Origin of the sequence: Sphingomonas aerolata (assembly GCF_003046295.1) — a bacterium.
GTDB classification, from domain to species: Bacteria; Pseudomonadota; Alphaproteobacteria; order Sphingomonadales; family Sphingomonadaceae; genus Sphingomonas; species Sphingomonas aerolata.
In genome coordinates this window covers 1487089-1542895 of the sequence record NZ_PZZN01000001.1, presented here as the reverse complement: position 1 = coordinate 1542895, position 55807 = coordinate 1487089, and the positions used below count along the sequence as shown (strand labels likewise).

59 protein-coding genes and 2 pseudogenes (2 of these 61 running past the window's edge) are annotated in these 55807 nt (G+C 63.9%); 38 read left to right on the top strand and 23 right to left on the bottom strand.

Annotation, left to right across the window (positions count from 1 at the left end; genetic code table 11):
* The 12 genes from motA to C8J24_RS07115 all read right to left on the bottom strand — a co-directional run.
* A protein-coding gene (gene motA / locus C8J24_RS07170; RefSeq protein WP_031394196.1) for a flagellar motor stator protein MotA crosses the window boundary here: on the bottom strand, positions 1-144 show its 5' portion. It extends 720 nt beyond the left edge of the window; the window shows 144 of its 864 coding nt (coding positions 1-144); it begins with the start codon at positions 142-144; its stop codon lies beyond the left edge, outside the window.
* Between the two features lie 111 nt (positions 145-255).
* Positions 256-1149: a flagellin N-terminal helical domain-containing protein gene (locus C8J24_RS07165; protein WP_107931266.1), complete on the bottom strand. Its 894-nt coding sequence runs from the start codon at positions 1147-1149 to the stop codon at positions 256-258.
* A gap of 5 nt (positions 1150-1154) precedes the next feature.
* A complete protein-coding gene (gene flgK / locus C8J24_RS07160; protein ID WP_107931263.1) occupies positions 1155-2504 on the bottom strand; it encodes a flagellar hook-associated protein FlgK in 1350 nt (449 codons plus the stop codon).
* Positions 2501-2830, bottom strand: a complete 330-nt coding sequence (locus tag C8J24_RS07155; RefSeq protein ID WP_031440261.1) for a rod-binding protein — start codon at positions 2828-2830, stop codon at positions 2501-2503. The genes flgK and C8J24_RS07155 overlap by 4 nt, the downstream gene beginning before the upstream one ends.
* Positions 2827-3918 carry a flagellar basal body P-ring protein FlgI gene (locus C8J24_RS07150; RefSeq protein ID WP_208620921.1) on the bottom strand — a complete coding sequence of 364 codons (1092 nt, stop codon included), beginning with the start codon at positions 3916-3918 and terminating at the stop codon, positions 2827-2829. The genes C8J24_RS07155 and C8J24_RS07150 overlap by 4 nt, the downstream gene beginning before the upstream one ends.
* 10 nt (positions 3919-3928) lie before the next feature.
* On the bottom strand, positions 3929-4624 hold the full coding sequence (locus tag C8J24_RS07145) for a flagellar basal body L-ring protein FlgH (RefSeq protein WP_107931259.1): 696 nt from the start codon (positions 4622-4624) through the stop codon (positions 3929-3931).
* Between the two features lie 14 nt (positions 4625-4638).
* Complete coding sequence (gene flgG, locus C8J24_RS07140; protein ID WP_031394684.1) at positions 4639-5427, bottom strand: flagellar basal-body rod protein FlgG; 789 nt, start codon at positions 5425-5427, stop codon at positions 4639-4641.
* Between the two features lie 14 nt (positions 5428-5441).
* Complete coding sequence (locus tag C8J24_RS07135; protein WP_031394683.1) at positions 5442-6194, bottom strand: flagellar basal body rod protein FlgF; 753 nt, start codon at positions 6192-6194, stop codon at positions 5442-5444.
* Between the two features lie 26 nt (positions 6195-6220).
* Positions 6221-7492, bottom strand: coding sequence for a flagellar hook protein FlgE (locus tag C8J24_RS07130; protein WP_056672988.1), 1272 nt, complete (start codon positions 7490-7492; stop codon positions 6221-6223).
* A 36-nt stretch (positions 7493-7528) separates the two neighbouring features.
* Positions 7529-8209 carry a flagellar hook assembly protein FlgD gene (locus C8J24_RS07125; RefSeq protein WP_107931257.1) on the bottom strand — a complete coding sequence of 227 codons (681 nt, stop codon included), beginning with the start codon at positions 8207-8209 and terminating at the stop codon, positions 7529-7531.
* 2 nt (positions 8210-8211) lie between these two features.
* Positions 8212-8622 carry a flagellar basal body rod protein FlgC gene (flgC, locus tag C8J24_RS07120; RefSeq protein ID WP_107931255.1) on the bottom strand — a complete coding sequence of 137 codons (411 nt, stop codon included), beginning with the start codon at positions 8620-8622 and terminating at the stop codon, positions 8212-8214.
* A 3-nt stretch (positions 8623-8625) separates the two neighbouring features.
* Positions 8626-8970 carry a flagellar basal body rod protein FlgB gene (locus C8J24_RS07115; RefSeq protein WP_031440256.1) on the bottom strand — a complete coding sequence of 115 codons (345 nt, stop codon included), beginning with the start codon at positions 8968-8970 and terminating at the stop codon, positions 8626-8628.
* Positions 8971-9242: 272 nt separating this feature from the next.
* On the opposite strand from C8J24_RS07115, the gene C8J24_RS07110 reads away from it, so the two are divergent.
* From C8J24_RS07110 to C8J24_RS07075, 8 genes are all read left to right on the top strand, one after another.
* The gene (locus tag C8J24_RS07110) at positions 9243-9893 is read left to right on the top strand and encodes a motility protein A (protein ID WP_208620920.1); all 651 of its coding nucleotides are present in this window, start codon (positions 9243-9245) and stop codon (positions 9891-9893) included.
* A complete protein-coding gene (locus C8J24_RS07105; protein WP_107931252.1) occupies positions 9890-10486 on the top strand; it encodes a flagellar motor protein MotB in 597 nt (198 codons plus the stop codon). Before C8J24_RS07110 ends, C8J24_RS07105 begins: the two co-directional genes overlap by 4 nt.
* The gene (locus C8J24_RS07100) at positions 10483-11004 is read left to right on the top strand and encodes a flagella basal body P-ring formation protein FlgA (RefSeq protein ID WP_244180475.1); all 522 of its coding nucleotides are present in this window, start codon (positions 10483-10485) and stop codon (positions 11002-11004) included. The genes C8J24_RS07105 and C8J24_RS07100 overlap by 4 nt, the downstream gene beginning before the upstream one ends.
* Before the next feature lie 66 nt (positions 11005-11070).
* Entirely contained in the window at positions 11071-11385 is a 315-nt protein-coding gene (flgM, locus tag C8J24_RS07095) for a flagellar biosynthesis anti-sigma factor FlgM (RefSeq protein WP_107931250.1), read from the top strand.
* On the top strand, positions 11372-11689 hold the full coding sequence (locus tag C8J24_RS07090) for a flagellar protein FlgN (RefSeq protein WP_107931248.1): 318 nt from the start codon (positions 11372-11374) through the stop codon (positions 11687-11689). The genes flgM and C8J24_RS07090 overlap by 14 nt, the downstream gene beginning before the upstream one ends.
* A 72-nt stretch (positions 11690-11761) precedes the next feature.
* On the top strand, positions 11762-12628 hold the full coding sequence (locus C8J24_RS07085; RefSeq protein WP_107931246.1) for a flagellar biosynthesis protein FlgJ: 867 nt from the start codon (positions 11762-11764) through the stop codon (positions 12626-12628).
* A gap of 3 nt (positions 12629-12631) precedes the next feature.
* Positions 12632-14692, top strand: coding sequence for a flagellar biosynthesis protein FlhA (gene flhA / locus C8J24_RS07080; protein WP_031439846.1), 2061 nt, complete (start codon positions 12632-12634; stop codon positions 14690-14692).
* The gene (locus C8J24_RS07075; RefSeq protein ID WP_107931243.1) at positions 14689-15468 is read left to right on the top strand and encodes a FliA/WhiG family RNA polymerase sigma factor; all 780 of its coding nucleotides are present in this window, start codon (positions 14689-14691) and stop codon (positions 15466-15468) included. The genes flhA and C8J24_RS07075 overlap by 4 nt, the downstream gene beginning before the upstream one ends.
* A 285-nt stretch (positions 15469-15753) precedes the next feature.
* Here C8J24_RS07075 and C8J24_RS07070 read toward each other — a convergent pair whose 3' ends face one another.
* Positions 15754-16575, bottom strand: coding sequence for a flagellin N-terminal helical domain-containing protein (locus tag C8J24_RS07070; RefSeq protein WP_107931241.1), 822 nt, complete (start codon positions 16573-16575; stop codon positions 15754-15756).
* Between the two features lie 244 nt (positions 16576-16819).
* On the opposite strand from C8J24_RS07070, the gene C8J24_RS07065 reads away from it, so the two are divergent.
* From C8J24_RS07065 to C8J24_RS06980, 18 genes are all read left to right on the top strand, one after another.
* Complete coding sequence (locus C8J24_RS07065) at positions 16820-18136, top strand: sigma-54 interaction domain-containing protein (RefSeq protein WP_107931239.1); 1317 nt, start codon at positions 16820-16822, stop codon at positions 18134-18136.
* Entirely contained in the window at positions 18133-18495 is a 363-nt protein-coding gene (fliE, locus tag C8J24_RS07060) for a flagellar hook-basal body complex protein FliE (protein ID WP_031440345.1), read from the top strand. Before C8J24_RS07065 ends, fliE begins: the two co-directional genes overlap by 4 nt.
* 4 nt (positions 18496-18499) lie before the next feature.
* Complete coding sequence (gene fliF / locus C8J24_RS07055) at positions 18500-20191, top strand: flagellar basal-body MS-ring/collar protein FliF (protein WP_107931237.1); 1692 nt, start codon at positions 18500-18502, stop codon at positions 20189-20191.
* Entirely contained in the window at positions 20191-21195 is a 1005-nt protein-coding gene (gene fliG / locus C8J24_RS07050) for a flagellar motor switch protein FliG (RefSeq protein ID WP_192141005.1), read from the top strand. The genes fliF and fliG overlap by 1 nt, the downstream gene beginning before the upstream one ends.
* On the top strand, positions 21188-21976 hold the full coding sequence (locus C8J24_RS07045) for a FliH/SctL family protein (protein WP_107931233.1): 789 nt from the start codon (positions 21188-21190) through the stop codon (positions 21974-21976). Before fliG ends, C8J24_RS07045 begins: the two co-directional genes overlap by 8 nt.
* The gene (locus C8J24_RS07040) at positions 21977-23302 is read left to right on the top strand and encodes a FliI/YscN family ATPase (protein ID WP_107931231.1); all 1326 of its coding nucleotides are present in this window, start codon (positions 21977-21979) and stop codon (positions 23300-23302) included.
* The gene (locus C8J24_RS07035) at positions 23295-23720 is read left to right on the top strand and encodes a hypothetical protein (RefSeq protein ID WP_244180474.1); all 426 of its coding nucleotides are present in this window, start codon (positions 23295-23297) and stop codon (positions 23718-23720) included. Before C8J24_RS07040 ends, C8J24_RS07035 begins: the two co-directional genes overlap by 8 nt.
* Before the next feature lie 34 nt (positions 23721-23754).
* Entirely contained in the window at positions 23755-25524 is a 1770-nt protein-coding gene (locus C8J24_RS07030) for a flagellar hook-length control protein FliK (RefSeq protein WP_167396716.1), read from the top strand.
* A gap of 17 nt (positions 25525-25541) precedes the next feature.
* Positions 25542-26168, top strand: a complete 627-nt coding sequence (locus C8J24_RS07025; RefSeq protein WP_037528685.1) for a flagellar basal body-associated FliL family protein — start codon at positions 25542-25544, stop codon at positions 26166-26168.
* A gap of 3 nt (positions 26169-26171) precedes the next feature.
* The gene (locus tag C8J24_RS07020; RefSeq protein ID WP_031441299.1) at positions 26172-27122 is read left to right on the top strand and encodes a flagellar motor switch protein FliM; all 951 of its coding nucleotides are present in this window, start codon (positions 26172-26174) and stop codon (positions 27120-27122) included.
* Positions 27119-27421, top strand: coding sequence for a flagellar motor switch protein FliN (gene fliN, locus C8J24_RS07015; protein WP_031394024.1), 303 nt, complete (start codon positions 27119-27121; stop codon positions 27419-27421). The genes C8J24_RS07020 and fliN overlap by 4 nt, the downstream gene beginning before the upstream one ends.
* 4 nt (positions 27422-27425) lie before the next feature.
* A complete protein-coding gene (locus C8J24_RS07010) occupies positions 27426-27680 on the top strand; it encodes a flagellar biosynthetic protein FliO (RefSeq protein WP_031394023.1) in 255 nt (84 codons plus the stop codon).
* Positions 27677-28552 carry a flagellar type III secretion system pore protein FliP gene (fliP, locus tag C8J24_RS07005; RefSeq protein ID WP_107931225.1) on the top strand — a complete coding sequence of 292 codons (876 nt, stop codon included), beginning with the start codon at positions 27677-27679 and terminating at the stop codon, positions 28550-28552. Before C8J24_RS07010 ends, fliP begins: the two co-directional genes overlap by 4 nt.
* 103 nt (positions 28553-28655) lie before the next feature.
* On the top strand, positions 28656-28925 hold the full coding sequence (gene fliQ, locus C8J24_RS07000) for a flagellar biosynthesis protein FliQ (protein ID WP_031395965.1): 270 nt from the start codon (positions 28656-28658) through the stop codon (positions 28923-28925).
* Positions 28926-28929: 4 nt separating this feature from the next.
* Positions 28930-29703, top strand: coding sequence for a flagellar biosynthetic protein FliR (gene fliR, locus C8J24_RS06995; protein ID WP_107931223.1), 774 nt, complete (start codon positions 28930-28932; stop codon positions 29701-29703).
* Positions 29703-30842, top strand: coding sequence for a flagellar type III secretion system protein FlhB (gene flhB, locus C8J24_RS06990; protein WP_037528692.1), 1140 nt, complete (start codon positions 29703-29705; stop codon positions 30840-30842). Before fliR ends, flhB begins: the two co-directional genes overlap by 1 nt.
* Before the next feature lie 51 nt (positions 30843-30893).
* Positions 30894-32408, top strand: a complete 1515-nt coding sequence (gene fliD, locus C8J24_RS06985) for a flagellar filament capping protein FliD (protein ID WP_107931221.1) — start codon at positions 30894-30896, stop codon at positions 32406-32408.
* Positions 32408-32800 carry a flagellar export chaperone FliS gene (locus C8J24_RS06980; protein ID WP_208620919.1) on the top strand — a complete coding sequence of 131 codons (393 nt, stop codon included), beginning with the start codon at positions 32408-32410 and terminating at the stop codon, positions 32798-32800. Before fliD ends, C8J24_RS06980 begins: the two co-directional genes overlap by 1 nt.
* 4 nt (positions 32801-32804) lie before the next feature.
* Here the strand turns inward: C8J24_RS06980 and C8J24_RS06975 are convergent, their stop codons facing one another.
* The 5 genes from C8J24_RS06975 to argH are packed head-to-tail and all read right to left on the bottom strand — an operon-like array spanning position 32805 to position 37412.
* Positions 32805-33758 carry a zinc transporter ZntB gene (locus tag C8J24_RS06975; protein ID WP_107931217.1) on the bottom strand — a complete coding sequence of 318 codons (954 nt, stop codon included), beginning with the start codon at positions 33756-33758 and terminating at the stop codon, positions 32805-32807.
* The gene (locus tag C8J24_RS06970) at positions 33755-34525 is read right to left on the bottom strand and encodes a precorrin-2 dehydrogenase/sirohydrochlorin ferrochelatase family protein (RefSeq protein WP_107931485.1); all 771 of its coding nucleotides are present in this window, start codon (positions 34523-34525) and stop codon (positions 33755-33757) included. Before C8J24_RS06970 ends, C8J24_RS06975 begins: the two co-directional genes overlap by 4 nt.
* Positions 34522-35784 (bottom strand): diaminopimelate decarboxylase, encoded by a 1263-nt coding sequence (gene lysA, locus C8J24_RS06965; RefSeq protein WP_107931214.1) that lies wholly within the window; start codon positions 35782-35784, stop codon positions 34522-34524. The genes C8J24_RS06970 and lysA overlap by 4 nt, the downstream gene beginning before the upstream one ends.
* Positions 35785-35796: 12 nt before the next feature.
* The gene (locus C8J24_RS06960) at positions 35797-36048 is read right to left on the bottom strand and encodes a hypothetical protein (RefSeq protein WP_107931212.1); all 252 of its coding nucleotides are present in this window, start codon (positions 36046-36048) and stop codon (positions 35797-35799) included.
* Positions 36045-37412, bottom strand: coding sequence for an argininosuccinate lyase (argH, locus tag C8J24_RS06955; protein WP_107931484.1), 1368 nt, complete (start codon positions 37410-37412; stop codon positions 36045-36047). The genes C8J24_RS06960 and argH overlap by 4 nt, the downstream gene beginning before the upstream one ends.
* A 16-nt stretch (positions 37413-37428) precedes the next feature.
* On the opposite strand from argH, the gene C8J24_RS06950 reads away from it, so the two are divergent.
* On the top strand, positions 37429-38076 hold the full coding sequence (locus tag C8J24_RS06950; RefSeq protein WP_107931210.1) for a TlpA family protein disulfide reductase: 648 nt from the start codon (positions 37429-37431) through the stop codon (positions 38074-38076).
* A 293-nt stretch (positions 38077-38369) separates the two neighbouring features.
* On the opposite strand, the gene C8J24_RS06945 is transcribed toward C8J24_RS06950, so the two are convergent.
* Entirely contained in the window at positions 38370-38804 is a 435-nt protein-coding gene (locus C8J24_RS06945) for a VOC family protein (RefSeq protein WP_107931207.1), read from the bottom strand.
* A 163-nt stretch (positions 38805-38967) separates the two neighbouring features.
* Between C8J24_RS06945 and C8J24_RS06940 the strand changes: the two genes are divergently transcribed.
* A complete protein-coding gene (locus tag C8J24_RS06940) occupies positions 38968-39174 on the top strand; it encodes a hypothetical protein (RefSeq protein ID WP_107931204.1) in 207 nt (68 codons plus the stop codon).
* 322 nt (positions 39175-39496) lie between these two features.
* Here the strand turns inward: C8J24_RS06940 and C8J24_RS06935 are convergent.
* Positions 39497-40668 (bottom strand): IS3 family transposase gene (locus tag C8J24_RS06935; protein WP_107931202.1). Its coding sequence is split into 2 segments (ribosomal slippage): positions 39497-40404 and positions 40404-40668, totalling 1173 coding nucleotides; the frame shifts between segments, so codons are not numbered across the junction.
* A 179-nt stretch (positions 40669-40847) separates the two neighbouring features.
* Here C8J24_RS06935 and C8J24_RS17845 point away from each other — a divergent pair.
* Positions 40848-40973: pseudogene (locus tag C8J24_RS17845) on the top strand (IS3 family transposase); the annotation flags it as partial.
* Here the strand turns inward: C8J24_RS17845 and C8J24_RS17305 are convergent.
* Together C8J24_RS17305 and C8J24_RS06930 are read right to left on the bottom strand one after the other, a co-directional pair.
* On the bottom strand, positions 40974-41924 hold the full coding sequence (locus tag C8J24_RS17305) for a class I SAM-dependent methyltransferase (RefSeq protein ID WP_146163648.1): 951 nt from the start codon (positions 41922-41924) through the stop codon (positions 40974-40976).
* Positions 41925-41944: 20 nt separating this feature from the next.
* Complete coding sequence (locus C8J24_RS06930) at positions 41945-43396, bottom strand: oligosaccharide flippase family protein (RefSeq protein ID WP_107931200.1); 1452 nt, start codon at positions 43394-43396, stop codon at positions 41945-41947.
* 554 nt (positions 43397-43950) lie between these two features.
* Here C8J24_RS06930 and C8J24_RS06925 point away from each other — a divergent pair.
* Complete coding sequence (locus tag C8J24_RS06925) at positions 43951-44790, top strand: glycosyltransferase family 4 protein (RefSeq protein WP_478212557.1); 840 nt, start codon at positions 43951-43953, stop codon at positions 44788-44790.
* The gene (locus C8J24_RS06920) at positions 44787-45764 is read left to right on the top strand and encodes an NAD-dependent epimerase/dehydratase family protein (protein ID WP_107931195.1); all 978 of its coding nucleotides are present in this window, start codon (positions 44787-44789) and stop codon (positions 45762-45764) included. The genes C8J24_RS06925 and C8J24_RS06920 overlap by 4 nt, the downstream gene beginning before the upstream one ends.
* A 12-nt stretch (positions 45765-45776) precedes the next feature.
* On the opposite strand, the pseudogene C8J24_RS06915 reads toward C8J24_RS06920, so the two are convergent.
* Positions 45777-46724, bottom strand: a pseudogene (locus C8J24_RS06915) (IS630 family transposase).
* 241 nt (positions 46725-46965) lie between these two features.
* Here C8J24_RS06915 and C8J24_RS06910 point away from each other — a divergent pair.
* The 7 genes from C8J24_RS06910 to C8J24_RS17290 all read left to right on the top strand — a co-directional run.
* Positions 46966-48375 carry an O-antigen ligase family protein gene (locus tag C8J24_RS06910; RefSeq protein WP_167396714.1) on the top strand — a complete coding sequence of 470 codons (1410 nt, stop codon included), beginning with the start codon at positions 46966-46968 and terminating at the stop codon, positions 48373-48375.
* A gap of 64 nt (positions 48376-48439) precedes the next feature.
* A complete protein-coding gene (locus tag C8J24_RS06905) occupies positions 48440-49147 on the top strand; it encodes a polysaccharide biosynthesis/export family protein (protein ID WP_146163647.1) in 708 nt (235 codons plus the stop codon).
* Between the two features lie 12 nt (positions 49148-49159).
* Complete coding sequence (locus tag C8J24_RS06900; RefSeq protein WP_107931191.1) at positions 49160-51364, top strand: GumC family protein; 2205 nt, start codon at positions 49160-49162, stop codon at positions 51362-51364.
* A gap of 3 nt (positions 51365-51367) precedes the next feature.
* Entirely contained in the window at positions 51368-52585 is a 1218-nt protein-coding gene (locus tag C8J24_RS17300) for a hypothetical protein (RefSeq protein WP_146163646.1), read from the top strand.
* 425 nt (positions 52586-53010) lie between these two features.
* Positions 53011-54324 (top strand): sugar transferase, encoded by a 1314-nt coding sequence (locus C8J24_RS06895; RefSeq protein ID WP_107931189.1) that lies wholly within the window; start codon positions 53011-53013, stop codon positions 54322-54324.
* Between the two features lie 3 nt (positions 54325-54327).
* A complete protein-coding gene (locus C8J24_RS18095) occupies positions 54328-55245 on the top strand; it encodes a rhamnan synthesis F family protein (RefSeq protein WP_478212556.1) in 918 nt (305 codons plus the stop codon).
* Positions 55246-55247: 2 nt separating this feature from the next.
* Positions 55248-55807, top strand: the beginning of a protein-coding gene (locus C8J24_RS17290; protein WP_146163644.1) for a hypothetical protein. The gene runs 1351 nt beyond the window's last position; 560 of the gene's 1911 nt are visible here — the first part of the coding sequence; the start codon lies at positions 55248-55250; the stop codon falls past the right edge of the window.

The following is a 55807-nucleotide window of genomic DNA, read 5'->3' as shown; positions in this document are numbered from 1 at the left end:
GATCAGCGCGCCGGCGGCGGCACCGCCGATGATGAGCATCTCGTGCGGGATCGCCTCGAGCACGGGGCCGAGCGCGCCGCCGGTGAACGCGAAGCCGCCGAACACCATGACGAGCAAAACGACGATGCCGATAATCGGAAACATGGTGCTGGAAATTCCCCCAAAGCCCGGAATGCCGGCCCTGTCACCGGAGGATTAACCGGATTTCGTAGCCATCCGGTTACCGGACCCGCCCGATCCGCTCTATAAATGCGCTCAGCGAAGATAATCGAACAGCGACAGCGCGCTGAGCTTCGAGAAGCTCGCCTGAGTCGCCGACAGGATCGTCATCGTCTTCTGCAATTCGGTGATCGCCGTCGTGATGTCGGTGCCCTCGATCGACTGACGGGTATCCTCGCGGTCGACCGCGACGTCCTTCAGCCGGGCGGTTTCCAGATCGACCCGCGACGCGCGCGCGCCGAGCGACGCCTGGATCGACGACACCTGTTCCGACGCCGCCGACAGATCGTCGAGCGCGGTATCGAGCGCGGCGGGATCGTAGCTTTCGGCCTGGAGCGCGGTCGCGATCGCGCTCAATACCGCCAGCGTATCCTTGCCGTCGGCGCGCAGCACGCGCGACGCCGATTCGTTCGCCTGGACGCTCGCGCCGTCGCCGACCGGGATCGGCGAGACGCTGGTCGCGGCCAGCGCATAGCTGCCATCGGGCTGCTTCACCGCCGCGGGCCCGCCGTCCGCGCCGCCGAAGATCGGCTGGCCGCGCAGGTCCTTCACGTTCGCGAGACTCGCGATCGTATCGACGATGCCCGCAATTTCGACGCCGATCGCCTTGCGCGCATCGCCGCTCAGCGTGCCGTTGCGCGCCTGCACCGTGAGTTCGGACACGCGCTGCAACTGCGCGGTGATCGCGCTGAGCGTGGTGTCCGACTGTTTCAGCACCGATGCGGCGGTCGTCAGGTTCGCGGCATAGGCCTTGTCGTCGACCGCATCGCGCGCGAGCCCCGCCAGCCGCTGATAGGCGGCGCTGTCGGACGAGGGCGCGGTGAATTTGATGCCGGACGAGATCTGCGTCTGCAACGCGTCCGCCTGCTTCGACAGCGTATTCATCGCCTTGGCCGAGCGGTCGTAGAACAGGCTGGTCGCGATCTGCATAAGGCCTACCGGATCTCGAGGATGGTCTGGAGGATGTCGCGCGCGGTCTGGATGACGCGGCTCGACGCCTGATAGGCCTGCTGGAAGCGGAGCAGGTCGACCGCCTCACTGTCGAGATCGACACCGCTGCCCGAATCGCGTGCGCTCACCGCGCCGTCGCGGATCGCACCCTGCGCATCGCCGACCAGCCTGCGCTGCTCCAGCGACGCCGCGTTGCTCGTGATCATGTTGGTCAGCCGCTGTTCGCTGCCCGTCGTCGGGTCGCGCGTCGCGAGCAGCGCGGCCAGGTTCGACGCATCGCGCGCGCCGCCGGTCGCGCCCGCCGCGGCGATGCCGCGCGGATCGGTCAGCGCGACGGTGATGCTGGTCGGCGTGTCGCCGGTCTTGAACAACGGCGTGCCCGCCTTGCCGTCGAGATCGCGCCCCTGTGCCTGGATGGCATTGACCTGCGTGGTGAAATCGGTCGCGATGCCGTTCAGCGTGTCGCGCGCCGCGACGATCTTCTGCGCGCCCTCGGCATAGCCGGCCAGCGCGCCGCCCGACGGCGTCACCGCCGATGTCGTGCCCGTCCGCTGCACGACGAACCCGACCGCGCCCTCGTCATTCTTCAGATAGCTGACATTGCCCGCATCGGGGCCCGCCACGAATACCGGGCCGCTCGCCCCGCCCAGCCGCACCGTCGCGCGGCCGAGATCGTCGAACTCCGTGCTGATATCGGTGATCGTGCTCATCTGCTCGAGCAACTGGTCGCGCTGGTCGCCGAGCTGCGCGGCGTTGGTCGACCCCTTCTGGCTGCGCGCGATGCCGTCATTGACCTTGGCGAGCGCGGTGCCCAACGAATTGAGCGTCTGCGTCGCCTGCCGCGTCGCGGTGTCGAGATCGGCCGCCGCGGTATCGAGCGCCTTGCCCGTCGCGGTGAACGCCGCGGCCGCGCTGGTCGCGGATTCGAGCATGACCGACCGGGCCGGGACCGAGGTCGGGTCCGCCGACAGGGTCTGCGCGGCGGAAAAGAAGCTGGTGAGACGATCGCCGAGCTTGTTGTCGGTCAGCGACGTCTCGATCCGCCCGAGCCAGGCCGCCGCGGTCTCCGTCCTGGCAAGATCCGACCCGGCGTTACGGACCGCGAGCGAACGGAACGTGTCGGCCGAGCGCGAGATGCCGGTGACGGTGACGCCGTTGCTGCCCGTCGCGACGCTCGCATTGATGCCACTGCCGATCGAGGTCACCTGGCCGAGATTCGTCGTCCGCCGGGTATAACCCGCGGTGCCGGTGTTCGCGATGTTCTCGGACACGGTGTTCAGCGCGGTCTGGTACGCCCGCACGCCCGACGCGCCGATCGACAGGAGGTCGCTCATGGCGACGGCTCTGCCGCGCCCGGGTTAAGATCGGATTGCGATTTGGCGAGGAAATCGGTCATCGCCTTGCCGATGCCGAGCGGCGTGTGCTCGGCCATCGTCTGCGCGACGCGGGCGTCCTGCATCTCGGTAAAGGTGTCGAGTGCCTTGGATTCGAACAGCGAATCGCTCAATTTCGCCTGGCGCATGCTCTTCAGCATCATGCCGGTGAAAACTGCCTCGAACTTCTTGCCCGCCTTGTCGAGATTGTCGTTCGACTTGAGCCGGCTCGTATCGGTCGAGATGCCGCCCGCATCGATCGGGCCGGGGGCTGCGATCGGGCTCACAGGACGATCAACTCGGCCTTGAGCGCGCCGGCCTCTTTCAACGCCTCGAGGATGGCGACGAGATCGGCGGGCGACGCGCCGATCGCGTTCACCGCCTTGACGATGTCGGCAAGCTTGGGGCCGGGGTTCAGCAGGAACATTGGGCGACGCTCCTCCTCGACCGCGACCGCGCTGTTCGGCGTTACGACGGTCTGGCCCTGGCTGAACGGCGCGGGCTGGCTCACCTGTGGCTTCTCGTCGATCCGCACCGTCAGCTTCCCATGCGTCACCGCGGCAGGCCCCACGCGCACCGCGGAGTTTATAACGACCGTACCGGTGCGCGCATTTACGATTACTTTTGCCGAGGGCTCGGCGGAGACGACGTCGAGATTCTCGATCGTCGACATCAGGGTCGCACGAACGTCCGCCCCGACCGGCGCGCGGACCGCGACCGAGACCGCGTCGATCGCCTGCGCGCTGCCGAAGCCGAGCTTCGAATTGATCGCGCCCGCGACGTTCTGCGCGGTGGTAAAATCGGCGCGCGCAAGGTTGAAGGTCAGCATCGGCGCGCTGTCGAACCCGGTCGCGACCGCGCGCTCGACCGTTGCGCCCTCGGGGATGCGCCCGGTCGAGGGGATGTTGACGACGATCTTCGACCCATCCGCACCTTCCGCGCCAAGCCCGCCGACCGCGAGATTGCCCTGCGCCATCGCATAGATCTGGTTATCCGCGCCGAGCAGCGGCGTCATGATCAGGCTGCCGCCGCGCAGGCTCTTGGCCTTGCCCATCGACGCGACGGTGATGTCGAGCCGCTGGCCGGGCTTGGCGAAGGGCGGCAGTTCGGCGGTGATCATCACCACCGCGGCGTTCTTCATCCCCGGATTGGCGTTGGGCGGCAGCTGCAGCCCGAAGCGCGACGCGACGGCTTTCAGCGACTGGACGGTATATTCCAGATTGTCGTCGCCCGTGCCGGACAGCCCGACGACGATGCCGTAGCCGGTCAGCTGGTTTGACCGGATCCCCTGGAACCCGCCCAGATCCTTGATCCGGTCGGCGGACGCCGGCGCTGCGATCAGGAGCGAGGCGAGAAGGGCGAGCAGGAAGCGCATGGTCACGGCCTCAGAAAGGGCTGACGACGGAGAAGAAGCGGCTGAGCCACCCCTGGCGGCCAGCGCGGGCGACGTCGCCCTTGCCGGTGTACGAGATCTGCGCATCGGCGACCCGCGTCGACAGCACGCGGTTGTCGCGGTCGACATCGGCGGTGCGCACCAGCCCCTTGATCTTCAGGAACTCGTCGCCGCGGTTGAGGGTCACGCGCTTCTGCCCCTGCACGAGCATCGTGCCGTTGGGATAGACTTCGGCGACCGTCACGCTGACCTCGCCCGACAGCGAGTTCGCCTGGTCGGCGGCGCCCGCGCCGTTGAAGTTGCGCCCGCCGCTGATCGTCGCATCGGCGCGGTTGAACAGGTTCAGAGCGCCCGTCGTCGGCGGAGTGATGCTCGCCGAGCCGCTGCTGTCGAGCTTCGAGCCCGAGGATTTCGACGCCGCGGTGCGCTCGACCAGCACGATCGTCAGCGGATCGCCGACTTTCCGCGCACGCCAGCCCTCGTACAGCGCGGCATAGCCGTCCTGCGCCTGGAAGATCGATCCGGTCGCGGGCGACGCCACCGGCACGGGCAGCGGCCGTGCGACTGTGAAGTCCTCGGGCGGCGCCTTCTTGCCGAACAGCCTGGCCTGCGCCGACAGCGGCGCGAGCGTGCCGGCGACAATCGCGAGGAGCGCGATCGACGCGCGCGTGGGGATCGGAAATGCCATGATGCGCCCTGCGATCAGATGTTCTGGTTGACGTATTTCAGCATGTCGTCGGTTGCCGAGATCATCTTCGAATTGACCTCATACGCACGCTGAGTCTCGATCATGTCGACCAGCTCCTCGACGACGTTGACGTTCGACGCCTCGAGCATCCCCTGCCGCACGCGACCGCGGCCATCCTGCCCGGCGACACCCAGATTGGCGGCACCCGACGCGGCGGTCTCGACCAGGTAATTGTCGCCCGTCGCCTGGAGCCCGGCACCATTGGCGAAGCTCGCGACCTGGATCTGGCCGATCTGCTGCGCTTCCGACTGGCCGGGGATCGTCGCCGACACGGTACCGTCCTGGCCGATCGTGATGTTGGTCGTGCCCTCGGGCACGGTGATGCCGGGCATCACCTGATAGCCTTCGCTCGTCACCATCAGCCCCTCGGGGCTGCGCGAGAAATTGCCCGCGCGGGTGTAGCCGAGCGTGCCGCCGGGCATCTGCACCTGGAAATAGCCGTCGCCGTCGAGCGCGAGGTCGAGGCTGTTGCCGGTCGTCTGCATCGACCCCTGCGTATCGATCCGCGCCGTGCCCTGAATCCGGACGCCGGTGCCGAGGTTGAGCCCGGTCGCGTATTTGGTCTCGGACGTCGACTGCGCGCCCGGCGCGGTCACGACCTGGTACGCCAGCGTCTCGAACGCGGCGCGATCCTTCTTGAACCCCGTCGTGTTGACGTTGGCGAGGTTGTTTGAAATGACCCGCATGCGCGTATCCTGGGCATCGAGCCCGGTACGCGCGATATGCATGGCGGAACTGCTCATGGCCTAATCCTTCCTTAGCTCGGCAGGCGCATCAGCGATGCACCGCTTTCATCCATGTCCTTGGCGGACTTCAGCATGTTGGCCTGGACCTCGTAGCTGCGCTGATTCTCGATCATGTCGACCAGCGCCTGCGTCATGTTGACGTTCGATCCCTCGATCGCCCCGCCCTGCACCTTCGCATCGAGATCCTCGGGCAGCACGCCGCCACCGCGCACGCGCAACAGGTTATCGAGCCCCTTGACCGTGTCCGACCCCTTGGTGTCCGCCAGCTTCAGCTTGTCGATCACCTGCGGCGCATTCGCGTCGCCACCCTGCGGCACGATCGAGATCGTCCCGTCGCCCGCGATCGAGAGCGTGTCATAGGGCGGGATCGTGATCGGCCCGCCCGATCCCATCACCGGAAAACCGTCGCCGGTCTGGAGCACCCCCGATGGCGCGATCTCCAGGTCGCCGCGCCGCGTATAGGCTTCGGAGCCGTCCGACGCCTGGACCGCGAGCCATGCGGTCGCGCCGGTGACCGCGACGTCGAGCGGCCGGCCCGTGGTCTGGATCGCCCCCGGCGCGCGGTCGGCGTCGGTCACTTCCTCCGACGTCGGCGCGCGCGCCTCGAACTGCTGGCCACCACCCTTCAGGTCGATCCGGTCGAACACCACGCGGTCGGCGCGGAATCCGGTGGTCGACGCGTTCGCCATGTTGTTGGCGATCGCCGACTGCGCCGCCATGTGCGCGCGCAGTCCCGTCGCCGCGGTGTAGACCAGCTTGTCCATTCAGGGTTCTCCGTCCGCGCCCTGGATCAGCTGCGGATGTTGAAGATGGTCTGCGAGATCTGGCTTGCGGTATCCAAGGCCTTCGAGTTCGCTTGGAAGTTGCGCTGTGCCGCGATCAGCGAGACGAGTTCCTCGGTGATGTCGACGTTCGACCGCTCGATCGTCCCCGACATCAGCTTGCCGAAGCCGTTGACGTCCGCGATGCCGAGCTTGGCCTCGCCCGAAATGCCCGTCGCCGACCAGTAGCTGCTGCCGAGCTGGCGCAGACCCTCGGGGTTCGAGAAGTTGGCGAGCATCACCTGACCGAGCGCCTGCGTGTCGCCGTTCGAAAAGCTCGCCTTGACGATGCCGGACTCGTCGATCGTCACGCCCTGGATCTGGCCGACCGCCTTGCCGTCCTGCGCGCGCGCGGCGACGTTGAACGCCGATGCCAATTGCGTGGTGTCGAGCCCGAAGGTGAAGCCGAACTGCTGCGTCGTGCTGCTGCCTGCGGTGGTGAACGGGTCGAACGCGACCGCAGTGGTCGGCGCGGTCAGCTTGCCGGTGGTATCGAAGTCCAGCTTGACGCTTGCCGCACCGTTGGTGGTCATCGGCTTGTCGCCAACATAGCTGAACACTTCCCAGCTGCTCGTATTGCCGTTGGCGGCATCGGGCGTCGTCGTGCGCTTGAAATAATTGGTCAGCGTCTGCGCATTGCCGCTCGCATCATAGATCGTCGTCTGCGCCGACTGGTTGTAGCTGGTCGGGTCGAACCGGTCGAACGTCGTCGTCGACGGGATCGCCGCATTGGCGCTGAGGTTCAGCGACATCGACACGTTCGCGGTCGGAACCGCCTTGCCGCTGGTCGCGGGAAGCTGAAGGCTGACCGCGGAATCGAGCCCCGATGCGACGACCTTGCCCGACCCGTCGACCGGATAGACTTGAAGATGGCTGCCGTTCGAATCGACCACATAGCGATCGGCATCGACCAGGAAGCCGCCATTGCGCGTATAGTTGACGTTGAGCGACGTCGTGCTGGGCTTCACCACGAAGAAGCCGTCGCCCGACACGGCGAGATCGAGCGCGTTGGCCGACTGGATGAGGTTGCCCTGGCTGAACTGCTGCCGATTGCCCTGCACCACGGTGCCCGAGCCGATCTGCTGCGCGGGGTTCAGCGACACGCTCGACGCGATCACGTCGGCGAATTCGGTACGGCTCTTCTTGAAACCGTTGGTCGAGACGTTCGCGAGGTTGTGCGAGATCGTCGACATTTCGGTCTGCGAGGCCTGGAGGCCGGAAAGCGAGGTATAGAAGGACATCGGGTTACTCCTGGAATTCTGGCAAGCAGCGGGCGATCAGCCGATCTGGCGAACCGCGGTGACGGGGACCTCACCGAGGCCCGGTAGCGTGAGGATGGCGGCACCGGTCGTCGTCGAAACCGACTGAACCGGCGCCCAGACGAGGTTCTGTGATGCAACGGTCGTGCCATTATTCTGGGCGTTGACGATGACCTTGAACGGTCCCGTCCCGGCATCCTCGCCGGTCGCGGTCTTGCCGTCCCAGTCGTAGTTCACGGTGCCCTTGTCGGCGCTGCCGAGCGACATGGTCTTCAGCACGCCGCCATTGGCATCGGTGATCGTGACGTTGACGTTGCTCGCCGCGGCGCCGAGCTCGATCCCGCCGGCCAGTCCGCCGCTGGTCCGCCCATAGGCGGTCTCACCCGCGGTCAGCACGGTCTTGCCGACATAGGCCATCGCATCGCTGGCGCTGGTCACGTTCAGTTTGTCGGCGATCGACTTCATCGTCGTGCTCATCTCGGAAATACCGGCGAGGCTCGAGAACTGCGCCATCTGTGCGACCATCTGGGTGTTGTCGACCGGGTTGAACGGGTCCTGGTTCTGCATCTGCGCGGTCATCAGCTTCAGGAAATCCGACTGGTTGAGCGTCGTCGAATTGGATGCCGTGGTCGTCGTCGCGGCGGTCGTCGCGCGCGTGATGCCGAGGTTCGAAAGCGTCGAGTCGAAGGAACTTGCCATGATCAGCGGCCTAGCTTGAGGGTATCGATGATCAGCGACTTCGCAGTCTGCATCACCTCGACATTGTTCTGGTAGCTGCGCGCGGTCTCCATCATGTCGACCAGCTCGCGCGTTTCATCGACCGCCGCCTCGAAGATGTTGCCATCCTTGTCGGCCATCGGATTGTTCGGGTCATAGCGCTTGGCGGGGGCCTCGCCGGCGGTGACGACCTTCTCGACATCGACCGTCGACATGCCGCTCGCCGCGTCGAAGCTGGTGCGGAACACCGGCTTCATCGTCTTGTACGCAGCCTCCGCGGAGCCGGCGACGCCGCCCGCATTGGCGAGGTTCGACGCGGTGGTGTTCATCCGCAACAGCTGCGCGGACATCGCGCGGCCCGCGACCTGGAAAATCGTCATCGGCGTATTGGCCATCGCTTAGTCCCCCTTCAGCGCGCGGGTGACCTGGCTGATCCGCCCGTTCAGGAACGACAGCGTGGTCTGGTACTGCACCGCATTCTCGGCGAACGCGGTCTGCTCCTGGTTCAGCTCGACGGTGTTGCCGTCCATCGATGTCTGCGTCGGCACACGGTATTTGGTCGCCGCGTCGATCCCGCCCGCACCGTCCGTCTCGAGCGACGCGAGCGCCGACTTGAAGTCGATGTCGCGCGCCTTGAAGCCGGGGGTCGAGGCATTGGCGATGTTCGACGCGAGCACCCCCATGCGCTGCGATCGCACCTCGAGGGCCGCACCATGAACGCCGAACAGCGAATCCCCTGACACTGGACCGAACTCCCGCGCTGAATTGCGCAAGCCGTCCGAAGCAATCGCCGTGCCAGTTCGCTCTCGCCGACCGGATGACGCCGCTTTGCCGCCCGGCGGCAAGCGCGCGGCAACCTGGCCGGCAACGCCTTGCCGCCCCGGCAGAGGTGGCGGCAAGCGCGCCGGCAGGCGTGGTGCCGACCCGTCGCGCAGCCTGCAAACCACCGGCCCGCGCGAGTCCTGCTCGCCGGGGGATCGCGAACTGGCCCGGCCCTTGCAATGATTTGCGGGACATGATCACGCTCGCCCATCTGCTCGACCCTGCTGCCCTCGCCATCGTCGGCGGCGGCACGATCCTCGGCGTCGCCTTGCGGACACCGCTGCGCGATCTGGTCCGCGCGATCGCGGCGCTGAAGACGCTCGGCCGCGCCCGGCTCGACGGCGATGCGCTGCTCCAGCAGATCGTCGCGCTCGGTCGTATCGCCCAACGCCACGGCGCGATGGCGCTCGACCGCACGGTCATCGCCGATCGAGACATCGCCGCCAGCATCGCGGCGATCGTCGACGGCGCGACCGCCAGCGACGTGGCGCTGCTGATCCGGCATCGCCGCCATGCGCGGATCGAACGCCATGTCGCCGCCGCCGAGGTCTGGGCAGGCGCCGCCGAACTGGCGCCCGCGATGGGCATGGTCGGCACGCTGATCGGGCTCGCCCAAATGTTCGCGACGATGAGCGATCCGACCGCGATTGGCGGCGCGATGGCGATCGCGCTGCTCGCGACGCTCTATGGCGCGCTGCTCGCCAACCTCGTCTTCATGCCGATCGCCAACCGCCTGCGCGCGCAAGGCCGCAACGAGGCGTTCGAACGCGCCCGGATCGAGGCGCCGCTGGTCGCACTCGCCGCGCGCGAGGCCCCACGCGCACCGTTGATGAGCGTCGCATGACGGTCGGTGACTATCCCGAGCCGCAGCCCGGGCGTCCGCTCTGGCTGATCACGCTGGCCGATCTCGCCTTGCTGCTGGTCGGCTTCTTCGTACTCCTGCAGGCGACGCAGACCGCCAGCGACCGTCCGCTCGCGCCCCGGGCGCTGGCAGCGGGGTTGCGCGAGGGCTTCGGTTCACCCGCGACGGTACCGGCCGACACCGCACGGTCGAGATCGCTCACCGCTTCCGCGCCACGTGCAGTGGCCCAACCCACGGCCCTGCCCGTTGCGGCGGCCGGCATGCTCGACTTCGCGGTCGGTTCGGCTGTGCTGCCGACGTCACCCGATACGCTGGCGGCCTGGGCGCGTGACGCGGTGCGGGACCCGCGCGTCCAGATCACCGTCACCGGATCGGTCGACGGCTCGCCCGGCGATGTCGACCCCGTCACGCGCAGCGCGGCGATCCTCGCCTCGGACCGTGCGCGCGCGGTCGCGGCCGCGATCGCCCATGTCGCCCCCGGCCGCGTGACGCTCGCGACCTCGCCGACCACCGGCCGCCGCGCCGCCATCGTCACCCAAGCCTTTGTCGGCGAACCGCCAAGGACCCCCTCATGATGCTCACGCTGTTGATGATCGCTGCCGGTGCGCCGTCCGCCGGCTTCCAGGATATCGCCGCGCTCGATCACGCGGTCTCGGCATTCACCGGCCGGCCGATCGGTGCCGAGGGTGGTGCGCGGACGACGGTCGATTCGCGGTTGCGGCTCGCGACGTGCCCGACCGTCGCGATGTCGTGGCGGACCGAGGCGCATGACGCGGTGGTCGTCGCCTGTGCCGGCCCCGCCTGGCGCATCTTCGTCCCCGTCATCCGCCCAGCCTCGGCCCCCGGCGCGACGCCCGTCACGACCCGTGCGGCCTATGCCCCGGTCGTGAAGGCCGCCCCCGTCATCCGCCGCGGCGATCCGATCGTGATCGAGGCTGGCACCGACGGCTTTTCGATCAGTCGCGAGGGCGTCGCGCTGGCCGATGCCGCCCCCGGCGCACGCTTCATGGTCAAGGTCGACGACACCCGCACGCCGGTCCAGGCGATCGCGGTCGCCAGCGGCCGCGCGACCCTGCCCGGCTGGACGAATTAATTTTGTTAAAGCTTTTCGCGCACCGGCCGTTTCTCCCTCTGTCAGCAAGAACCAGAGGGTGCAGACATGGTGGAATCGATCGGCTCGAAGCCGTTGACGGGAGGCGAGCGCAGCATCGCGCGCATCGCCGCGACGACGCCCGTTCAGCCGTCCGCCCAGCCCCTGGCGCAGGCGCCCGACCGTGCGGTCGAGGCCGAACCTTCGGCAACCTCGTCGATCGCGCTCGCGCGGACGATGGCCGCCGCCGCCCCGATCAACGAAGCGCGCGTGGCCGCGGTCAAGAAGGCGGTCGCCAACGGCACCTTCCCGATTTTGCCCGCGACGATCGCCGACCGGCTCCTCGCCTTCAAACTGGAATGGGCACCGAATGACCCGGCGTGACGCCCTGGTGCGCGTGATCGACGCGCTGCATGCCGAGATCGCGGCACTGAAGTCCAACGACGTGGCCGGGCTGGAACGCGCGACCTCGCAGAAGCTCGACGGCATCAATGCGGTCGCAACGCTCGGCACTGGTCCCGCGGGTCCCGAACTGCGCGAGCTGGCGGACGAGGCGAACCGCCTCAACGAGACCTGCCGCATCTATACCAACCTGATGGCGGCAAATGTCCGCCGCCGCCTGCAAACCTTGACCGGCGAGGGCGGCATTGCCGGCTATCGCCCGCGCATGGGTGCGGCCTACGCCTGATCCTCGCAGCCGGGCAAGATCTGGCACGCCCCTTGCTGTGTAGTGTCCTGAAACAGGGACATTACTCGCGGGATGACCGTCAATCCTATCACTACCGGCCGGATCCAGTCCGCGATCGCGCTTGCGAGCAGCAAGACGGGCGTGGATTTCGACTATCTGCTCGGCCAGGCGAAGCTCGAAAGCGGGCTTAACGCCAATGCCAAGGCGGGCACGTCGAGCGCGTCGGGTCTGTACCAGTTCATCGAACAGAGCTGGCTCGCGGTCGTCAAGAAGCACGGCGCGGAGCACGGCCTGGGCTGGGCAGCCGACAGCATCGGCCAGTCCTCGGGCGGGCGTCTCGGCGTCGCGGATGCGGGCACGCGCCAGGCGATTCTCGCGCTGCGCAACGATCCCGCCGCCGCCTCGATGATGGCGGCCGAACATGCGTCGGACAACAAGGACGCGCTCGAGGGCAAGCTCGGCCGCACCGCGACCGGCACCGATCTGTACATGGCGCATTTCCTGGGGCTCGGCGGCGCGTCGAAGTTCCTGACGACGATGCAGGCCAATCCCGACGCGAGCGGCGCCGCGCTGTTCCCTTCCGCCGCGCGCGCCAATCGCGGCGTCTTCTACGAGTCCAACGGTACGCCGCGCTCGCTGTCGGCAATCTACGAGCGGTTCTCGACGAAGCTCGGCGCCGCCGCCGCGGGTGCGACCGGTTCGGCCACGACCGGCTCGGTCCAGTTCGCCGCACAGGCGCTCGACATGGACGGCAGCACGGTCGTCACCGGCAACAATGAAAGCGCCGAGGACGCGCTCGCCTGGGCGACGTCGACGATGGGCCGGTTCGGCACCCGGAACGCCGGCTTCAATGCGGGCCAGAATTCGGCGAGCCTGCTCCGTCCGACGCCCGACACCGCGCGGCTCGCCTATCTCATGCTCGCCAAGATGGGTGGCTAAGCCATGAACCGCCTGCTTTCCAACGCCCGCGCGTCGGTCCTGCCGCTCGCGATCCTGATGCTCGTGCTCGTCATGGTCGTGCCGATCCCGGCATTCATGCTCGACATCTTCTTCGTCGCGAACATCGCGATCAGCCTTGCCGTGCTGATGGTCGCCTTGAACGCGCAGAAGCCGCTCGACTTCTCCGCTTTCCCGACCGTGCTGCTGTTTGCCACGCTGTTCCGCCTCGGCCTCAACGTCGCCTCGACGCGTATCGTGCTCGTTCACGGCCATGAGGGCGAGAGCGCGGCGGGTCACGTCATCGAGGCGTTCGGCACGTTCCTGATCGGCGGTGATTACGTCGTCGGCATCTTCGTCTTTGCGATCCTGATGATCATTAACATGATCGTCGTCACCAAGGGCGCCGGTCGCGTCTCCGAGGTTAGCGCGCGCTTCACGCTCGACGCGCTGCCCGGCAAGCAGATGGCGATCGACGCCGACTTGAACGCCGGCCTCATCACCCCCGACGAGGCAAAGGCACGCCGTATCGAGGTGTCGACCGAGGCCGATTTCTACGGCTCGATGGATGGCTCGTCGAAGTTCGTGAAGGGCGACGCGGTCGCGGCAATGCTGATCCTCGCCGCCAACATCATCGGCGGGCTGATCCTGGGGCCGGTCAGCCACGGCATGTCGATCGCCGACGCCGCGCACAACTACATCCTGCTGGCGATCGGCGACGCGCTCGTCGCGCAGCTGCCCTCGCTGATGCTGTCGATCGCCGCGGCGTCGATCGTCACGCGCGTCACCTCGGACAAGGATCTCGCCGGCCAGATCGGCGGCCAGTTCGGATCCCCGCGCACCTGGACGCCGGTCGCGGTCATCCTCGCGCTGCTCGGTGTCCTGCCCGGCATGCCGCACATGGTGATCCTGCCCGCCGCCGCGATCGCCGGGTTCGCAGCCTGGAAGCTGCGCCAGATCGAGCGTCGCCCCGCCCCCGTCGTCATCGCCCCCGTCGAGGCGATCGACCAGTCGAAGATCGGCTGGGACGAGGTCACCGACGGCATGCAGGTCAATCTCGACATCGGCTACGGCCTCGTGCCGCTGGTCGACGACCGCCGCGGATCGCCGCTGATGGGCCGCATCACCGGCGTCCGTCGCCAGCTGTCAAAGGAACTGGGCTTCGTCGTGCCGCAGGTCCGCGTCCGCGACGACATCAACCTTGCCCCCTATGTCTACCGCATCATCGTCAACGGCGTCGTCGTCGGGGAGGACACCGTGTCGCCCGACGACATGCTCGCGCTCGACACCGGCCAGGCGTTCGGCTCGCTGATCGGCAAGACCACCAAGGATCCGACTTTCGGGCTCGACGCGACCTGGATCTCGACCGCGGACGCGGATGCGGCGACCGGGGCTGGCTATCTCGTCGTCGATCCCGGCACCGTGGTCGCGACGCATCTCAACCACCTGCTCGGCCAAACCGCGTCCGAGCTACTTGGGCCCGACGAGGTCCAGGCGCTGCTCGACGGGCTGAAGGAGCGCGCGGCGCAACTCGTCACCGCGCTCGCGCCGATCCCGATCACCACGCTGACCCAGGTTCTCAAGGGCCTGCTCGCCGAGAACATTCCACTCAAGGAATTCCGCAGCATCGCCGCCGCAATCGCGGTCGCTGCCCAGCGCAGTCAGGATGCCGAGGAGATCATCGAACTGATCCGCCCGCGTCTCGGCGCGCTGATCATCCAGAAACTGTGCGGGATGCGCGAGCCGCTCCGCGTGATGACGCTCGAGGGGCATCTCGAAGGGCTGCTCGGCCAGGCGATGCGCGCCGACCAGTCGCGCCGCCACGTCATCGAACCCGATCTCGGCCGCCGCATCGTCGAGGCGCTGCAAAATGCCGCGCAGCCGCTGATCGCCGAGGCCAAGCCGTTCGCGCTGGTCGTCCAACCCGCGATCCGCCTCGCGATCCGCAAGCTGGTCCGGACCTGCCTGCCCGACACCCCGGTCATGTCGTTCTTCGAAGTGCCCGAGGACAAGGCGGTCGAGGTCGTCGCGGTCATCGGCGCACCGCAGCAGGCGCTGGCCGCATGAGCGCCGAACCGATGAAAGCCGCGTTCGACAAGGCCCGCCCCGCGCGCGCCGGTGAAATCCCGACGGGGCCCCTCACCTATCGCCCCCAGCAACGCCCCGGCGGCGACCCCGACCAGCTCGTCAAACAGCATCTCGCGATGGTCCGCCGGATCGCGTGGCACGTGCACGGCAGCATGAGCAGCATCGTCGAGGTCGAGGATCTGGTGCAGGTCGGGCTCGTCGCGCTGGTCGAGGCGGCGGCCGGGTTCGAGGAGCGCGGTACGCCGTTCAAGGCCTATGTCGCGACCCGCCTGCGCGGCGCGATGATCGATGAACTGCGGCGCCAGGCAACGACGACGCGCGGCGCGATGCGCCGCCGCCGGCAATATGCCGACGCCATTTCCACGCTCACCGCCCAGACGGGCAAGGCCCCCGGAGACGCCATGATCGCCCAGCATATCGGCGTCAGCATCGACAAGCTGCGCAGCGACTATGTGACCGCGGACGCGATCCGGTTCGATTCAATCGACGAGGTCTATGCCGACGACATGCCGTGGTTCGCCGACGACACCCCCGACGCGTTCGAACAGCTCGCCGACAGCGACCTGCGCGGCGCGCTGATCGCCGCGATCACCGCGCTGCCCGAACGCGAGGCGCAGGTGATCCAGCTCTATTATGTCGAGGAAATGAACCTCGAGGAAATCGGCGCGGTCTTCGACATCGGCGCCGCCCGCGTCTGCCAGATCAAGGCGTCGGCCCACGCGAAACTGAAACGCGCGCTCGCCCGCAAGGTCTGACCTACCCATCATCCTCCCCCTGGCGGGGGAGGATAGAGCGTATGAACGTTGCGGATGATGTGTTGCCCGCGAATCATTCCGCTGCCGCGCGGATGCGCGCCGCCTCTCCGATCGCCATTGCGAAATAGCGCACGCCAACCCTCGCGCGAGCCGACCCGCCGCCATCCCAACGCACAAAACCCCGGCGGCCATGAGGCCACCGGGGTCCATTGCGCCCCGTTACTGGGGGGCGATCCGACTGGCGCCGACACCCATAAGGGGGGCGGTGCCGGCGCCGGGATCGGATTACTGAAGCAGCTTCAGAACGCCCTGCTGGCTCTGGTTCGCCTGGCTCAGCATCGCGGTCGACGCCTGGCTCAGGATCTGTGCCTTGGCGAGCGCCTGCGTCTCGGCCGAGAAGTCAGCGTCCTCGATACGGCTGCGAGCGTCCGACAGGTTGGTCACGTTCGACGTCGTATTGTTCACCGACGACTGCAACTGGCTCTGCGCGGCACCAAGGCCGGCGCGAACCGAGTTAAGCGTCTTCAGATTACCGTCGAGTACAGTCAGGGCCGCATTTGCCTTGGTGCCGTCCGCGTCGGAGATGTCGACCGTCAGCGTTGCAAAGTCCGTCAGGTCGTCGACGACGAGGTTGACGGTGTCAGCCGCGTTTGCTCCGGTCTGGATCTTGGTCGTCGCGCCAGCGCCAGCCGTACCGAACAATGCGACACCGTTAAACTTCGTATCGGTCACGATTTTGCCGACCTGCGTGGTCAGGTTGTCGACTTCGATCTGCATGTTTGTACGGTCGTCTGCACTATACGTGCCCGAGGCAGCCTGGGTTGCCAATTCGCGGACGCGCTGGACCATGTTAGTGACTTCTGCGAGCGCGCCATCGGCGGTCTGCGCCATGGCGATACCGTCATTAGCGTTGCGGATGCCTTGGTTCATGCCCTTGATCTGCGAGGTCATTGACGTCGAAATCGCCATGCCAGCGGCGTCGTCCTTGGCCGAATTGATGCGCTTGCCGGTCGACAGACGCTCCATCGCCGTCGACAGCGCCGAATTGGCGGTGGTCGAAGCGTTGGCGGCGCGCAGCGAGGCTACGTTGGTCCCGATAACAGTCATGATCAAACTCCTTCATGCCGGCTACCCCGCCGCCCCCGTGGCGAAGGACCGAGCCGTCAGGATGGGTAACGGCCGCCCCGCGCCGGGCTTTAGGGAAAAAAAATCCGCCCCTCGCGCACCGGCGTGGCGCGCTCCCGTACACGCGCGCGCGAACGCGCCCGGAAATAGTTTGCCGCGACGCGGCACGATTTAACCGCGCCTTTACCCTCAAGGCCGCATTCCCGAATCGTCACAGGGGGACTTCATGCGCTCGATCTTTCCATCCGCTGCCGTCACGGCGCGCAAATATGCGCTCGTCTCGTCCCTGCGTGCGCAGGGCTTCGGGATCGGATCGCTCGACACCGCACAGCCGGGCGCGAACGACCTGTTCCTCGTCGCCGAGGGCGAGGCCGTCGCCTACCCCGCGCGCACCGTCGTGATCGGTTCGGAAGGCCGCAGCGTCACCCCGTCGCGCAACGGCGCGCCCGCGCGGATCGGCTTTGCCGCCGACGATACCGCGGTCGGCAACGGCTTTGCCCGCGCGCTGATCGGCGGGCCCGACATGCCGACCGCCGCCGACCCCGAATCGCTCGCGCTGCTCGCACTGGCCGAGCGCGTCGCCGCCGCCGACATCACCGTGCTGATCAACGGCCCGACCGGTACCGGCAAGGAAGTGCTCGCCCGCGCGATCCACAATGGCTCGCCGCGCAAGGCCGGCCCGTTCATCGCGATCAACTGTGCCGCCCTCCCCGAATCGATGCTCGAGGCGATGCTGTTCGGCCACCAGAAGGGCGCGTTCACCGGCGCGTCGTCGGGCGGCGAGGGCTTTTTCCGCGCCGCGAACGGCGGCACGATCCTGCTCGACGAGATCGCCGAGATGCCGCTGACGCTGCAGGCGAAACTGCTCCGCGTGCTGCAGGAACGCGAGGTCGTGCCGCTCGGCGCGACCGTGCCGCAGCCGATCGACGTCCGCGTCATCGCCTGCGCCAACCGCGACCTGCAGGGCGAGGTCGCCGCGGGCCGGTTCCGCGCCGATCTCTATTACCGGCTCGCGGTGTTCCCGCTGACCACCAAGTCGCTCGCCGAGCGGCCGCAGGATATCCCTGCGCTCGCCGCGACGATGATCCTGCGCCATGCCGGCAACCGCAACGTCATTCCCTGGCCGTCGCGCGCGGCGATCGAGGCGCTGATGCTGCACGACTGGCCGGGCAATGTCCGCGAGCTCGAGAACGTGATCCAGCGCGCGCTGCTGTTCTGCGGCGGCGACACGATCGAGGCGAGCCACATCCTGTTCGATCGCCCGGTGACGATGACCTTCGCCCCGCGCCCCGCGCCGGTCGTCGCGCCCATCGCCGAACCGCTCGTGCCCGTTGCCGAGACGCCCGCCGAAACGCCGACCGACACTCTGGGTACCATCGTCCAGATGAGCGAGTTCGCCGCGATCCGCGAGACGCTGAAAGCATGCGGCGGCAGCCGGATTGAGACCGCGCGTCGGCTCGGCATCTCGGAACGCACGCTGCGCTACCGCCTCGCCAAGGCGCGCGAACAGGGTGAGGACTTCGCCCGGGTGATGTCGGCATGAGCGGCGTGAGCGGAATCGGCGGCGGCGCGATGAGCGTCGACCGCGTCATGGCGCTGCGCTCGCAGATTCTCGAGCGCAACCAGGCGCTCGCGCGTGCCAGCCAGACCGGCCCGACCGTCGCGCCGACCGAGACGAAACCCGTCAGCTTCGGCGACACGATGGAAACCGCGCTGAAGAGCGTGAACGAGGGCCAGACCCAGGCCGCCAAGCTCAGCGAAAGCTATGAGCGCGGCGAGACCGTTGACATCGCCAAAGTGATGCTCGCCCGCCAGCAGGCGTCGGTCGGGTTCGAGGCGACGCTGCAGGTCCGCAACAAACTCCTGTCCGCCTACAAGGACATCATGAGCATGCCGGTGTAATGATATGAGCACTGCCCTCATCCCCGCTTCGTCGGCCAATGGCCTCCCCGAGAAATTCGCTAACCCGCTCAAACAGATAAAGTCCGCCTTCGCGCAGCCCGCGGTACGCCGCTCGCTGCCGATGGTGCTGATGATCGGCCTGATCGCCGCCGCCGCGCTCGCGTGGATGACGCTGTCCTCGCCGACTCAGAAGACGCTGTTCACCAACCTGCCCGACGCCGACAAGGCCGCGGTCACCTCCGCGCTGACGACCGCGAACATCAAGAGCCGGATCGACGATTCGACGGGCTCGCTGACGGTTGCCGAGGAGGATTATTCGCGCGCGCGGATGCTGCTCGCGGGCCAGGGCCTGCCCAAGGCGGCACCCGGTGGTTACGCGATCCTCGACCAGCTGCCGATGGGCGTCAGCCGCGCGGTGGAAGGCGAACGTCTGCGCCAGGCGCGCGAATCCGAGCTCGCCCGGTCGATCGAGGAGATCGACGCGGTCGCCGAGGCGCGCGTGCATCTCGCGACGCCCGAAGCCTCGGTGTTCGTCCGCGACAATGCCGCGCCCTCGGCCTCGGTGATCCTGAAGCTGCAGGGTGGCCGGTCGCTGAGCGACGCACAGGTCGCCTCGATCATCAACCTCGTCGCATCGTCGGTACCCGGCATGAAACCCGATTCGGTGACGATCGTCGACCAGATGGGCGCGCTGCTGACCAAGCCCGGCGGCGTCGACGGCGTCGGTGCGGCGGGCGACAAGCGGATCGAGATCCAGCGTCGCGTCGAGGACAAATACCGCACCCAGCTGATCCAGCTGCTGACCCCGCTGGTGGGGGCCGGCAACTTCACCGCCGAGGTCCAGGCCGACGTCAATCTCGACGAGACCCAGGCGACGCGCGAAAGCTATGACAAGCAGGGCGTGCTGCGCGCCGAGACGGGCAACTGGACCGGCAACCAGAAGGACGGCGCCGCGACACCGGGCGGCATCCCCGGCGCGCTCAGCAACACGCCGCCCGCGGCCAGCACGCTCCAGGCACCGCAGCCCGCGACCGGCAATCCCGGCATGCCGCAGCCCGTCGCCGGTGGCCCCGCCCCCGACGCGATGAAGCAGTCCGACCAGTATCAGCGCGCCTATGACCTGGGCCGCGAAGTGTCGGTGACCCGCGCCACCCCGGGCAGCGTCAAGCGTCTGTCGGTCGCGGTGCTGCTCCGCGATCCCGACAAGACGCGCCGCACCGCGATGGAGATCAACCAGATCACCGACCTGGTGAAGAGCGCGGTCGGCTTCGATCAGACGCGCAACGACAATGTGACGGTGATCAGCCGCAAGTTCGCCGGCGCCGATGCCGCCGCCGATACCGGCCCCGCCTGGTACGACAATGCGTGGCTGCCGGTACTCGCGCGCAACGGCACCGCGATCGTCATCGCGCTGCTCGTCCTGCTCCTCGGCGTTCGCCCGATCGCCAAGGCGCTGATGAAGAAGCGCGAGGACGCGACGCCGCGGCCCGCCTTCGGCCAGACGATCGAAGGCGCCGAGGGCGAGGATGCCGAGGCCCTGACCGGTCCGGTCGTCATCCCCCCGGTCAGCCTCGACCAGCTCGAAAGCTCACGCGGCTATGACGAGCGGGTCGGCGCGGTCCGCGGCTTCACCCGCGACAATCCGACCCGCGCCGCGCTCGCCGTGCGCGACATGATCAAGGCGGACGCACGCTGATGGAGGGCTTGCGCACCTATACCGGCGTGGAACGTGCCGCCGTGCTGATGATGCTGGTGGGCGAGGACGAAGCCGCCGCGATCCTTCAGAAGCTCGACCCGGAAGAGGTCCGTCAGCTTGGCGCGGCGATGTTCAAGGTCGCCGATGTCTCCGAGCAGGAGGTCGAGACGGTGCTCGACGATTTCGTCGACCGCGCACGCGAGCGCACGACGATCGGCTTCGACCCCCGCCCCAAGATCGAGGCGGTGATGAACCGCGCGCTCGGCCGCGAAAAGGCCGAGAGCGTGCTCGCGCGAATCACCCCGGCCGAGGCGGCGTGCGAACTCGAACTGCTCGACTGGCTCGATGCGAGCGAGATCGCCGCGATGATCGAAAAGGAACACCCGCAGATCGCCGCGGTGCTGATCGCCAATCTCGACGCGTCGGTTGGCGGCCAGGTGCTCGAACTAATGCCCGATGCGGTCCAGCCCGATATCCTCCACCGCATCGCCCGGCTCGGGCCGATCACGCCCGAGGCGGTCGACACGCTGCGCACGTTGCTCGCCAATCGCACCGGCGCCGGATCGACCGGCCAGGGCGTGACGCTGGGCGGCACCCGCGAGGCGGCCAAGATCCTGTCTGGCGCGCGCAAGGCGACCGAACAGCGCGTCATGCCCAAATTGTTCAAGATCGACCGCGACGTCGCCAAGGCGATCGAGGAGGCGATGTTCGTGTTCGACAATCTGCTCGAGCTCGACGACAAGAATCTGGGCACGCTGATCCGCAACGTTGATGGCGAGATCCTCACCAAGGCGCTGAAGGGCGTCGACGAGGCGGTGCGCAACCGTTTCCTCGGCTGCATGTCGGCGCGCGCCGCCGACGGCATTCGCGACGAGATGGAGTCGCGCGGACCGATGCGGCTCGCCGAGGTGCTCGAGGCGCAGAAGGCGATGATCGCGACCGCACGCGGGCTCGCCAAGGACGGCACGATCATGATGGGCGGAGGCGAGGACGATTATGTCTAAGTTTGTCGGGGCATCCGGTTTCGTCGCGGGCTTCGCCGCGCGCCACGACACCGCCGCGCAATTGCTGGCGCATGCCTTCGCGCCGCCGATGGGCTTTGCCGCTGCCGATATCCGCGATCGTGTCGCCGCCGCGCCGCGCCGGACGACCGGGTTCGCGCCGCAGGGCGCCACGCCCACGCCGCCCACGAGCGCGCCGACTCCGGGGCCGAAGCATTTCAGTCCCGCCGACAAGGACAGCAATCCGACCGAGGGCTGGGATCCGCTCGATCCCGCCAGCGAGACCGAGAGTTTTCTCGATCCGCTCGCCGCCGCGCATGCCGCGGGCTATGCCGAGGGCCTCGCTGCCGCAGCCGCGGTGGCACAGGGGAATGCCGCGCGCGACCAGGCGCTGCTCGCCTCGCTCGCCGCCGCGCTCGCCACCGACCGGCTCGACCGCGACCGGGTCGCGACGCAGCTTCGTCAGACCGTCCTGCTGCTGGTCGGCAAGCTGGTCGGCGAGATCGGCATCTCGCCAGACCTGCTCGCCGGACGGATCGAATCCGCGACCGAGCTGCTCGCCGATTCCGCCGAGGCCGCGTTGCTGCGCCTGCATCCCGACGACGTCGCACTGATCGAGGGCACGCTGCCAAAGTCGATCTTCGCGGCGGGCGACCCCAATGTCGCCCGCGGCAGCTTCGTGCTCGAAAGCGCGTCGACGATCGTCGAGGACGGCCCCGCCATGTGGCTCGACCAGCTCGCCAGCGCGATCGACCGCGTCGCGGTGCCCGCGAAAGCCGCCTGAGTGCTGAACCGCTTCACCGCCGACTATCTCGAAACGCTCGGCAACGCCGATTTCGTCGCGGCCCCCAGAGTGTCGGGCCGGCTCGCCTCGTTCGACGGCCTCCTGATGGAGGCGGTCGGACTGACCCTGCCCGTCGGCACCGTGTGCAAGGTCGGTGAGGGCAGCGCGAGCGTCGAGGCGGAGGTGATCGGCTTCCGCAACGGGCGTACGCTGATGATGAATCTCGGCGGTCCCGCCGCGCTCCTGCCGCGCGCGCCCGTCAAGCCGATCGGTCCTCCGGGAGAGGCCGAGGTCGGCGCCGCACTGCTCGGTCGCGTCGTCGACGGCGCGGGCAAGCCGATCGACGGCCTCGGTCCGATCCGCGGGGCCGGCCGCTGGCCGCTCGCGGGCAAGCTCCAATCGCCACTCGACCGTGGCCGCGTGCTTCAGCCGATGGACGTGGGGGTGCGCGCGATCAACGGCCTGCTGACGATCGGCCAGGGTCAGCGCGTCGGCATCATGGCGGGGTCGGGCGTCGGCAAGTCGGTGCTGCTCGGCATGATCGTCCGCGCCGCGCAGGCCGACGTGATCGTCATCGGATTGATCGGCGAGCGCAGCCGCGAGGTCGCCGACTTTCTCGAGACCAAGGTCGCCGGCGCCGCCCGCGCACGTTCGATCGTGGTCGCGGTGCCCGCCAACCACTCGCCCGTGCTCCGCATCCGCGGCGCGCTGCGCGCCACCGCGATCGCCGAAGGGTTTCGCGACGAGGGCAAGAAGGTCCTGCTGATCATGGATTCGCTGACCCGCGTCGCGCATGCCGGCCGCGAGATCGGCCTCGCGCTCGGCGAACCCGCCTCCGCACGGGGCTATCCGCCATCCGCCATCGCGATGCTGCCGAACCTGATCGAGCGCGCTGGCGTCGACGTCCATACCGGCGGGTCGATCACCGCGATCTATACCGTGCTGGCGGACGGCGACGACGGCAATGATCCCGTCGTGGATTCCGCGCGCTCGATCCTCGACGGGCATATCGTGCTGAGCCGCCAACTGGCCGAGCGCGGCGTCTATCCGGCGATCGACATCGGCCCCTCGGTCAGCCGCGTGATGACCGACATCGCCGATGCGCCGCATGTCAGGGCCGCGCGCGTACTGCGCCGCAATCTGGCGACCTATGAGGAGAATCGCGACCTCGTGCTGATGGGCGCCTATCGTGCGGGTGCCGACCCGGCGATCGACAATGCGATCGCCTGCCACGGCGCGATCATGGAGTATATCCGCCAGGATTCGGACGAGAAGGTGTCGCTGGGCGATGCCGTTGCCGAGCTGGTCGGTGTCTTCGGTGGCTGACGCCCGCGCCAAGACGCTGGCACGGATCCACCGTGTCCGGACGTTGCAGCTCGGCCTGACCCGCGCCGACGAAGCCCGCGCGCACGACAAGGCCGCGAGCGAACAGGCGCTGTCCACCCGGATTTCCGGCCTGGCCGCCGCCGTCGCTCCCGTGGAACAGACGGCGGTCGCGGTCTCGCTGGGGGCGTCGGCGCATTACCGCGAACGCCTGCAACAGTCCGCCGACGCCGCGGTCGAGCGCGTCCGGTCGGCGGAATATCAGGTCGCGCGTGCCACCGATGCGACCCGCGCCGCACAGCGCGACCAGAGCGCGGTCGAAAAACTCATCGCGCGTGCGCAGGCCGATGCGGTCATCCGGGAGCTGCGCGCGCTCGAGGAGACACCGGCCTTCAGGAAAATCCGGCACGATCCTTGCTGAGTACGGGCTGACACCGCCCTATTCGAGAGATTGCATGATCCTGCCCGCGCTTGCCTCCCCTCCTGGCCTCGCCCTTAGGGCCGCGCCACGCGTAGCGGGCGGTGAGTCCGCGGGTGATTTCGGCGGCACGCTGGCTGCGCTGCTCGACACCGGGCCGGTGGCCGACGTCGCACCGGCCGATATCACCGCCCGGCAACCGGCCGTCATCGGCGGCAAGCCCTTGCCGGATGCCGCCGCCCAGGCCGAAACACTGCCGTTCTGGTCGCCGGGCGTCGCCTTCGTCCAGGTGCCGGTCGCGGCAACAACGGACATTAAAGCCGACGTACCGGCGGCCGCAGCGGCGGCCGCGCTGACGCCCGTCGCATTGGGCACGTCCGCGCTCACGCCGGTGAAATCGCCGCTTGTGTCGCCGTTGGTCGGAGGGGGCGGCGACGTGCCGATCGAAGGCCCGAACCCGGCACCGGTCGAAAACCGGCTTCCGCCGCCGCCGGAGCGCGTCATCCGGATCGGCCTGCGCGGCGCCGAACGTCCGACCACGGCGAAACGTCCGCGCGATTCCGACGCCACCGACGACACACCGACAGAACAGGCGACGATCCCCGGGGCAGATCCGACCGCCGTGCCGGTCGTGACCGATGCCCCCCAAGCCCTGCCGTCCGCCGCACCGCAGGCAACGCTGCCCGAAGCTGGTATCGGCACGGCAACGTTGGCGGGAGACGCGTTCGCCAGGTCGAACAAGCCCGGCGCGCGACAGGCTCCCCCTCTCTCGACGATGCCAGAGCCGCTACCCGCCGCTGCGTTTGCGCGCGACGCCGGAAGGAAGCCTCCTGCCCTTCAGTCCGGGATCGCCACGCCAGCGACGGCGGATACGCCCGCCGTCGATGAGACGCCAAGCAGCAATGCCCCGCCGCCGCCTTCCGGCGCACGCCCGGCATTTGCCGCGGCTTCCGATTTCCAGGTCGCCGCCGCGATCCTGTCGGGCACCCGCCCGGTCGCGCTTCCCGACACCCCCAGCCTGCCAGCAGGGGAAGCGTTGCCGCCGCCCGCCGCTTTCAATGGCACGGTCATGCCCTCGCCAGCGCCGGGTACGCCGGCTCAGGCTCCGGCACTACCGCCCGCAGTTGCCGCAGACTCCGCCAGCACTGAAACACCGCCACCGCGATGGTCGTCACGCGACGGCGCACCACCCGTGACCCTCGTCGTGCAGCAGCCGCCCGCCGCCGCCACACAGCCGCAACCCGGCACCGTTGCCTCCGCCGCGCAGGTCTTCGGCGCCGCGATCCAGGCGGCGGCGCAGCGCCGTGACGAGCCCCGCCTACGGGACGACACGACGCTGCTCGCCCCGCTCGCCGCCGCCGGCACCGTTCACGCACTCGCCCCGACCGTGGACGCACAAGCGCCGCTCGACATGCGGCAGGAGCGCTGGCCAGCTGCGATGATCGAGCGGATCGATATCCTGCGCGACGCGGCGAATGCGACCGATACGCGGATCCGCCTGATCCCCGATGCGCTCGGCACGATCGACGTCTCGGTCCGCAAGGACGGTGATACGCTGCATGTGCATTTCGCCGCCGAACAGGCCGCCACGCGCAGCCTGTTGCAGGACGCGCAGCCGCGGCTGGCCGAACTCGCCGATGCCCGCGGGCTGAAGCTGTCGCAGGGCAACGTCGATACCGGAGGCGGCCAGCAGCAGCAGCAGCAGCAGCGCGCAGCGACGCCGCACCAGCCTTCGGCGCCTGCGCGCGCCCGCGCCGGAACCGCGACCGCCGCCGATACCGATTCCACCGACACCCGACTCGCCTGACCCGAAGGACTGCGTAGATGAGCGACAAGAGCGAAGCCCCCGTGCCCAAGAAGAAGGGGAAGATGGGCAAGATGATCATCGGCGGCGTCGCGCTGCTCGTCCTGGTGGGCGGCGGCGTGGGGGCCGGTGTCTATGCCTCGAGCGCGGGGCTGATCGGCGGCGGCCATGCCGCGGCCGATGACGGCAAGCCCAAGCTCATTCCGAAAAGCGAGCAGAAGTCCGCCGGGGCCGAAGGGGACGGCGAAGGCGGCGGGCATGGCGGCGGCGAGGATGCCGCACCCGAGAATCACGGCATGGCGCCCCCTGCAGGCGAAGGCGGCGACCGCTATGCGTCGACCTATTATGCGCTGGAGAAGGAATTTACCGCCAACCTCCAGGACAGCGCGCATTTCATACAGGTCGGCGTCGCCGTCTCGACGCCCTATGACAACAGCGTCATCGACCATCTCAAGACAAACGAGATCGCGGTCCGCTCCGCGATCCTGATGGCGCTCGGCGAGGCGACCGAAGACGAGGTGTTTACCGCGCAGGGCAAGCGCAAATTGCAGGGCGAACTGGCCAAGGCGATCAACGCGACGCTCAAGCAGAAGGAAGGTTTCGGGGGGATCGGTAACGTTTACTTTACCAGTTTCGTCGTTCAGTGAGGCATGGTTAACGCCCCCCCAGACACGACGATGCGCGAGCGGCGCGAGCGCGATCGTCCCCAGGCGGCCCATTCGGGCATGCTGGGGTCGGCCAAGCTCAATCCCTTCGGCGACCTGCACACGCTGCAGCATCTGTCCGCCCGGTTCGCACGGACGTTGCGCGGCGTGTTCGAACCGATGCTGCGCCAGGAAGTGCGCAGCTGGGCCGAGCCACTCGTCGTCCAGCGTTTTGCCGACTACCGGGCGGAGCGCGGCGACGGGCTGATCGCCTGGCTGCCGATGGTGATGACGCCGGGTGCCGCGCAGGCGCTGTGCGTGATGGACGGGCGGTTCATCCTCGAGCTGCTCGACCTGTTCTTCGGCGGGACGGGCGCGGTGCCACCGGTGCTGCCGGCCGAATTCTCGCCCGCGGGCGAAGCGATGATCGCGCGGATCGGCCAGCTGATCGCGACCCCGCTCAAGACCGCGTGGGAGCCGATGGCACGGTTCGAGTTCCAGCCGACCCGTGTCGAGGTGAACCCGGCGATGATCGCCGAGCTCGACGGCGAGGATGCGATGATCGTCACCCGCTTCGGGCTGGCGACGGGGGCGGGCAAGCCGGTCTTTCTCGACCTCGTCTATCCGGTCACCGCGCTTAAGCCGCACGCCCCGTCGCTCACCACCAAGGTGCTCGGCAAGACCGCCGAGCCCGATCCGGCCTGGCGCAACGAGCTGACGCGCGCGGCGATGAACATCCGCTTCCCGATCCGCTCGGTGCTCGCCGAACCCGTCGTGTCGCTGCAGATGCTGATGGACCTGAAACCCGGCGACGTGATCCCGATCACGATCTCGGGCGACGTCCCCGTGATGGTCGGCAACGACCGGCTCGGCTGCGGCACGGTCGGCACGTCCAACGGCTTCGCGGCCATCCAGCTCACCTCCATTACCCGTATCGACGAAGGATTCGCAGCATGACCGACATGGCCGGTACTTTTCCGGTCGACGCCGCCGTGGCCGCCAATTTCAGGCTGCTGCAGGACGTCGACGTCAAGCTGACCGTCGAGATCGGCTCGACCAGCCTGACGCTGCGCGAACTGCTCGCGCTGAGCGAGAGCAGCGTGATCGAGCTCGATCGCCAGGCCAACGAGCTGCTCGACGTGTTCGTCAACGGCACGCTGATCGGTCGTGGCGAGGTCGTCACCGTCGGGGAGCGGTTCGGGGTGCGGATGACCGAGCTGGTCAGCCCCGACAAGTCGCTTGCGGCGCGCGGCTGATCCGATGCTCTGGTCCTATATCCTGAAACTCGTCATCCTCCTGCCGCTCGTCTGCGGGCTGATGGTCGGCTGTCTGCTGCTTTGGCGCAAGTTCGAGAGCCGCATGCCCGGCAAGCCCACGTCGCGGCTGATCGGCGTCAAGGAAACGATGATGATCTCGCCGGGCCTGCGCCTCGCGGTGATCGATTTCGAGGGCCGGCGGCTGCTCGTCTCGGTCGGTCGCGGTGGCGTGCACCTGATCGACAAGGTCGACGCATGAGCCTGATCGTTACGCGCAAGGGGTCGGGCCCGGCGCTGATTACCGCTGTAGAGGCCAGGCCGCAGTCGCGTGGCGCTGCGTGGCTGTGGGTCGGCCTCGCGCTGCTGGTCGCCCTGTTCCTCACCATGCCGGCCTTCGCGCAGGCCGTCCCCGCCCCTACCAGCCCCGCGGTCGGCGACGCGGTCGACCGCGCGCTCGGCCAGCTCGGCGGCCAGGCAGCGGGCAATAGCGGGCAGAGCGGCTCGCTGTCGCTGTCGCTGCAGGTCCTCATCATCATGGGGCTGCTAACGGTTCTGCCGGGCATCCTGCTGATGATGACCAGCTTCACGCGGATCATCATCGTGCTCGCGATCCTGCGCCAGGCGCTCGGCCTGCAGCAGACGCCGCCCAACCAGGTGCTGCTCGGCCTGTCGCTGTTCCTCAGCTTCTTCATCATGGCGCCGACGATCACCCAGATCAACACGACCGCGATCCAGCCCTATGCCGCCGGCCAGCTCGCCGGCACGCAGATGATCACCACTGCGGGCGTCCCGCTCCACGCGTTCATGGTCAAGCAGACGCGGATCAAGGACGTCACGATGTTCGCCGAAATGGCGAAGTCGGGCCCCTATGCGTCGCCGCGCGACATCCCCTTCTCGGTGCTCCTCCCGGCGTTCGTCACCTCGGAGCTCAAGACCGCGTTCCAGATCGGCTTCCTGATCTTCCTGCCGTTCATCGTCATCGATCTCGTCGTCGCGACCGTGCTGATGTCGCTCGGCATGGCGATGCTGTCACCGACGATCATCTCGATGCCGTTCAAGCTGCTGCTGTTCGTGCTCGTCGACGGCTGGGCGCTGACGATGGGCAGCCTCGCCAACTCCTTCGCGACCTGACCCGGTGAGCGCCCCCACACTCCCGTTCGTGCTGAGCGCAGTCGAAGCACATGAGTCCCAGGCCCTTCGACTTCGCTCAGGGCGAACGGAAGCATTATAAGCCATGGACGCGCAATATTTCCTGACCATCGCCAATCAGACGATGTGGGTGCTGGCGCTCGCCAGCGCGCCGATCCTGATCCCGGCGCTGCTGGCGGGGCTGATCCTCGGCATGATCCAGGCGGCGACGTCGATCAACGAACAGACGCTGTCATTCGTGCCGAAGCTGCTCGTCGTCGCGGTGTCGATCATGATCTTCGGCAGCCTGATCCTCGGGCTGCTGAGCGACTTCACCGTCAGCATCTTCGAACGCATCCCCGATCTGGTGAAATAGGCGGATGCTCGGCTTCGGCCTCTCGATCGAACCGCAGCTCTGGGCGCTGGTCTTCGTGATGGTGCGGATCGGCGCGACGTTCATCGCCGCGCCGGTGTTCGGCAACGTGTCGGTGCCCGTCACGGTCCGCGTCACGCTGTCGGGCGCGATCGGTTTCCTCGTGCTCGCCGCGCACCCGATCCAGCCGCCCGCGCAGATCTTCGCGACAGCGACCGTGCTCGCGGTCGCGGCCGAAGCGCTGGTCGGGCTCGCGCTCGGCTTCGTGCTGCAGATCGCGTTTGCCGCGCCGGTGATCGCCGCCGAGATCATCGGCGGGTCGATGGGCCTCGGTTTCGCCTCGTCGGTCGATCCGCAGAACGGCCAGTCGAGCCCCGCGCTCGGCCAGTTCTTCTCGATCATGCTGACCTTGCTGTTCCTGTCGATGGACGGCCACCTCGTGCTCGTCGAGATGCTCGTCAAAAGCTATGACGTGATGCCGCCCGGCGCCGCATGGCTCGGCGTCGACCGGTTGCGGGGAATCGCGTTCTTCGGCGGCTATGCGTTTCTCGCCGGGCTGCTGCTCGCGCTGCCGGTCGGCTTCCTGCTGCTGTGCCTCAACATCGTCGTCGGCATGATCAGCCGCGCCGCACCCGCGCTCAACCTGTTCTCGGTCGGCCTGCCTGCGAGCCTCGCGGTCGGCGTCGTCGCGCTCGCGGTCGGCTTCCCGGCGATGGGCGACTATATGGTCGTGATCATCCGCGAAGGCCTCGAAGCCACGCAGAGCCTGGTGCTCGGCTGATGGCAGACGAATTCGGCGAAAAGACAGAAGCCCCGACCGACAAGCGCAAGAAGGATGCGGTCGAGAAGGGCGACATCCTCCGCTCGCGCGACTTTGCCACCGCGCTCAGCATGCTCGCGGGCGTCGCCTGGCTGATCTATGCCGGCCCCTCGCTGATCGCCGCGTGCAAGGCGGTGATGGCGTCGAGCTTCCAGTTCGGCCGCGCCGATGTCGAGGATTTCTCGCCCTGGCGCCCGCTCCAGGAAGCGGGGTGGAAGCTTGCACCCTCGCTGGTCACGCTGTTCGTGGTCAGCCTGGTCGCCGCGGTGCTCAGCCAGGCGGGGCTTGGCTCGCTCGGCTTCAACGGCAAGCTGCTCGCGCCCAAGTTCACGCGCATCAACCCCGCCTCGGGTCTCAAGCGGATCTTCGGCCCGACCGGCTGGATCGAGCTCGGCAAGTCGCTGCTCAAGGTCGCATTGCTCGGCACGATCGGCGGCTGGATGCTGTGGCAGGCGTCGCACACGACGATGGGCCTCGCCTCGTCCGCCGATCTCAACCAGGCGCTGACGACGCTCGGCGGGACCTTCTCGTCGATCCTGATCGCGATGGCGTTCGGGCTCGTCGCGATCGCCGGGATCGACGTGCCGATCCAGATCATCCGCCGCCTCGGCAAGATGCGCATGTCGAAACAGGAGGTGAAGGACGAGCACAAGGACAATGAGGGCAATGCCGAGGCCAAGGGCCAGCAGCGCGCCAAGATGCGCGCGATGGCCAGCGGCAACATGCGCAAGGCGGTCGGCGAGGCGCACGTCATCCTGACCAACCCGACGCATTTCGCGGTCGCGCTGCGCTATGATCGCGGCAAGGACCAGGTGCCCGTCGTCGTCGCCAAGGGCCGCGGCGCGACCGCGCTGGCGATCCGCGAACTCGCCGCGGAGACCCGCGTACCCGTGCTCGAATACCCGCTGCTCGCGCGTGCCGTCTATTATACGAGCAAGGAGAATCAGGAGGTTCGCGACGACCTGTACATGGCGATCGCGACCGTTCTCGCCTTCGTGTTCGGGCTAAACGCGGCGGCGGGTGGCACGCCGATGCCGCAGCCCGCGATCACCGTGCCGGTCGATGCGCGGTTCGACGAGAACGGCGTGAAACTTCCCTAAAGATCCGGCGGCCGCGGTCGTTATTCCATTCGAGCGCGCAAGGATTTCGGCATGGCAATTTCGACGACGAGCAGCACCGCGACGCCGACCCCGGCGGCCACGCCGACGCCGACCGCGGCGAGCGTGACGAAGAACGCGGCGCAGTCGCTGCTGACCTCGCTCAATGCCGGCTCGGGGATCGACACCGCAAGCCTGGTGCCCTCGCTGGTCGAGGCGCAGTTTGCGGCCAAGACCGCGCAGCTGACCGCCAAGTCGAAGACGATCACCACGCAGATCTCGGGGCTCGCAACGCTCAAGAGCGCGATCTCGGGCTTCTCGACCGCCTATGCCGCGCTGGTGAAGGGCGGCACGCTGACCAGCCAGCCGACCAGCTCCAACACCGCTGCGCTCGGGGTCAGCGCGCTGGCGGGCGCGAAGGTCTCGGGGCTGTCGTCGACCATCTCGGTCAACCAGCTCGCCGCCGCGCAGACCATCCGCACCACCGCCGCGGTCGCCGATCGCACCGCGGTGATCGGCTCAGGCAGCTTCACGCTCAATTTCGGCACCGCCACCTATGACGCGGCGGGCACCAAGATGACCGGCTTCACCGCGGGCGGCGGCACCGCGGTGACGATCGACGTCACCGACGCCAGCCTCGACGGGATCGCCGCGGCGATCAACGCGAAGGGCGCAGGGATCACAGCCTCGGTCGTGACCGATTCGAACGGCAGCGCCTATCTGTCGATGAAGGGCGCGACAGGCGCGTCGCAGGCGTTCACGCTGAACGCGACGACGGACACGAGCGGCAAGCTGGCCGCCTATAATGTCGGTCCCGGCGCGACCAACACCAGCGTCACTGCGGCTGCTCAGAATGCCAAGCTGACCGTCGACGGGATCGCGGTCGAGCGCGCGAGCAACACGATCAACAACCTGGTGACGGGCGTCAAACTGCAGCTCAACGCCGTGTCGACCGGCCCGGTCACGCTGGGCAGCACGACGCCGACCAGCGCGCTGTCGCAGGCGGTATCCGACGTCGTCGAGACCTATAACCAGGTCATGGCGACGCTGACCGAGCAGACCGACCCGGTGACCGGCGTGCTGCGCGCGGACCCGGCGGCGAAGACGCTGTTGTCGTCGCTCAAGGCGCTGACGCTGGCGCCGCTGTCGGGCGACACGGGTGGCGGCAGCCCGACGACGCTCGCGCAGATCGGCGTCGCGACCAATCGTGACGGCACGTTGCGCGTCGATGCCGCCGCGCTGTCGAACGCGATGTTGACCAATTCGAGCGCGATCGAGACGATGCTGAACGGCTCGGCGGACGGCAAGACGGGGCTTGGCGCGGTGCTGAACGCGATCACGACCAGCGCGACCAACACGACGATCGGGCTCGGCGCCTCGCAGACGCGCTACACCGCGGCACAGTCCGCGATCGCCGATGCCGAGGCCAAGATCGCGGATCAGTCCGCGGCCATGACCACCCGCCTGACGCAGCAATTCTCGAGCATGAATTCGCGCGTGTCGTCGTACAAGTCGATCCAGAGCTTCCTCACCAACCAGATCGCCGCCTGGAACAAGAGCGACTCGTGATGTACGCAACCACCCTCACGCGCGACCCGTTCGCCACCTATCGCCAGATCGACGCGGTCGGTCGCACCACGACCGATGGCCCGGGCCTCGTCCAGCTGCTCTACAAGGAACTGGTCGCGGCGCTGCGTGCCGCCGCCTGGGCCTCCGACAACCGTCAATATGCGACCAAGAGCGACCGCGTGACGCGCGCGACCGCGATCCTGTTCGCGCTCGAGGCGGGGCTCGACTTCGAGCGCGGCGGCGCGGTGTCGGAAACGCTCGCGCGGCTCTATGCAGGCGCGCGCCGGACGATCGTCGACGCCTCGGTCGGCCAGGACGGCTCGATCTTCCGCACCACCGCGGACACGCTCGACGAGATCGCGCAGGCCTGGCGCACCGCCAGCGCGGCCTGAGCCGCTACCGTTCGAACCAGTGGCGCTGGACGAAGTAGATCACGATACCCAGCGCAATCACCAGGCAGCCGCCCGCGATCGCATCGAACGCCCAGGGCTCCTCGGCAAAGGGCAGCCCCTTCACGTTCATCCCATACAGCCCGGTCAGGAACGTCAGCGGCAGGAACACCATCGCCGCGACCGAGATGATCAGCGAGCGATTGTCGATCTGCTCTGCGCGCAGGTCGGTCAGCGCCTCGTGCGTCAGCGCGGATCGCTCGCGGATCGATTCGAGCTCCTCGGCCATCCGCGCCGCGCGGTCCGCCGCCGCCGCCAGATGCAGCCGGTCGTCGTCGCGCAGCCAGTCGCCGGGCAACGCGGCCAGTTTCTCGAGCGCGGCGCGCTGCGGATTGAGGAACCGGCGATAGCTGATCGCCGCCACGCGGACCTCACTGACGGTGCGGCGCAGGGCGAAGACATGCTTGGCGTCCAGCCGCTCCTCGCAATCGTCGAGCTCGTCGCCGAGCGCCGCCACCTCGGGGTCGAGATCGGTGGTGATCGCGGTCGCGAACGCGGTGATCAGGTCGCCGGGATCGCGCACCCGCCCCGCCTCGACCTCTTTTTCAACCAGCGGGATCGCGACCAGCGGCTTGCGGGTCAGCGAATAGACGCGTCCCTTGACCACCCAGATGCGCAGCGACGCGAGCAGGTCGGACGAATCCATCTCCTCGTTCGTCCGCCCGCGCAGATTGAGGAACGCCCCCTCGCCGACCGCCTCGCAGCGCGGCCGCGTCTCGGTCGCGGTCAGTGCGTCGATCACATAGGATTCGAGCCCGGCCTCGTTGCGAAGCCAAGCCTGCGCCTCGTCCTCGGTGGTCGACAGATGCACCCAGACCAGATCGCCGCTCGCGGCCGGCGCCGCCTCGACCGCGAGCCGCGACGCGACTCCGTCAGCGACCTTGAACCCGAACCCGCTCACGCGCGCATCGCCACATCGACGACCAGCCCCGAACCCTGCGCATCGGGCGGCGTGTCGCACGGGATCCGCGCCGCATCCGCGCGCGCGCGATCGAGGATCGCCGGCGGCACGTCGCTGCGGTGATAGACCCGGTCGGCGCTGGCGAGCGCCCGCGCCTGTCGCAATGTCAGATCATCGGGGTCGCGCGACGCAAGCGTCATCCGCACGATCGCCCCGTCCTGCACCGATCCCCCGTCGAGCCAGCCGGCCACGTCGCGCGACGGTCCGAGCGGATCGAGCACGCCCCCCGGCGCGAGCGCATCGGCCAGCGCACGCCGTCTGGCACCGCCATCGGGGAAGCGCGCGCGCATCGCCCCGCGTGCGCGCTGCAGTGCGCTTGCCAGCCCGCCCAGATCCGCCGGCACCAGCGCTTCGAGCCGCTGCCGCAGTGCCGCCGCCAGCCCGGCCGACGCGCCCCCCGTGCCGATCGCGATCAGCACCGGCTCGCGGTCGACGATCGCGGGCAACGTGAAGTCGCAATGCTCGGACCGGTCGACCGCGTTGACGAGCACACCGCGCGCCTTGAGCCGCGCGACCGCCGCGAGCGCCTCCGCCTCGTCGTCGATCGCGACGATCGCCAGCGCGGCCATGGCGGCCTCATCGGTGACGACGTGAGCGCCGGCGCGGTCGAGCAGCCGGCGTTTCGCGTCTGCCGCCTCGCCCTCGCCCAGCAGGATGACCGGGCGACCCGCCAGCCGCACGAATAGCGGCAGGCTGTGCAGGCTCACCGCTTGAGCCATTCGGGGACGCGCTCGGCGGCCAGGATCGTCTCGGGCTCGATCCGATCGGCGACCACCGCGAACCGATCGCCGTCGACCAGCACCTCGGGCACCAGCGCGCGGCTGTTATAGGTCGACGCCATCGTCGCGCCGTACGCGCCTGCGGTGCGGAACACGCCCAGATCGCCCGACTTCACGACGTCGATGTCGCGCCCCATCGCGAAGGTGTCGCCGGTCTCGCACACCGGCCCGGCGATGTTCGCGGTCATCCGCTCGCCGCCCGGCTCGACCGCGACAAAGTCGTGATAGGCGTCGTACATCGCGACGCGCGCGAGGTCGTTCATCGCCGCATCGACGATCACATAGGGGTTGGTGACCCCCGGCTTCACCCAGATGACCTTGGTCAGCAGCACGCCCGCATTGCCCGCGATCACGCGCCCCGGCTCGAACATCAGTTCGACGTCCCAGCCCGCGGTTGCGCGCGCGACCATCGCGCCATAGTCGGCCGGGCTCGGCAGCACGTCGTCGGGCTTGTACGGTACGCCGAGGCCACCGCCCAGATCGACCCGGCTGATGACGTGCCCCGCCGCGCGCAGTTCGGCCACGAGTTTGCCGATCCGCGCATAGGCCGCCTCGAGCGGGGCGAGATCGGCGAGCTGGCTGCCGATATGGATCGCCACCCCGCGCAGATCGAGCCCGTCATGCCTTGCCAGCCGGTCGAACATCGCCGGCGCCTGGTCGATCGGCACGCCGAACTTGTTCTCCTTGCGCCCGGTCGAGATCTTGGCGTGCGTGCCCGCATCGACATCGGGGTTCACGCGCAGCACCGCCGGTGCACGAATGCCGCGATCGCGAGCGAGTGCGGCAAGCACCTCGCCCTCCTCCTCGAGCTCGAGGTTGAACTGGCCGATCCCGGCGTCGAGCGCGCGGGCCAGTTCGTCGCGGGTCTTGCCGACGCCCGAAAACACGATGTCCGACGCGGGGATGCCCGCCGCCAGCGCGCGCGCCATCTCGCCCGCCGACACCACGTCCGCACCGTAGCCCTCGTCAGCCAGCACGCGCAGCACCGCGACGTTCGGATTGGCCTTGATCGCATAGGCCAGACGCACGCGTCCCGCGCCTTTCAGCGCGTCGCGAAACACCTGCGCGTGACGGCGGAACGTCGCGGTCGAATAGACATAGACGGGCGTCCCGACCGCCTCGGCGATCGCGGGAAGCGCGACGTCCTCGACATGAAGGACGCCGTCGCGATAGTGGAAATGGTCCATGCTGGCCTGTGATCAGTTGGAAGGCGGCAGGTTGAATTCGTCGCTCCGCCGCTCGCGCGAGCTGGTAAGCAATTCATCACTGCGTTCGGGTCGCTGCTGCGGCGTCGGCGTCAGCAGCGCGGTCGGCGTCGGTGTCGTCTTCGCACCGTAAGGCGCGACCGGCAGCGATTTGCCGGGTCCGGGCTCGAGCCCGTCGGCCGCCCCGCAGGCGGTCAGCGACAGGCCCGACAGGGTCAGGCCGGCGAGAAGGATCAGGCGTGTCATTCGCTCGTCTCCCGTGCGGCGCGGATCGCGGCGCGTACATTGTCGGGCGCGGTCCCGCCGAAGCTGGTGCGGCTGGCGACCGACGCGTCGACCGACAATACGCCGTACACCCGGTCATCGATCCGTGCGTCGATTGCTTTCAGATCCTCGATCGACAGCGCGTCGAGCGCGATGCCGAGGTCCTCCGCGCGTTTCACCGCACGCCCGGTCACATGATGCGCCTCGCGGAACGGCAGCCCCGCCTCGCGCACCAGCCAGTCGGCAAGGTCCGTCGCGGTCGCAAAGCCCGCCTCGGCCACCGCACGCATCCGCTCGGTCCGGAACGTCGCGCTCTTGACCATCCCGGTCATCGCCGCGATCGACAGCGCGAGCAGGTCGTGCGCCTCGAACACGGGCGGCTTGTCGTCCTGCATGTCCTTCGAATAGGCGAGCGGCAGCCCCTTCATCGTTACCATCAGCGCGGTCATGCACCCCATGATCCGCCCCGAATGGCCACGCACGAGCTCGGCGGCGTCGGGATTGCGCTTCTGCGGCATGATCGAGCTGCCCGTCGACCATTGGTCGCTAAGCGCGACGAAGCCGAAGGGCTGCGACGCCCAGAGCACGAATTCCTCCGCCAGCCGCGACAGATGCAACGCGCACTGCGTGGCCGCGACGAGGTAATCGAGCGCGAAATCGCGGTCGCTCACCCCGTCCAGAGAATTGGTCATCGGCCCGTCGAACCCGAGCGCGCGCGCGGTCATCGCGCGGTCGATTGGGAAGCCCGTCCCCGCCAGCGCCGCTGAGCCGAGTGGCGAGCGGTTCATCCGCACGCGCGCATCCGCAAACCGGCTGACGTCGCGCGCGATCATCGCGTGATACGCCATCAGGTGATGGCCGAGCGTCACCGGCTGCGCGGATTGCAGATGCGTGAACCCCGGCATGACGCTCGCGGCATGCTCCTCGGCCCGCACGAGCAACGCCGCCTGGAACCCGCCGAGCGCCGCCAGCACCTGGTCGATCGCATCGCGGACCCAGAGCCGGAAGTCGGTCGCGACCTGGTCGTTGCGCGACCGCGCGGTGTGCAGACGCCCCGCGACCGGACCGATCGCCTCGGCGAGCCGCGCCTCGGTCTGCATATGGATATCTTCGAGGCCGAGGTCCTCGGCGACGCCATTGGCGGCATAATGCGCCGCGACCTGGTCGAGTCCCGCGGCGATCGTCGCGGCGTCCTCGGCCGACACGATACCGCGTGCGCCGAGCATCGCGACATGCGCCTTGGAGCCGGCGATGTCCTGCTTCCACAGTCGCTTGTCGAAGGGGATCGAGGCGTTTATCTCCCGCATAACCGCGGCCGGACCCTCGGCGAAGCGTCCACCCCACATCGCATTGGAGCCGTCCATGTCCTCCCCTTCTCTGCTCTCAAGGGCGTCGATCGTCTGTCTCCTGGGTAGCGCAATGCTGATTGCGGGCTGCGATAGGAAATCGCCGGCTCCGGAGCAAGCAAACGCGGCAGGTCCCGCCGCCGGCCCCGCTGCTGGCAACACCGCGACATCGGACGAAGTCGCCGCTGCGCCCGACGAAGCGACCGGCACCCCCGCCGCCCCGGTCGACAAGATCGACCGCAGCCACAAGGGCGAGACGGGGCCGACGACCAGCTTCACCGCCCCCGATGGAAAGTCCGTCACGCTCGCCAGCTTCAAGGGCAAGCCGCTGCTGCTCAACCTGTGGGCGACCTGGTGCGCGCCCTGCGTCGCCGAGATGCCGACACTCGATGCGGTCGCGGGCGCAATGAAGGACAAGGTCCAAGTCGTCGCGGTCAGCCAGGACCTTCAGGGCGCCGAGAAGGTCACGCCGTTCTTCGCGCAAAAGGCGTTCACGACGCTGAAACCCTATCTCGACGCCAAGGCCTCGCTCAGCATCGCCTATCAGGCGAACCTGCCGACCACGATCCTCTACGATTCGGACGGGCGCGAGGTCTGGCGGATGCTCGGCGGCTATGAATGGAACACCCCCGCCGCGGCAAAGCTGATCGCCGAAGCCAGCTGAACGCCCCGCACGACGATGCACCGCTTTGCCGCGAAAGCTGGAGCGGCGCGTCATCGGCATGCAGGGAACGCGTACCTTTCGGCGCGAAATCCTGCGCCCTCGGGTACACTCACTCGGTATCACGCGTGTACTCTCCTCTGCATCGGGACCATGAGGAGCACCTGACGCCGGACACGAAAACCCATGCTGCCCGCTGCACCGGGTTTCGGACTATGTGTCGGCCCGGACAAACCTGCCCGTTGTCAGCGCCATCGGCGCAGGGCGGGTTCCTGATTGGGGCGGGGTATAGCGCCTCAGGTCGATTCCCCCGAGTCACGGTACACAGCCTCGATATTGTTTCCGTCGGGATCATACATGGAGGCTGCATAGTAACCCGCGGGGTAGCCGTCCGAACGGAGACCGGGAGCACCGTTATCCACCCCTCCGGCAGCCAGCCCGTGGCGGTAAAAGTCTTCGACAGCTTTGCGGGATGTAGCGCGGAACGCGGTGTGTTGCTTCACGTCGGTTGGATGGAAGATGTCGAGCCAGAACGCGGGATATTCGGTACCGAAAGCAACGCCTGCCAAGTCGGCGTCGCCATCGTCCGCCGGCCCCATAGTCGAGTTGATTCGCATGACGACTTCAGCCCCGAGGGGGCGAAGTGCTGCTTTGTAGAACCGAGCAGATCGAACGATGTCAGTGACACCGATGCCGGTATGATCAAGAAGCCAATTGGACGCGTCTGCCATCGGATCTCTCCACCGGATTGCTGCTCGCTTTATCGGATAATGCCCGGCAACATCGTCGCTTCGCAAGCTAGACTGGCCTGCTTGGAGCTCTAATCAGTCACTTGACGAAACAGAACATGCGCCCGCAATCTGCTGACGCTTCCCGTGATGCAAGGACACGATGATGGTTCTCATGTTCGCGCTCCTGCTCGCAACACCGCAAGGATGCATCGATACACGCCGCGAATGCCGCGCCTGCACGACGACCGATGGCAAGCAGCGTTGCTCGAACCCGGGCATCGCGTGCCAGCCTCTGACCCGCCTGTGCCGCCCGACCACCGACGTGGCCGCCGCGGAACGCCCCAAGACCGCAAAGCCAGTCAACCGCTAAGTCCGCAGCGATGTTGCAAACCCGCGAATGGGGGATCAGCACCTATACGGCAGAACCGCACCCGGCCGCTCCCAAAGGACGGCACGCCGCCGCATGCCTCTGTCATGGAGGTCCGGTCTCGGCGTCGAAGGGTGAAGCTGTGGAGTGGCAGTTTAGCTGCGGCTCTCCCCCTCAGCGCTAATTTTTTGCTACAAGCCGCAGACGCATAAGCCTGCGTTGATCTCTATTTTCCAGTGACTTACCGTCCATGCTTTCTCATGTCAGCGTAATCGGCGGACGTGCTGGCCGTGAGCAGCCCCCACCGGGCGGTCCGGGTAGATAGTTAATGCATTGTCGCCTCCGCCGCCATTGCCGGGCGTAGGTGGAGCGAAGCGGAGCCGGAGGCTGGCAATGGCAGGGTCGCCCCGGCTGACGCCGGAGGTCGATAGCCCAGACTGCTGTGCGGTCGGACGGTGTTATAGTGACGCCGCCACGCCTCGATCAGCACCCTTGCCCCGGCGAGACTGTAGAAGATCTCGCCGTTGAGTAGCTCCTCGCGAAGCGAACCGTTGAAGCTCTCGTTATAGCCGTTTTCCCATGGCAAGCCCGGCGCGATGTACAGCGTCTTCACGCCGACCTGGCCGAGCCATTTCTGGACCACGGTAGCGATGAACTCGCTGCCATTGTCCGACCTGATATGCGCTGGCGGACCCCGCGTAATGAACAGCTCGGCAAGCGCCGCCAGCACGTCGTCGTGATTCAACTGACGTGCGACGATCAGCGCCAGGCACTCCCTGCTGGCCTCGTCGATGATCGTAAGGATCCGGAACTTGCGCCCGTCGTGCGTTCGCGCTTCAACAAAGTCGTACGCCCAGACATGCCCCGGATACTCTGGCCGCAGCCGAATGCACGAGCCGTCGTTCAACCACAGCCGGCCACGCTTGGGTTGCTTCTGTGGCACCTTCAGCCCCTCACGCCGCCAGATGCGTTCGACACGCTTATGAATCACCGACCACCCCGCGGCATTCAGCAGTGCGGTCACCCGACAATAACCGTAGCGTCCATACTGCCCGGCCAGCGCAATGATGTTCTCAGCCAGCGCCTGTTCGTCGTCGGCCCCGCACGGCACCTTGCGCTGCGTCGACCGATGCTGCCCGAGCACGCGACACACCCGTCGCTCGGATACGTCCAGCACCTCTTTCACTTGGTCAATGCAGCGTCGGCGCCGCGCGGGGCTTAAAAGTTTGCCCGTGCCGCCTCCTGCAGGATCAGCCTGTCCAGTGTCAGGTCGGAGATCGCCCGCCGCAGCCGCAATTGCTCCTTCTCCAGATCCTTCTTCCGACAAGCCTGGTCCGTCTTCAGACTACCATATTCCTTGCGCCAGCGGTAGTAGGTTTGCTCGTTGACCGCGATCCGCCGACACGCCTCGGCGGTCGTCCCGCCTTGGCCCAGGACGATTTCAACTTCACGCAGCTTTCCGATGATCTCTTCCGGCTTGTGCTTTTCCGCAGGCATTCGTCGTCCCCTCCTTCATCCAGACTTTCATAGTCGATGGACCCCTCAGAAGGGGACAGCTCAAAGAGTGCGGGAAGCGACCATACGAGAGCGTGTGCCACGCTCGATTTCGCCACGCTACCCTTATGTCCGAGAATTACACTTATCGGACATGGATTTTGCACTAGGCATGACAAGGGGCTCTGGCCGAGCTGCTCATCGCATGCGGGCCGCCTGCCAATATCAGATCTGATAATGGCAGCGAATTTATCGCGACGGCCGTTTGGAAATGGTTGGCGCAGAGCCAACGCAGAACTACCCATATGTTATGATGAGATTACAGGCACGGTAGTATACAAAGCGCGAACTGTCGCCATTTCAGGTGCCGCAGGATTAAATTGGACGAAATTTTCCAGCTCGCGAGGACGCTTACCTAAAGCGCGCTCGGCGCGCCATTGCTGGAGCAATCTAGGAATAAACGGTCGGACAAGCCGCGTTATCCGTTGCTTCGCAGATAGCACCCCAGGCCGCGACCAGCGTTGCTCTCCTGCCGCAACACGAGTCCACTCTGTAGAATAGTCGCTCTGCTGAGGCGTAGTTTGAAAAAGCGGGACCGATTTTATCTTTTTCGCTACGATGAACAGATACTCGTAACACTGACTACTGTTAAAACCGACACGAGCACCCACCAAGGCGGGGTCTTTGACTGCTAGCCATTTTGCATTACTGAACAGGGGAGCAAGAAACATTGCTTCGACATTATACCCATTAGCTATACTCAGCGTACGGAAAAATAATTCAGGACTGAATTGATAGAATCCATGCCCCATTTCGTTATTCGCTGGTAATGCCAATACTAAATGGCCACCTACCTTTGGCATGCGCATATAACTCGCTAGAGCGGTAGGCACATTGAAAACATGTTCCAGTGTGCCGCCGTCGAATACCGTTGAGAATTGTTCGGCGAGACCGTCCGGCAAGTCGGTGTTTAAGTCGTGGATGACAGATGCTCCCTCAAAGTCGGACACATCCATAGCGTCAATCTCCACGGCGCCGAGATGACGAAATAAAGGGTCGCTGATTCGTCCAGCTTCTCCAGACAGATCTCGAGCGACGCTCCCTGATACCGGCGTACCCGCAGAACGGAACACCCGCTCAACTTGAGCTGCCGAAGCCATTATTTCTTGACGACCGATCGTCAGCGTGTTTGAGAAGTCAACCCCAAGATGTTGCTGCGCTAAAATAAGCAGCCGCACCGACTGCACCTCAATGCCCATTTTTACTTCCTCTAGTACAGCTAATAATAACGGCGCGGATACATACCCGACCGTCGCAGAACCAGTAGAGCTTCGTCGTACAGTGGGTGCCGCTGATGCCTTAAAGCGACAAGCCAAAGAACCGCAGCGACCACAATGCTAACTCCGACTTGTACTAACGGCACCGACGCATTCCATCCGTGCCACGCCATGAGCAAAGAGCTCGGCATAATCGTAACGGTGGTCAATACCATGTTACGCTGAAATATGCTCCCTAACTCACCTGGCTTAGCATTTGACAGGCGGCGCATGTGAGGGATGAACAAATATGCGCCTGTAATGGAGTCAAAGATGCGGCCCGCTGCAGCACCAGCAATTCCAAAAAAGCACCCCACTGTAAAAGCACATACACCGATCAGCGATCGAAAAGACTCTAACGGAACTTGCCGTCCGATCTCGTTCCGAAGGATAAACAATTCTGAGCTCATGGCAAACGAAAGCCCGATTGCCTGTACTACCATTAGAATAGACAGCGGCAGGGACGCGGCTATCCAAAGCGGGCCAAATAACAAGAGAACGACTGGGCCAGATAAAACTGCGATTCCCATTACCGTAGGCCACATCAGGCCAAGAACGATATCGAGTCCACGTAAATAAACGGTACGAAGATCGTTTCCTCGATGCTCCTCATCGGCCATTTGCGCCATGAACACACGGGCAGCAGAGCCATATAGATTCTGGAATATAATAGTCGATATCGAGTTTGCGCGGGTGTAAATGCCAAGAGACGATAATCCGAGCATTCGACCAAGAATAATTTCTGATAAGCGCATGGATATGAGAGAGACTCCCCCAATCGATAGCGACTTTATCCCGAATGATACAATTTCACGCCACTGCCTTAGCGATACGCGAGCACGCCGTTGCGATTGTGCTGTCAAAAGAAACAATATAGCGCCCACGACAGAAAATACGAGAGCACCGTACGCTGGGCTGAGCGCACCTGCGCCTAACAGGGCTGCTGCTATACTAGTTATTGAGCCCAGAAAGGTTCTTGCGATTGCAATGCGCGAGAACAAGGCGAAGCGCATATCTCGCTGCAGCATGACCGACGGAATGAATTCGACGATCGATATGGCTGGAATTATAGACAATATCTTGAGTGTGGTCCCTATTAAAGGGTCATCTTTTGTGACTTCCGATATAGAACTCGAAAAAGCTATAACTACACAAAGAACTAACGAGGCAATCGCATTTACGGTGAAAGCTGAATGCAGTTTTTCGTCTGTTAGATCCTGCTCACTTACTAAGTACGCACTAATACCAAACGAGGATACGGCTTGCAGAATACCAACGATTGCCATGCTTACTGCATAGATGCCAATCTCGTGCGGATTAAGTAAACGTGTTAGGATCACCGTCGTGCCTAAGGTAGCAAAAAAGGACAAAAGCTGCCCAGAAATTGCCCAAACGAATGCCTTACGAACGGACATTGAAACCTTGGCGAGAAATACGGGATGAGCCGGTTATCGTTTCGATTACCCGATCCCATGTGCCGTGCTACGGGAACCGGGCGCCTATAGCGGCTAGTTCGCATTGGCAAGCCAAGAGGGTTCGCCTATGCGCAGGGCATGCGATGGATGGTTGATATGAGGGAATGGCACTCAACGGTAATGGACGTGCAGTGCAGGATCTGACCCGCAGCTGGCGCCAGTGGCTCTACCTTCGCTGCCTTCCAAAATTACCAAGCCGGGTCGAGCGATATGTGCAGGACTTTCTTTCGCGTAACGCGGTGCACCACGCTTGCCGTCGACTGGGAGGCGAAGCGATATCATGTCGCCGAAGGGTGATGCTGGTAACCAACGATCTCAGTCGCAGCGGCGCGCCTCAGTTAGTGTACCAGATGGCGTTGCTGCAGCAGAGAATTGGAGCCCACCCTGTGGTGGTGTCGCCACTAAGTGGCCCAATGATGGCTGATTTTAGACAGGCTGGCATACCGGTGATTGTCAGCCCCAGGCCGGGCGCCTGGGCTAGGAACCTTTGCCGGATGGCGCCGGTATTCGACGCAGCGATCTGCAACACGGTAGATACCGCTGATGCCGTTCACCTTCTTGCGCCAATCTTGCCCACCTTGTGGTATCTTCACGAGATATCTTTAATCGAAGAGCGCCTGGAACATCCAGCGGTAACCTTATCTATGCAGGCAGCGCAGCGCGTATGGGCCGGAAGCCCGCCCTGCGCCAATCTCGTCAAATCGTTGCGGCCTGATGTGGAGGTCGTGCCTTATGGCCTGACACCTCTTCCGGAATACCCTCGCCATCAGGGAGGGCCGTTTCGGATTGGTGTATTTGGGTCCATTGAGAAACGTAAAGGGCAAGACCTCGTTTTAGACGCTACTATACTCCTTCCTGAAAATGTTCGCTCAGGCATTGAGATAATTTTTTTCGGCAGAGCGCTAGATCAAAACCTCGGCCATCTGATCTCGGACGCGGCTAATAATGACCCTATAGTCTTTTACCATCAAGAACTAGATCGTAAGGCATATATTGATAAGATGAATAAGGTTGATGCAGTTCTAGTCAGCTCAAGAGATGATACATTGCCTTTGGTATCTCTAGATGCGCTTGGTATAGGAAAGATACTGCTTCTTGCACCTACCGTTGGTACTAAAGAGTGGCTTACTGATGGGACTGATTGCATCATTGGAAAGGAAACGACAGCTCAAGGAATGGCTGATCTTATTGAGCGTGGTTATCTTGCCAGAAATAGCGGCAGATACTTTAACAAGGCAGCTAAGGCCTCTTTTAAAAATAACTTCTCACTTTCAGGGTTCAACGACCGCCTTGAGGATGCTTTGAACAAGATTGCCGGGCCGACGTCAGCATGATATCGTCCTTAGCTGGAAAACGTTGCCTCGTTATTGGCGCGGGCGGATTCATAGGTGGTCACCTATGTGACGAGTTGGCCTTGGCCGGAGCACATGTTTCTGCATTTGGCCGACGGCCACGCTTTCCTAGCTCCAGAATGCCGGATGTGTGGTTTGAATATGACGCAAGAAACGTCGAAGCCTTGCGTGTGGCGTTGGCGGGCACTGATATTGTATTCCATGTTCTTGGCTCGGCAGACCCCACCGCGTCAAACTACAACGTGTCTAACGCCCTCCTTGAAACTATTGCTATTGACGGTACAATCATTGACCTTTGCATAGCACAACAGGTAGAGCGATTAGTTTTTGTTTCTTCGGGTGGCACAGTCTATGGCCCTGCACAATATCTCCCAATAGATGAACGGCACCCAACTAATCCACTATCTGCCTACGGCGTGGCAAAGCTATGTGTAGAAAAGATCCTGCAACTTCAAAAACAGCTCGTTGACATGGATTATATTATCTTGAGAGTGGCCAATCCGTACGGGCCTCGGCAGGACCCTCATCGGGGGCAAGGTGTCGTAGCCAAGCTATTATACCGGGCGATGCTCAACGAACCGATAGATATTTGGGGCGATGGAAGCGCCGTACGCGACTACATTTACATTTCCGATCTTGTTCGGGCAATTGTCGCCGCATCGACTGCAAAGCTTTCACTCGAACGTACGTTCAACATTGGGTCCGGCACCGGCCGCTCAGTGAATGATATCGTAACGGCGGCAGAGATGCTTTTAGTCCGGCGGGTACAGCGACATCATCTATCCCAGAAATCTGGAATGGTCTCAGCAAACGTTCTTGATTGCTCACGTGCGCACGCAATGCTGGACTGGCATCCAACGATTGCGTGGCACGACGGCCTGTCGCAAACGCTCGCGTGGATCACGGGATATTACGGACCTTTAGAGGACCGTTCCCGGGACGAACCAGTTGCCTAGAGCAATTTTCGATCAGAAGGCGTCATATCCGCAGTGCGCGAAGTAGTTTTGGCATTCTGCGGGTGTGAATGCGTCCATGCAGTCGCCGATGACGCGCCAGAGGTCGTCGACCGTTCTGGCCGCGGCCTTTCGCAGCAGGCTCTTGAGCTTTGAAAAGGCGTTCTCGATCGGATTAGAATCGGGTGAATACGGCGGAAGGAATAGGAGCGTGGCGCCAGCCCCCCTCGACTGCCTTGCGCACGTCGTCACCCTTGTGGGCCGGCAGGTTGTCGAGGATGACGATGTCGCCCCGGTGGAGCGTGGGTACGAGCACCTGCCGGGTGTAAGCCAGGAACCATTCGCCAGTCATCGGCCCGTCGAGGACCATCGGCGCCGTCATGCCGAGCGTTGTCAGGGCGCCGACGAAGGTTGTCGTCTTCCAGTGGCCGTGCGGGATCGGCGCGCGCAGACGCTCACCCCGCGGCGCGCGTCCATGCAGGCGCGCCATCTTCGTGTTAGCCGAGGTCTCGTCGATGAACACCAGCGTGTGCGGATCGAGGTCGGGCTGATCCTCGAACCATGCCTCACGTTGCATCAGGACGTCGGGGCGATCCTGTTCGGTCGCATGCCCAGTCTTTTTTTAAGCGTGATCCGCCGACGCCCGAAGAAGCGCCACAGGCCCGCGATGCTCACCGCCACACCTTGTCCCGCAAGTGTGCCGCGCAGGTCCGCCAACGTGATGTCCGGTGCCTTCGCCAGCTCGCCCATGATCGCATCGGCATGCCCCTCGATGCGTTGCGACCGACGGTCGCCGCCTTGCATGTGCGGCGTGACATCGCCTCTACCCTTCGAGAGCCTATGCCAGCGGATCGCGCTCGACGCGCTGACGCCAAACCTCATTGCAGCCTGACGACACGATGCACCCGCTTCGATCGCCGCGATTACTCGCTTGCGAAGATCAACCGAGAGCGACTTCGCCATGCACCACCTCCTTCGTGGTGGTGGCCTTTGAACCAGATCGCAATCCCTTTGAGAATCCCTCGCGAGTCAGTCAGGTCGAGACGTGCTCTAGCTTCGCCTTCCGCATTGCCAATGGCGCCTGAGCCGGCTAATCGCAGCGGCAATGATCAAGCCTGCGCCCGTCAGCGCAGGATTGCATCGGAGGCTAATTTTTTCGCGTCCGTGCTGGGCTATACGCCGGCAGCAGGACTGTCGTTTTCGGATGTCCGGTTTCTTCATGAATCCTTTTTTTCATCGGATGCGCTCCTTTTACAGCGAGCAGATGATATTCAGCGGATTCATTTGCTTGCTTGCCGTCACTGGCGGCTCATCCCGCGCCGACGAGCCAATCCAGATCGTTGTGCGGCTGCTGGCCTTGGCAGGGCTTGCCTTCGCTGTATTTTTTCGTCCAATCCCCTTCGATCGCGCACTTAGGCCGGCGGCAATAGCGTTAGCGGCAGCCGGTATAGCGATCGCTATCCAACTCATCCCGCTTCCACCCTCCGTATGGGAGCATCTTCCGGGACGAGAGTTATATGCGCAGCAAGGGAGGATAGCTGGAGTCGAGAATATCTGGCGCCCACTTTCTCTGTCACCGGATAGAACTTGGAACGCACTACTTTCTTTGCTTGTGCCCTTATCAGTGGTGGCGTTAGCGGCCAAGTTGAACCGCCGCCGTCGGCAGGCTACGCTTTCCCTGCTCGTAGGCATTCTAGCTTTTACTGCGCTAGTTGCGCTGTTCAGGCTGATTACTGGCCAGAGCTGGTTTACCTTTTTACATTCAACCGATGCAGGAGGAAGTGGCGTTTTCGCAAATCGAAACCATCAAGCGTTGCTTTTTGCCATGGGCATTCCGCTTTTAGCAACCTGGGTGGTCGAAGATCGGCTGTCGTCCATCAACACACGTCTGCGTTGGACTATCGGCGCGGCCGGCGCGGCGACATTGATGATACTAATACCAACGACCGGGTCTCGGGCTGGCCTAGCACTTGGTGGGTTAGCGGTTTTGATGGCGACCACAATCTTGTGGAAACCAGCGTCTCGCCTCCTGCAGCAGGTACGCCATCGTAAAATGCGAAGACTGATCCTTGCACTAGGGTGCGTTGCGCTGGCCGGCATGACGAGTTTGGCCCTGACACTTAGTCGAGCCGAAGGAGTGCAACGCCTAATGACGATGGACGTGGCGGGCGACACTCGCACTCGCCTGCTACCGCGCGTCCTTGAAATGACAGCGACATATTTTCCTGCTGGCGCGGGCTATGGCAGCTTTGATCCGGCGTTTCGGCGCTTCGAACAGCTCGGCGATTTGAAGCAGACCTATTTCAACCAGGCGCATGATGACCTGCTGCAGATTGTTATAGAAGGAGGGGGCCTCGGGATAGCCTTGCTGACCGGTGCGCTGGCGTGGCTGCTCGTGCAGTCGATCCGCGTCTGGCGAGCAAGCGCGACCACCACATCGATACGAATGGCCCGTCTTGCATCATTTTTGCTCCTGCTGATGATTATTGCCAGTGTCGTAGATTATCCGCTACGTACGCCTTTTATGATGGCATTATTTGCGCTATTCACTATATGGCTCTACGAGCCGGCTGCGATGGATAACGATAGTGCCGCTGCGAACTCCCTAGCCTGATGCGTAACCGGATTTTCAAATTCGCTATGCGCTATCAGGCCCGCCGATTTCAGGATAATTGTTGATGCGTTTTAACGCCTTAGTGGTAGTTGGCGTTCTTTTGCTGGCGGCCTGTGGGGGGCGTGAGCAGCTAGTGAGCACGCCAAACTTGACCGTAATCCGGGAGGCGGAACTCCCGCAGCCAACTCGAATGGATCTCACACCGCCAGATCGCCCCTCCTTTATCGGCCCGCTTGACGTGATTTTCATCGACGTTTTTAACGTCGATGAGATGAGCCGTGAGCTGCAGGTTGATGCCAGTGGCCACATTTCTCTACCGCTCGTCGGCTCAATCGACGCGAATGGGAAGACGCGAGACGAGTTGGCCGCCCTAATTCAGAATGCGTTGCGCGGACGCTATCTACGTGACCCTCACGTCACAGTTAATATCCGAAGCTCGGTGAGTCAGGTTGTTACAATTGATGGCCAAGTTACGGAACCCGGGCTGTATCCGGTGACTAATCAAATGACCCTGATGCGGGCACTGGCCTCGGCAAAGGGCATGACCGAGTACGCAAAGGTAGACGATGTAGTGATCTTGCGGACGGTCAACGGCCAGAAGATCGCCGGTCTCTATAACCTAGAAGCGATCCGGCGCGGCGCCTATGACGATCCCGCGATCTTCGCCAATGACGTCATTACCGTTGGCGACTCGCCGGCTCGACGTAGGTTTAACAGCTTCCTTGCCGTTTCGCCGCTTCTTACGGCCCCTATCATTGCGCTGCTGAACTAGGACCGGACGATCATGAACAAGCTTCCGGCAGCGATCGGGTTCGGCGGGGATGCGTCCTATGAAGCCGTAACGCGGCGCAATGATGCCCTCACGAACGAACCAAGGCCGTCAATTTTTCGGCAGTATTTGCGCGTCGCTATGCGTTGGCGCCGGTACATTATCGGTTCTATTGTCACCTGCCTATTACTTGGGATTGTCATCACCTTCCTGATGACGCCCATGTACAAGGCGACCATCACGTTGGAAATTGCTCGAGAGAGCAATCGCATTGTCAACATCCAAGGTGTGCAGCAGGAGGCAAGTGAGGGCGATCAGGAGTTCTATCAGACCCAGTATGGGTTGCTAAAGTCCCGCGCGCTAGCCGAGCGGGTTGCCGCACAGACCGGTGTTGTCGATGACCCAGCATTCTTTGAAATGTTTTCGGTCAAGCCCTCGGACTCAACCGTTGGTAGCAGCGGACGGTACACGGCAAAAGGACGACAAGAACGGCAACGCGCTGCGGGTGCAATCCTGCTGGCAAACCTTAAGGTTGTTCCGGCTCGAGCTTCGCGCTTGGTGGAGATCAATTTCTCTAGCCCAAACGCGGAGCTATCCGCCAAAGTCGTAAACGCTTGGTCATCTAATTTTATCGCGCTGTCGCTGGAGCGGCGGTATGACGCGACGTCTTACGCACGTCATTTTCTTGAAGAGCGTCTGAGTCAATTGCGCGCGCGGCTGGAAGCATCCGAGCGTGCGCTCGTTTCGTTTGCGTCACGGGTAAAGATCTTAGACGTACCTGGCGAAAATGGGGGAGCAAGTCGCCCATTGATTGCACAGGATCTATCCGATCTAAACCAGGAACTAGCGCGAGCAACTGCGGCACGCATCCAGACGCAATCCCAATCAGAGGAAGCCGCGCGCGCCGGTGGCGCCACCATGGAGGCGCTAACTAATGGCGCTATCAACGCTCTGCGCCAACGTCGAGCAGAACTAGCTGCCAATTATCAGAAGCTGATGATCCAGTTTACGCCAGATTACCCGGCTGCGCGGGAGATTTCCGCGCAGCTTGCCACAATCGATCGCGCCATTACGCGTGAGGAAAAGAGAGTTTCTAGCTCGTTTGGGACGTCGCTGCGTACAGCTGTTAGCCGTGAATCCGCATTACGCGAGCGAGTGGACGGCTTGAAGGAGGACGTACTTAGCCTTCGGCGGCGCAGCATCCAATATAACATATATCAGCGAGAGGTTGATACAAATCGCTCACTTTATGACGGCCTACTGTCTCGTTATAAAGAGATTGGCGTTGCAAGCGGTATTGGGGTCAACAATATATCGATTGTTGATTTGGCAGAAGTACCAAAAAGCCCATCTAGTCCTCGACTTTTGTTGAACTTGCTTTTGGCAGTGATTGTCGGAACAATAATTGGTGCTGCGATTGCTTACATTCTCGAGCAGAGTGATGAGACGATTACAGATCCGGCCGAGGCAGAGCGTTTGATTGGTTTGCCATTACTTGGTGTCATCCCCAAGCTTATTGGCGCGGAACCTATTGATATGCTTCGCGATCCAAAGTCTGAACTTGTCGATGCCTATCTTGCAGTCACGACAAACCTAAGCTTCTCCACAGGAGCGGGTATTCCGCCGACCATGGCGGTCACCAGCACGCGGGCTGCAGAGGGCAAATCAACCACTTCACTCTCCCTGGCGGTGCTTCTTGCCCGGTCTCACAAGCGCGTGCTCCTGATCGATGCCGACATGCGGTCGCCTTCAGTGCATCGTTTGCTCGATCTCCCGAATAAAGTTGGCCTCAGCAACTATCTGGCTGGTGATAACGCCGCACTTGACGCTATCAATCACATCGGAATGTTCAATATGGATGTCATGACGACGGGACCGCTGCCGCCTAACGCAGCTGAATTGCTCAGTGGAAATGGCTTCAAGAACCTTCTGGATCGGCTGTCCGAGCGCTATGATCACGTCGTGATCGACTCTCCGCCAGTAGTTGGTTTGGCCGATGCGCCGCTCATCGCAAGTCAGGTCGACTCCGTCATCTATGCAGTTGAAAGCCACGGCATCAGATTTACTATGGTCAAAATTGCGCTTGGCCGACTTACCGCCGCACATGCACAGACCCTCGGCATCGTGGTTACAAAGTTTGAGGCAAAAAAGGCTCAGTACAGTCAGAACTATGATTACGGTTACAGCTATGGCGATCGCAGCGATACGAGTGCAAGGTAGCTGATGCCTACCAATCTCCCTGCGGTCGCGAGAGCGCGGTATTTCGCTTGGGCGATCGTACTGGGCACGCTATGTTATGCCATCTTCCGGGTTGGCATCGGCGCGGCGATGATTGGGTCGCCAGATGCCAAGCTGCGAATCGCGCCTGACAACGCCGCTGCGTTGGTGGCGGTGTCGACCCGCGAATTAAATACACTACAGCGCGGACGTCTGTCCCAAGCGTCTGTTTTGGCGCGTCAAGCATACGCGCGTGAGCCGATCTCAAGCGGGGCTCTCCGCCAATTGGGCGCGATCAGTAGCTTTAAAGGCGATCCAGAAAAGGCGCGCGCTCTGGTGCAGCAATCGGAGCGCCTTTCGAAGCGTGATTTCACGGCTCAGCTCATATTGATCGAGGACGCGGTCAACCGCGGTGACGTGACCGTTGCGCTACGTCACTATGATATTGCACTTCGGACCTCAAAGCGAGCGTCAGCCGTCCTCTTCGAGCCACTGTCGTCAGCAACAAATGACGACGCGCTCATCACTCCACTCGCTCAACTTCTTGCAAAACGTCCGCCGTGGGCCAATTTTTATTTACTGCAGGCGGCGTCGACCTCGCCTTCGCCACGCAACATGGCAAATCTCATCATAACTTTGCAGAAAACCGGCTTTCCAGTTGCCCCATTAGCTCTAGAATCCCTTACTGGACGTCTACTGCAGACGCAGGATTATCAGTCCGCCTGGGCTGTATTTTCGACGGTTGATCAGGCTGCGGTCCGTGACAAGTTGCGAGATCCCGGATTTAAAAATGAGCGCAGAATTGGATTGCCGTTCGATTGGTCCTTCGACGTAAGCGGCAGCGCGTCGGCAGAAGTCGTTGTCGACGCCAAGGGCAACCATATGGCGTTCAATGCCCCGGTCGGGACTGGTGGGCTTGTAGCTCGCCAAATGACACTTCTGCCCCCGGGGAATTACAAGCTTTCTACGATTGTAGCTGAGAACAATGTCGGGAATGATAACGCGCCAATGTGGAGGCTTCGTTGCGCCGACAACTCTAGCGTTCTGGCAGTGCTTCCTCTGCCAATTATAAATACGGCGGCAAGACGAGCACAAGTCAACTTCACGGTTAAGGGCTGCGAAGCCCAATGGCTCGAGCTAATACTAACAGCAACTGACGACCCGCAAGGAGTAGTTGGTGCAATCGACCACGTTGCTATTAGCCGTATAAGTAAAGGTGTATGAGCATGATGGCAGGCGTGGTGATTGTCATGTTTCTAGCCCTAGGTCAAAGCCGGGTCGAGCAAGAGTTAGGCTATCGGGACCCACTAGCTACAAGCAGCATAGGCCAACAAACGGCCATATTGGACGGTGACGACTCTACAAAAGCGCCAGGACGCCAAGGCCGGATATTGTCACGCCGGAACACTCGGCTAAACACTCGAATTACGACGAGCAAGCTTGCAACAATTGGCCGTTCAAGCGGTTCATCTTTGCAGGATCGTGGCAATGGTAGGAATCGTCAGACCGCCCAACCAACGACGCCGTAGCGACTGTGTTAGAACACCATGGCTGATATTCATGTATTCCCGATTTGGTCAAGTTGGTCATATTAGAATAATATGAGTGCCGCCATAAGCTTGCAACTTAACAAACCAATGGTGGCTTAAATGCTATTCAGCCCCGTACATATTCGTCTTGCTCGACCTAATTCGCTCGTAAGTATGTTATCGCGCTGGCGATATCAGGCTCTGGGCGGACTGTTCTTCGCGACGGTTCTTCCTTATCTCGTACGCATTTTTGTTTCCAGTGAATACATAGGGATGCGCCAGCTTAATCTCACATTGCTTTGGAGCGCGGTGGCAGTAATTATTGGTAACTGGCTGTGGAGAAACGTAAGTCTTTTTCCAGGTTTAGAGGCAAGCACCTTGCTGATACCCACGTTCTCAGTATCATTTGCAGCCGTTTCAATTTTTTTAGCAATCGGTAGATTTGAATATGCGCGATCTCAGCTGATTGCTGGATTTATCATCAGCATCATATGGTTTTATTTTGTGCGACATATCGCACAGCGGCATCAGTGGCTGCGCATTGGTTACCTGCCTTTTGGTGCCGTCGATGAGTTACCGCAAATGCCGCATATCAGCTGGATCAAACTTACCGGTGAAGATTGTTCGGCAGGGACTCGCGCTGCTACAAGATTCTTTGATGTCGTCGCAGCAGATTTACGGATTGATTTGCCAGATCATTGGGAGCGAGCGCTAAGTGACTTTGCACTGGCTGGTGTACCCGTATATCATGTCAAGAGCCTGACTGAGTCGTTGACTGGTAAAGTTCAGCTTGAGCATCTTTCAGAGAATAGCTTCGGATCGCTTATTCCAAATGTCTCCTTTCTTATTATCAAGCGCTTGGTCGATTGGATCGTCGCTGCGATTGCTGGCGTTATACTCTTAATACCATGCATCGTAGTCGGTATAATTATAAAGATCACGTCACCAGGACCTGCTTTATTTAGACAGCTACGCGTCGGATTTCGCGGCAAACCCTTTATGGTTTACAAGTTTAGAACTATGCAGGTCGCAGAACCCGATCCCGCTTCCGAACGACGGGCTGCTATGACACAGGCGCGCGATGCGCGGGTCACGCCCTTGGGCCGGATTTTACGGCATAGCCGGATTGACGAATTACCGCAGATTATAAACATCCTCAAGGGCGAGATGAGTTGGATCGGTCCTCGTCCCGAAGCCGAGGTATTGTCGCGTTGGTACGAGACCCAGATCCCGTTTTATAGGTATCGTCATATTGTCATTCCCGGACTAACTGGCTGGGCACAAATAACCCAAGGCCACGTCGCAGAGATTGAGGACGTTCGGGACAAGCTGCATTATGACTTTTATTATATCAAGAACTTCTCGCTTTGGATGGACTTGCTCATCATTGGACGAACAATCAAAACGGTTATAACTGGCCATGGCTCGCGCTAGGATATGGGAATTCTTACCACCTTAAATCGTTGGCGAGGCAAAAAGCCGCAAGTTTTTACGAAAATGCCCGCATCCGAACTTGAGCGCTGTTGGACTTTTTGCCCGACACGCGCGTCGGCGGGAGTTTGGGCGATTCGATATCACTCGTTGGTGTCTGGTCTACGCCGACGCCCTGCTTACTCTCTAATTAAACCAGTTTTTCCCGCCCCGCGATGGACCTGCTATTTTATTTATCTTCCAGATGCGCAGCTGAGCGAAGCTCATCGTTTTACGCTTAGAAAGCTCCGCGCCATTGGGCGACCAATTCTCGTAATATGCGCCACGCCCAATTTAGATCGAATGCCTAGCGATCTTCTTGATCTCTGCGATGCATTATTTTGGAAAAGTTTACCCGGTTATGATTTCTCGGCATACCGGATTGGATTGGATGCCATCGCTAACGGATCACCCCACGCAGATGTTTTTGTCTTAAACGACTCAGTCTATGGGCCATTTATCCAACTCGAGCCATTCCTGTCAGACCCACCTTGGGACTTAACAGGTTTCACTGCGTTTTCGTTGGTAGAAAATCATATTCAATCTTACGCTTTTCACATTAAGGACGTGACCACAAAGCTGGTGTCGTACTTGGGTCCTGCAATGCCCCGAAATCTGGTCTGTGACGACTATCGGTCTGTGGTTTATCTGCAGGAGACTCGTCTGGCGCGGATTGCAGCCAAGCATATGTCGGTAGGATCTTTTTGGTATGCTGACGCTGCTCGTTGTGGTGATCCTACTATCTACAGTGGTCTGGACATGATGGAATACGGATTTCCTTTCATGAAGAAGTCACTTTTTACCCGAAATAAGGGGCTTTATGACGTTGATACCTTAAACCGTGCTCTCCTGGATCGCGGCCATCCGCTTCCCAAGGAGCCTTAAGAATGAGCGATGCAAAAACCGACGACCGTCTGGATAGCGGGATCGCTCGCCGCGCAGTAATTGGTGCGCTTGCCCTGACAACGGCAGTAGCCCTTCAGCCGGGATGTGCGTCCGCCGACACATCGTCCAGAGACACGTATGTCGACCCGGTAAAAGAACTTTTACTTGCAATCAGCGGGGGTAGACTCTCGGCTTACCTGCAGAGAACTAAAGGTAAGTGTCCTACCATCGCGGGACTAGAGGATGAGCGTGGGGTATCTCTGCTGGAGAAGTTACGAGGCGTACCGCTTTTGATCACTCCGGGAGTTTATCTAATTCGAGCTGCGCAGAAGCAGATGGACGTGCTTCTGCCGCAGGCGGAGAAGGCAACAGGCGGGCGCATTGGCGCGGCGCGCTTCATTTTCGCCGAAGAGTCTGGCGTAATTTCGCTCAGAGCAGCGCTGTTCGGGCCTTTGATTGGGCACGCGCTTCATACGCCATCAGGTGGAAGCATTAAGCCCGCTATGTCAGCACAGCAGGTCCAAGATGCATATGACAGATTAGTTGCCGAGGGAGGCGGGAC

Excerpts from the sequence above, each read along its gene's own strand:
- C8J24_RS07165 (WP_107931266.1), bottom strand. The coding sequence starts at position 1,149 with ATGCAGATCGCGACCAGCCTGTTCTACGACCGCTCGGCCAAGGCGATG.
- flgK (WP_107931263.1), bottom strand. The coding sequence starts at position 2,504 with ATGAGCGACCTCCTGTCGATCGGCGCGTCGGGCGTGCGGGCGTACCAG.
- C8J24_RS07150 (WP_208620921.1), bottom strand. The coding sequence starts at position 3,918 with ATGCGCTTCCTGCTCGCCCTTCTCGCCTCGCTCCTGATCGCAGCGCCG.
- C8J24_RS07145 (WP_107931259.1), bottom strand. The coding sequence starts at position 4,624 with ATGGCATTTCCGATCCCCACGCGCGCGTCGATCGCGCTCCTCGCGATT.
- flgG (WP_031394684.1), bottom strand. The coding sequence starts at position 5,427 with ATGAGCAGTTCCGCCATGCATATCGCGCGTACCGGGCTCGATGCCCAG.
- C8J24_RS07135 (WP_031394683.1), bottom strand. The coding sequence starts at position 6,194 with ATGGACAAGCTGGTCTACACCGCGGCGACGGGACTGCGCGCGCACATG.
- C8J24_RS07130 (WP_056672988.1), bottom strand. The coding sequence starts at position 7,492 with ATGTCCTTCTATACCTCGCTTTCCGGCCTCCAGGCCTCGCAGACCGAA.
- C8J24_RS07125 (WP_107931257.1), bottom strand. The coding sequence starts at position 8,209 with ATGGCAAGTTCCTTCGACTCGACGCTTTCGAACCTCGGCATCACGCGC.
- flgC (WP_107931255.1), bottom strand. The coding sequence starts at position 8,622 with ATGGCCAATACGCCGATGACGATTTTCCAGGTCGCGGGCCGCGCGATG.
- C8J24_RS07110 (WP_208620920.1), top strand. The coding sequence starts at position 9,243 with ATGATCACGCTCGCCCATCTGCTCGACCCTGCTGCCCTCGCCATCGTC.
- C8J24_RS07105 (WP_107931252.1), top strand. The coding sequence starts at position 9,890 with ATGACGGTCGGTGACTATCCCGAGCCGCAGCCCGGGCGTCCGCTCTGG.
- C8J24_RS07100 (WP_244180475.1), top strand. The coding sequence starts at position 10,483 with ATGATGCTCACGCTGTTGATGATCGCTGCCGGTGCGCCGTCCGCCGGC.
- flgM (WP_107931250.1), top strand. The coding sequence starts at position 11,071 with ATGGTGGAATCGATCGGCTCGAAGCCGTTGACGGGAGGCGAGCGCAGC.
- C8J24_RS07090 (WP_107931248.1), top strand. The coding sequence starts at position 11,372 with ATGACCCGGCGTGACGCCCTGGTGCGCGTGATCGACGCGCTGCATGCC.
- C8J24_RS07085 (WP_107931246.1), top strand. The coding sequence starts at position 11,762 with ATGACCGTCAATCCTATCACTACCGGCCGGATCCAGTCCGCGATCGCG.
- flhA (WP_031439846.1), top strand. The coding sequence starts at position 12,632 with ATGAACCGCCTGCTTTCCAACGCCCGCGCGTCGGTCCTGCCGCTCGCG.
- C8J24_RS07075 (WP_107931243.1), top strand. The coding sequence starts at position 14,689 with ATGAGCGCCGAACCGATGAAAGCCGCGTTCGACAAGGCCCGCCCCGCG.
- C8J24_RS07070 (WP_107931241.1), bottom strand. The coding sequence starts at position 16,575 with ATGACTGTTATCGGGACCAACGTAGCCTCGCTGCGCGCCGCCAACGCT.
- C8J24_RS07065 (WP_107931239.1), top strand. The coding sequence starts at position 16,820 with ATGCGCTCGATCTTTCCATCCGCTGCCGTCACGGCGCGCAAATATGCG.
- fliE (WP_031440345.1), top strand. The coding sequence starts at position 18,133 with ATGAGCGGCGTGAGCGGAATCGGCGGCGGCGCGATGAGCGTCGACCGC.
- fliF (WP_107931237.1), top strand. The coding sequence starts at position 18,500 with ATGAGCACTGCCCTCATCCCCGCTTCGTCGGCCAATGGCCTCCCCGAG.
- fliG (WP_192141005.1), top strand. The coding sequence starts at position 20,191 with ATGGAGGGCTTGCGCACCTATACCGGCGTGGAACGTGCCGCCGTGCTG.
- C8J24_RS07045 (WP_107931233.1), top strand. The coding sequence starts at position 21,188 with ATGTCTAAGTTTGTCGGGGCATCCGGTTTCGTCGCGGGCTTCGCCGCG.
- C8J24_RS07030 (WP_167396716.1), top strand. The coding sequence starts at position 23,755 with ATGATCCTGCCCGCGCTTGCCTCCCCTCCTGGCCTCGCCCTTAGGGCC.
- C8J24_RS07025 (WP_037528685.1), top strand. The coding sequence starts at position 25,542 with ATGAGCGACAAGAGCGAAGCCCCCGTGCCCAAGAAGAAGGGGAAGATG.
- C8J24_RS07020 (WP_031441299.1), top strand. The coding sequence starts at position 26,172 with ATGGTTAACGCCCCCCCAGACACGACGATGCGCGAGCGGCGCGAGCGC.
- fliN (WP_031394024.1), top strand. The coding sequence starts at position 27,119 with ATGACCGACATGGCCGGTACTTTTCCGGTCGACGCCGCCGTGGCCGCC.
- C8J24_RS07010 (WP_031394023.1), top strand. The coding sequence starts at position 27,426 with ATGCTCTGGTCCTATATCCTGAAACTCGTCATCCTCCTGCCGCTCGTC.
- fliP (WP_107931225.1), top strand. The coding sequence starts at position 27,677 with ATGAGCCTGATCGTTACGCGCAAGGGGTCGGGCCCGGCGCTGATTACC.
- fliQ (WP_031395965.1), top strand. The coding sequence starts at position 28,656 with ATGGACGCGCAATATTTCCTGACCATCGCCAATCAGACGATGTGGGTG.
- fliR (WP_107931223.1), top strand. The coding sequence starts at position 28,930 with ATGCTCGGCTTCGGCCTCTCGATCGAACCGCAGCTCTGGGCGCTGGTC.
- flhB (WP_037528692.1), top strand. The coding sequence starts at position 29,703 with ATGGCAGACGAATTCGGCGAAAAGACAGAAGCCCCGACCGACAAGCGC.
- fliD (WP_107931221.1), top strand. The coding sequence starts at position 30,894 with ATGGCAATTTCGACGACGAGCAGCACCGCGACGCCGACCCCGGCGGCC.
- C8J24_RS06980 (WP_208620919.1), top strand. The coding sequence starts at position 32,408 with ATGTACGCAACCACCCTCACGCGCGACCCGTTCGCCACCTATCGCCAG.
- lysA (WP_107931214.1), bottom strand. The coding sequence starts at position 35,784 with ATGGACCATTTCCACTATCGCGACGGCGTCCTTCATGTCGAGGACGTC.
- C8J24_RS06960 (WP_107931212.1), bottom strand. The coding sequence starts at position 36,048 with ATGACACGCCTGATCCTTCTCGCCGGCCTGACCCTGTCGGGCCTGTCG.
- argH (WP_107931484.1), bottom strand. The coding sequence starts at position 37,412 with ATGTGGGGTGGACGCTTCGCCGAGGGTCCGGCCGCGGTTATGCGGGAG.
- C8J24_RS06950 (WP_107931210.1), top strand. The coding sequence starts at position 37,429 with ATGTCCTCCCCTTCTCTGCTCTCAAGGGCGTCGATCGTCTGTCTCCTG.
- C8J24_RS06945 (WP_107931207.1), bottom strand. The coding sequence starts at position 38,804 with ATGGCAGACGCGTCCAATTGGCTTCTTGATCATACCGGCATCGGTGTC.
- C8J24_RS06940 (WP_107931204.1), top strand. The coding sequence starts at position 38,968 with ATGGTTCTCATGTTCGCGCTCCTGCTCGCAACACCGCAAGGATGCATC.
- C8J24_RS17305 (WP_146163648.1), bottom strand. The coding sequence starts at position 41,924 with ATGGGCATTGAGGTGCAGTCGGTGCGGCTGCTTATTTTAGCGCAGCAA.
- C8J24_RS06930 (WP_107931200.1), bottom strand. The coding sequence starts at position 43,396 with ATGTCCGTTCGTAAGGCATTCGTTTGGGCAATTTCTGGGCAGCTTTTG.
- C8J24_RS06925 (WP_478212557.1), top strand. The coding sequence starts at position 43,951 with ATGGCGCCGGTATTCGACGCAGCGATCTGCAACACGGTAGATACCGCT.
- C8J24_RS06920 (WP_107931195.1), top strand. The coding sequence starts at position 44,787 with ATGATATCGTCCTTAGCTGGAAAACGTTGCCTCGTTATTGGCGCGGGC.
- C8J24_RS06910 (WP_167396714.1), top strand. The coding sequence starts at position 46,966 with ATGTCCGGTTTCTTCATGAATCCTTTTTTTCATCGGATGCGCTCCTTT.
- C8J24_RS06905 (WP_146163647.1), top strand. The coding sequence starts at position 48,440 with ATGCGTTTTAACGCCTTAGTGGTAGTTGGCGTTCTTTTGCTGGCGGCC.
- C8J24_RS06900 (WP_107931191.1), top strand. The coding sequence starts at position 49,160 with ATGAACAAGCTTCCGGCAGCGATCGGGTTCGGCGGGGATGCGTCCTAT.
- C8J24_RS17300 (WP_146163646.1), top strand. The coding sequence starts at position 51,368 with ATGCCTACCAATCTCCCTGCGGTCGCGAGAGCGCGGTATTTCGCTTGG.
- C8J24_RS06895 (WP_107931189.1), top strand. The coding sequence starts at position 53,011 with ATGCTATTCAGCCCCGTACATATTCGTCTTGCTCGACCTAATTCGCTC.
- C8J24_RS18095 (WP_478212556.1), top strand. The coding sequence starts at position 54,328 with ATGGGAATTCTTACCACCTTAAATCGTTGGCGAGGCAAAAAGCCGCAA.